Annotated in this window: 32 protein-coding genes (1 of these 32 cut by a window edge); 15 read left to right on the top strand and 17 right to left on the bottom strand. The window is 57.0% G+C overall.

Translation table 11 applies throughout. The features are described from left to right. The 4 genes from ASE07_RS27700 to ASE07_RS27715 all read right to left on the bottom strand — a co-directional run. On the bottom strand, window positions 1–167 hold the 5' portion of the coding sequence (locus ASE07_RS27700; RefSeq protein WP_082584548.1) for an ABC transporter substrate-binding protein. It extends 1,006 nt beyond the left edge of the window; only the first 167 of its 1,173 coding nucleotides appear in the window; it begins with the start codon at window positions 165–167; its stop codon lies off the left edge, out of view. 46 nt (window positions 168–213) lie between these two features. Further along, complete coding sequence (locus ASE07_RS27705; protein ID WP_057294038.1) at window positions 214–1,035, bottom strand: alpha/beta fold hydrolase; 822 nt, start codon at window positions 1,033–1,035, stop codon at window positions 214–216. Continuing rightward, the gene (locus ASE07_RS27710) at window positions 1,032–2,621 is read right to left on the bottom strand and encodes a benzoate-CoA ligase family protein (RefSeq protein ID WP_057294039.1); all 1,590 of its coding nucleotides are present in this window, start codon (window positions 2,619–2,621) and stop codon (window positions 1,032–1,034) included. The genes ASE07_RS27705 and ASE07_RS27710 overlap by 4 nt, the downstream gene beginning before the upstream one ends. A gap of 324 nt (window positions 2,622–2,945) precedes the next feature. Continuing rightward, window positions 2,946–3,419: a DUF4863 family protein gene (locus ASE07_RS27715; protein ID WP_057294040.1), complete on the bottom strand. Its 474-nt coding sequence runs from the start codon at window positions 3,417–3,419 to the stop codon at window positions 2,946–2,948. 208 nt (window positions 3,420–3,627) lie between these two features. Between ASE07_RS27715 and ASE07_RS27720 the strand changes: the two genes are divergently transcribed. The 12 genes from ASE07_RS27720 (at window position 3,628) to ASE07_RS27780 (ending at window position 21,153) form a co-directional block, all read left to right on the top strand. Further along, window positions 3,628–4,530, top strand: coding sequence for a helix-turn-helix transcriptional regulator (locus ASE07_RS27720; protein ID WP_057294041.1), 903 nt, complete (start codon window positions 3,628–3,630; stop codon window positions 4,528–4,530). Between the two features lie 482 nt (window positions 4,531–5,012). Beyond that, on the top strand, window positions 5,013–6,671 hold the full coding sequence (boxC, locus tag ASE07_RS27725; RefSeq protein WP_057294042.1) for a 2,3-epoxybenzoyl-CoA dihydrolase: 1,659 nt from the start codon (window positions 5,013–5,015) through the stop codon (window positions 6,669–6,671). 22 nt (window positions 6,672–6,693) lie between these two features. Further along, window positions 6,694–8,121, top strand: coding sequence for a benzoyl-CoA 2,3-epoxidase subunit BoxB (gene boxB, locus ASE07_RS27730; RefSeq protein ID WP_057294043.1), 1,428 nt, complete (start codon window positions 6,694–6,696; stop codon window positions 8,119–8,121). A 252-nt stretch (window positions 8,122–8,373) separates the two neighbouring features. Continuing rightward, the gene (boxA, locus tag ASE07_RS27735; protein WP_057294044.1) at window positions 8,374–9,618 is read left to right on the top strand and encodes a benzoyl-CoA 2,3-epoxidase subunit BoxA; all 1,245 of its coding nucleotides are present in this window, start codon (window positions 8,374–8,376) and stop codon (window positions 9,616–9,618) included. A gap of 315 nt (window positions 9,619–9,933) precedes the next feature. Next, entirely contained in the window at window positions 9,934–11,085 is a 1,152-nt protein-coding gene (locus tag ASE07_RS27740; RefSeq protein ID WP_057294045.1) for an ABC transporter substrate-binding protein, read from the top strand. A gap of 13 nt (window positions 11,086–11,098) precedes the next feature. Further along, window positions 11,099–12,943 carry a feruloyl-CoA synthase gene (locus tag ASE07_RS27745; protein WP_057294046.1) on the top strand — a complete coding sequence of 615 codons (1,845 nt, stop codon included), beginning with the start codon at window positions 11,099–11,101 and terminating at the stop codon, window positions 12,941–12,943. Between the two features lie 282 nt (window positions 12,944–13,225). Beyond that, window positions 13,226–14,218 carry a helix-turn-helix transcriptional regulator gene (locus ASE07_RS27750; RefSeq protein WP_082584546.1) on the top strand — a complete coding sequence of 331 codons (993 nt, stop codon included), beginning with the start codon at window positions 13,226–13,228 and terminating at the stop codon, window positions 14,216–14,218. Between the two features lie 66 nt (window positions 14,219–14,284). Then, the gene (locus ASE07_RS27755; RefSeq protein ID WP_057294047.1) at window positions 14,285–15,232 is read left to right on the top strand and encodes a 3-hydroxyacyl-CoA dehydrogenase NAD-binding domain-containing protein; all 948 of its coding nucleotides are present in this window, start codon (window positions 14,285–14,287) and stop codon (window positions 15,230–15,232) included. 69 nt (window positions 15,233–15,301) lie between these two features. Then, window positions 15,302–16,084: a crotonase/enoyl-CoA hydratase family protein gene (locus ASE07_RS27760; RefSeq protein WP_057294048.1), complete on the top strand. Its 783-nt coding sequence runs from the start codon at window positions 15,302–15,304 to the stop codon at window positions 16,082–16,084. A gap of 193 nt (window positions 16,085–16,277) precedes the next feature. Further along, window positions 16,278–17,357, top strand: coding sequence for a phospholipase A (locus ASE07_RS27765; RefSeq protein ID WP_082584549.1), 1,080 nt, complete (start codon window positions 16,278–16,280; stop codon window positions 17,355–17,357). A 206-nt stretch (window positions 17,358–17,563) separates the two neighbouring features. Then, window positions 17,564–20,128: a bifunctional diguanylate cyclase/phosphodiesterase gene (locus ASE07_RS27770; RefSeq protein WP_057294049.1), complete on the top strand. Its 2,565-nt coding sequence runs from the start codon at window positions 17,564–17,566 to the stop codon at window positions 20,126–20,128. Window positions 20,129–20,385: 257 nt separating this feature from the next. Continuing rightward, the gene (locus ASE07_RS27780; protein ID WP_162256971.1) at window positions 20,386–21,153 is read left to right on the top strand and encodes a substrate-binding periplasmic protein; all 768 of its coding nucleotides are present in this window, start codon (window positions 20,386–20,388) and stop codon (window positions 21,151–21,153) included. A 76-nt stretch (window positions 21,154–21,229) separates the two neighbouring features. On the opposite strand, the gene ASE07_RS27785 is transcribed toward ASE07_RS27780, so the two are convergent. The 8 genes from ASE07_RS27785 to ASE07_RS27820 all read right to left on the bottom strand — a co-directional run bounded on the left by ASE07_RS27785 (window position 21,230) and on the right by ASE07_RS27820 (window position 32,136). Beyond that, window positions 21,230–21,421, bottom strand: coding sequence for a hypothetical protein (locus ASE07_RS27785; protein WP_057294052.1), 192 nt, complete (start codon window positions 21,419–21,421; stop codon window positions 21,230–21,232). A 175-nt stretch (window positions 21,422–21,596) separates the two neighbouring features. After that, entirely contained in the window at window positions 21,597–22,607 is a 1,011-nt protein-coding gene (gene lhpH / locus ASE07_RS27790; protein WP_057294053.1) for a trans-3-hydroxy-L-proline dehydratase, read from the bottom strand. Window positions 22,608–22,687: 80 nt separating this feature from the next. Then, window positions 22,688–23,797: a D-alanyl-D-alanine endopeptidase gene (gene pbpG, locus ASE07_RS27795; protein WP_057294054.1), complete on the bottom strand. Its 1,110-nt coding sequence runs from the start codon at window positions 23,795–23,797 to the stop codon at window positions 22,688–22,690. Between the two features lie 591 nt (window positions 23,798–24,388). After that, window positions 24,389–24,718: a hypothetical protein gene (locus tag ASE07_RS27800; protein WP_057294055.1), complete on the bottom strand. Its 330-nt coding sequence runs from the start codon at window positions 24,716–24,718 to the stop codon at window positions 24,389–24,391. Between the two features lie 218 nt (window positions 24,719–24,936). Continuing rightward, window positions 24,937–28,680 carry an AAA family ATPase gene (locus ASE07_RS27805; protein WP_057294056.1) on the bottom strand — a complete coding sequence of 1,248 codons (3,744 nt, stop codon included), beginning with the start codon at window positions 28,678–28,680 and terminating at the stop codon, window positions 24,937–24,939. 19 nt (window positions 28,681–28,699) lie between these two features. Then, a complete protein-coding gene (locus ASE07_RS27810; RefSeq protein WP_057294057.1) occupies window positions 28,700–29,935 on the bottom strand; it encodes an exonuclease SbcCD subunit D C-terminal domain-containing protein in 1,236 nt (411 codons plus the stop codon). A 109-nt stretch (window positions 29,936–30,044) separates the two neighbouring features. Then, window positions 30,045–30,986, bottom strand: coding sequence for an MYG1 family protein (locus tag ASE07_RS27815; protein ID WP_057294058.1), 942 nt, complete (start codon window positions 30,984–30,986; stop codon window positions 30,045–30,047). Between the two features lie 91 nt (window positions 30,987–31,077). Next, complete coding sequence (locus tag ASE07_RS27820) at window positions 31,078–32,136, bottom strand: NAD(P)-dependent alcohol dehydrogenase (protein ID WP_057294059.1); 1,059 nt, start codon at window positions 32,134–32,136, stop codon at window positions 31,078–31,080. A gap of 569 nt (window positions 32,137–32,705) precedes the next feature. On the opposite strand from ASE07_RS27820, the gene ASE07_RS27825 reads away from it, so the two are divergent. The 3 genes from ASE07_RS27825 to ASE07_RS27835 all read left to right on the top strand — a co-directional run bounded on the left by ASE07_RS27825 (window position 32,706) and on the right by ASE07_RS27835 (window position 37,948). Next, window positions 32,706–33,458 (top strand): peptidylprolyl isomerase, encoded by a 753-nt coding sequence (locus tag ASE07_RS27825; RefSeq protein WP_057294060.1) that lies wholly within the window; start codon window positions 32,706–32,708, stop codon window positions 33,456–33,458. Window positions 33,459–33,548: 90 nt separating this feature from the next. Further along, window positions 33,549–36,614 carry a peptidase domain-containing ABC transporter gene (locus tag ASE07_RS27830; RefSeq protein WP_057294061.1) on the top strand — a complete coding sequence of 1,022 codons (3,066 nt, stop codon included), beginning with the start codon at window positions 33,549–33,551 and terminating at the stop codon, window positions 36,612–36,614. Beyond that, a complete protein-coding gene (locus ASE07_RS27835) occupies window positions 36,611–37,948 on the top strand; it encodes a sigma-54 interaction domain-containing protein (protein ID WP_057294062.1) in 1,338 nt (445 codons plus the stop codon). Before ASE07_RS27830 ends, ASE07_RS27835 begins: the two co-directional genes overlap by 4 nt. 24 nt (window positions 37,949–37,972) lie before the next feature. On the opposite strand, the gene ASE07_RS27840 is transcribed toward ASE07_RS27835, so the two are convergent. From ASE07_RS27840 to ASE07_RS27865, 5 genes are all read right to left on the bottom strand, one after another. After that, complete coding sequence (locus ASE07_RS27840; protein ID WP_057294063.1) at window positions 37,973–38,743, bottom strand: PP2C family protein-serine/threonine phosphatase; 771 nt, start codon at window positions 38,741–38,743, stop codon at window positions 37,973–37,975. Between the two features lie 103 nt (window positions 38,744–38,846). Then, the gene (locus ASE07_RS27845) at window positions 38,847–39,137 is read right to left on the bottom strand and encodes a hypothetical protein (RefSeq protein WP_057294064.1); all 291 of its coding nucleotides are present in this window, start codon (window positions 39,135–39,137) and stop codon (window positions 38,847–38,849) included. 715 nt (window positions 39,138–39,852) lie between these two features. Beyond that, window positions 39,853–40,128 (bottom strand): hypothetical protein, encoded by a 276-nt coding sequence (locus tag ASE07_RS27855; RefSeq protein WP_057294066.1) that lies wholly within the window; start codon window positions 40,126–40,128, stop codon window positions 39,853–39,855. A 67-nt stretch (window positions 40,129–40,195) separates the two neighbouring features. After that, on the bottom strand, window positions 40,196–40,501 hold the full coding sequence (locus ASE07_RS27860; RefSeq protein ID WP_057294067.1) for a hypothetical protein: 306 nt from the start codon (window positions 40,499–40,501) through the stop codon (window positions 40,196–40,198). 68 nt (window positions 40,502–40,569) lie between these two features. Then, on the bottom strand, window positions 40,570–40,881 hold the full coding sequence (locus ASE07_RS27865; protein ID WP_057294068.1) for a hypothetical protein: 312 nt from the start codon (window positions 40,879–40,881) through the stop codon (window positions 40,570–40,572). Window positions 40,882–40,893: the final 12 nt, after the last annotated feature.

Genomic DNA, 40,893 nt, shown 5'->3' on the forward strand with positions numbered 1-40,893 from the left:
TACATCTTGAAGCCGTTCTCGATCATGTTGCCGAGATTGGCGTAGGTGCCGGTTGCCGGCAGCATGAAGCCGACCTTGATCGGCGCCTGGCTTTGCGCGGCGGCGGGCACCGCGGCAAAGATGCCGGCGACTGCTGCGGCCAGACTGAGGGTAATGGCTGGCTTGATGGAATTCTTCACGGCTTGTCTCCTTATTTATGATGACGTACAGGTATTACCGACGTATTACTGACGTATTGCTTTTGATGAATTGAGCGACTTCTTTGGTGAGCGCTTCAGGTTGATCGCGGTGCGGCGAATGGCCGCATCGGGGCAGGATAACCAGTCGGGTTTGAGGTGCCTTTCGTTGAATTCCACGGATCTGTTCTAGCGTACCATATTCGTCATCTTCTCCCTGCACAGCCATGACCGGACAGGTAATACGGGGCAACTCGCTTTCGATGTTCCATGAGCGGAAGGCGGGATCGAGCCAGATAGTATTCCAGCCCCAGAACGCGGAGTCGGCATCGGCGTGATATCGCCCGAGCTTGCTCGGGAAGTCGGTGGAGAGGTAGGTTTCCCGCGCTTGTTCGATGCTGGTGATGCTTACATCTTCAACAAGGATATGCGGGGCGACCACGGCAATGCCGCTGACCGATTCGGGAAAATGCGCTGCATGCAACAGGGCAATCGAGCCGCCGTCACTATGGCCGAACAACCATGGTTTATGCACGCCGAGCGCGGCAAAAAACATCGGCAGCACTTCATCCGCCTGCGCATGCATGAAGCTCACCGGCCAGCGCTCGTCATGCGGTCGCGGCGTCGAATTGCCATAGCCGTAGCGTGAAAATACCAGGCCGGTAAAGCCGTTGGCTTCACAGAAACGTTGCGGATAGTCCTTCCACAAAGCGATCGACCCCAAGCCTTCATGCAGGAAAACTATCACCGGATACGCGGACTTGGCCGCGCCGACCCACTGGTACTCCATGCGCAGCGGCTTGTCACGCCAGGTCAAATCGATAAACTCGGTTTTCGGTTCATGCAGCATGACTGTCATACCGCCTGTTCCTGCAAGGCGCGCAATTTAAAGCGCTGGATTTTTCCTGTAGCCGTTTTTGGCAACTCCTGGACAAAGATGATTTCGCGTGGATATTTGTGGGGTGCGAGCTTGCCTTTGACAAAGCTCTTGAGCTCTTCGGCAAGCGCTGGCGTTTCGGATTGGCCTTTGCCAAGCACGACGTAGGCGACGGTCTTGATGAGACCATCGCTGCCGGTCTTGCCGACCACTGCACATTCAAGGACGGCGGGATGTTCGATCATGACGTTCTCAATTTCGACGGGGGATACGTATTGTCCACTAACTTTCAGCATGTCATCACTGCGGCCAGAATACGAATAATAACCATCGGCGTCCACGACATATTTATCGCCGCTCTTGAGCCAGTCGCCGATAAACGTGGTGCGGCTCTTTTCCCGGTTACACCAGTACAGCAGGGCTGCACTGGGGCCACGGATGTAAAGATCGCCGATCTCGCCGATCGATACCGTCTGGCCTTTTTCGTCGCGCAGTTCGACGTCATATCCCGGTACTGGCTGCCCCGTCGTTCCGTAACGCACGTTGCCGACGCGATTGGACAGGAAGATATGCAGCATTTCTGTCGAACCGATGCCGTCGAGTATGTCGCAGCCAAAGCGGTTACGGAATTTTTCACCGACTTCGCGCGGCAACGCTTCGCCTGCGGAGGTGCACACGCGCAGCGCGACATCTTCCCTGGCTGGCAATTCCTCCGACGCGAGCATGGCGACATACAGGGTCGGCACCCCATAGAAGATCGTCGGCTTATGTTCGGTCAGGCGCTTGAACACCGCTGTTGGTGTCGGCCGTTCCGCCATCAGGATGACGGTGGCACCGACGCTCAGCGGGAAAGTCAAGCCGTTGCCGAGGCCATAGGCGAAGAACAACTTGGCAGCCGAGAACACGATGTCGTCCGTCTTGATGCCAAGAATCGGCTTGCCGTATAGTTCCGCCGTCCAGAACAGGTTGGCATGGGAATGCACGGTGCCTTTCGGACGCCCGGTCGATCCGGAAGAATAAAGCCAGAATGCAAAATCATCGCCATGCGTGTTGGCCGCGGCGGTTGCAGGAAGGGGCTCGGATGCCAGCAGACTGGCGAATGTGCGCAAGCCTTCGCTGCCATTGGCGAGTTCTGCGGCAAGCGCAGGTGCGCAAACAATCAGTTCAGGCTGTGCGTCCGTTTTGCCGAGCGCTTCCTTGACGCAGGAAAGTAAAGTCTGGGATACCAGTACGGCTTTGGCTCCGCTGTGTTCGATCATGTAAGCATAGTCGTCCGCGGGGAGCAAGGTATTGACCGGAACAGGGATGATTCCGGCAAACAGGGCGCCGAGGAAGGCAACCGGCATGTCGTTGGTGTCTTGCATCACCAGAAGAATGCGCTCTTCGCGATGGATGCCGCTGGCGAGCAGACCGGCAGCGAAGCGCCTCACGCGCTGGTCAAGTTCACCATACGTCATCGCATCCTTGTCGTCGATATACGCAGTCTTGTCCGCACGTCCGGCATTGATTTCAAGAATGTGCCGCGCAAAATTGAAGCGCTGGGGCAGCACCGTCGTTGGCTGATTCATTTCGTCTCTCCATATCCCGCTGTGCTACGGCTCGCGGTTGAATTGAACATCTTGTTCAGGCGACGTGTACGCCGCTCTTGTTCTTTCGTGCTTGCCCTCTTAATCAGCCCTGTCCATCGCCTGTCGCCAGCCAGTTCCGATAGAACGCTGTAACGCGTTCGCTGAAGGTTGTAATGATGGCTCCATGTTTCCGGCAGGTGGCAGAAGCAGGCCCCGTGCTTGCGCTCCTCCACACGGCTTGAAGGAAGCCGCAAAGTTGATCGAGAGAAGAGGGCACCAGTATTCTGCAGGTTGGCTTCGCCATCGTTAAGCGAAACGACGCGGTCACGCAGCGGCTGCCGTGAACTTGATCGCGCCTTCCGGCAGCAGATAGAGCACCAGCGCACGGCCTTTGGCGACCGTTGGACGATGTGCGCTTCCTGGTTCATAAACACACCAGCCAGCAGGATGCCCATCGAAGCTCGCACCGGCAGTCAGCGGCATGATCAAGTCGATTTCACCATTGGGATGGACATGATGCGGACCGGCGATGTCTTCCATTTCCACCACGTCGACGCTGAAGCCGTGGGTGGCTTCAGTGGCCTTCAATACGCGCCCGTAGCGAATGCCATCTGCTTCGCGATTGCACAGCCAGCCATCGCGTACACCCACTTTGCAGGCTTCAAAGAGTTGGTCATACAGATACGTGCCAGCCCCGTGCTGAGCATTTAAATGTGATTCAAGAGAGGAATCCAGGGGCACCGAAGCGATTTCTTCGGTGAGCTGACTGATGAGGCTTTGAAAACGTGTGACGTCCATGACTTACCTCGCTTCGATGCACTACAGTGCATTAGTGTGGTGAATTGGATATTTAATGCTTCTGCGGCGAGTTTAGGTGTACTATCTTGCATGTGTCAAGCGCTATCCGTAACTATATTTCATTTGGCTTGACGCCACATGCATTCGTTTTTTGAGATAATCCGCGCTGGCATATAGGCCGCGTTTAACCCCGGAGAATCGAGCTCGCATGACTGCGCAAAATGTATTAGCGGAAAACCTTGAAGAGGAAAAGGATCCTTTCCTGGTTGCATTAGGCGAACGCCTGCGCGCATTACGTTCCCGTCGCGGCTTTACCCGAAAGGCCCTTGCCAGACTCGCCAATGTGTCGGAGCGCCATCTTGCCAACGTCGAGTCCGGTGTAGGCAATGCCACGATCCAGTTTTTGCGGCAACTCACCACGGTTTTAAATTGCACCCTTGCCGAAATGATCGGCGACGAGACCGCGACGTCGCCGGAATGGCTGATGATCCGCGAAATTCTGCGTGGTCGTTCTGACGAAGAACTCGCCAAGGCACGCTCTACGCTGGCAGGCATTTTTGATGCGCCTACCAGCGAAACCGCCCGCAGGCAAAGGGTGGCGCTGATTGGCTTGAGGGGCGCCGGTAAATCGAGCCTCGGCCGGATGCTTGCCGATCAATGGATGGTGCCCTTCATTGAATTGAGTCGCCATGTGGAAACCGTGGCGGGTTGCAGTGTCGCCGAGATCCATGCACTCTACGGTCCCAGCGCATATCGCCGTTATGAGTATCGGGCACTGGAAGACATCATCCAGCGTTTTCCGCGCGCAGTGATCGCAACGCCCGGCGGTATCGTGTCCGATCCGGCGACATTCAATCTTCTCCTTTCCCATTGCTATACCGTATGGTTGCAGGCTTCGCCGAAAGACCATATGGAGCGCGTTCTCGCCCAAGGCGATACCCGGCCGATGTCGGGCAACCGGGAAGCGATGGAAGACTTGAAAAGCATTCTGGAAAGCCGGGCTGCCTTCTACTCCAAGGCGGACCAGACATTTAATACCAGCGAGATGACACAAGAGACGGCTTTCTTTGGTCTCATGGACCAGTTGCGGGAAGTGATTCAACCGCACTAGGCAATTCGCACCAGGCAGCTAATACTAATCCCAACCCATAACTCGCCATGAGATCGCGTCTTTTTCTGCCTGCCGGCGTTGCACTCGTCGTCAATAGCCCGCTATTGACTCCTCCTGCGCCTTGTCAGTCAAAAAAATCCATCGATCTCATTTGTCATGTTACAGGTCGGGATTGATATCACTTGTTTTCGCGAGCCGTTCCAGGCGCTCGCCAACAAAATTTTCCGGTGCGATTTCTTTCGCGACCCGGGTTCTCTACGGCAGCGCTTTATTCTTGCCTTTACTTGCTGAGCCGTTTCAGGATCAGCATGCCAATTCCCCACATCCATCCTTTGACGGCGACGGCCGAGTGTATTGACGTTAAAGGAAAACCGGCATCGCGCATCTGAAAATTAATGCAGTTTACATCTTGACACGGGGGTATGGCGGCAATATAGTGCGTTTAATATCACTCGAATGCATCATATTTCACCGAGGAGCCCATGCCTACCGCACCCCAGATCCATTACGCCACTTCGCCCGACCAGTACCGGCACTGGACGCTGGCCGTCGACGGCCCGATTGCCACCCTCACCATGAACGTCAACGAGGACGGCGGCATCAGGGATGGTTACAAGCTCAAGCTCAATTCCTATGACCTCGGCGTCGATATCGAACTTTACGACGCCGTCCAGCGCATCCGCTTCGAGCACCCGACCGTCAAGACCGTAGTGATTACCAGCAGCCGCGACCGCATCTTCTGTTCCGGCGCCAATATCTTCATGCTGGGCAAATCGTCCCATGCCTGGAAAGTCAACTTCTGCAAGTTCACCAATGAAACCCGCAACGGCCTGGAAGACTCCAGCCGTCATGGCGGCCTGAAGTTCGTCGCCGCGGTCAACGGCGCCTGTGCCGGCGGCGGCTATGAACTGGCGGCAGCCTGCGACGAGATCATCCTGGTCGACGACCGCTCCTCATCGGTAAGCCTGCCGGAAGTGCCGCTCTTGGGCGTCTTGCCCGGCACCGGTGGCCTGACCCGCCTGACCGACAAGCGCAAGGTACGCCACGACCATGCCGACATCTTTTGCACCACTTCCGAAGGCGTGCGCGGCCAGCGGGCCAAGGACTGGAAACTGGTCGATGAAGTGGCCAAGCCGGCCCAGTTTGCCGATACCGTGCGCCGGCATGCATTGGCACTGGCCGACAAGAGCAGCCGGCCCGACCAGGCCGCCGGCGTCAAGCTGACCCCCTTGCAGCGCGAGCTATCGGACAGCGGTGTTGCCTACGAGTTTGTCAATGTGGCCATCGACCGCGCCAACCGCACCGCAACCGTCACGGTCAAGGCGCCAACTGCGGCGCAGCCGACCGAGATGGCCGCGATCGAAGCCGCCGGGGTGCGCTGGTGGCCGTTGCAGTTTGCGCGTGAACTCGATGATGCGATATTGCACCTGCGCACCAATGAGCTCGAGATCGGCACCTGGGTCCTCAAGTCGGCAGGGGACCCGCAAGCGGTGCTGGAGATCGATGCCACGCTGGCCGCCCATCAGGACCACTGGCTGGTGCGGGAAACGGTCGGTTACCTGCGCCGCACGCTGGCCCGGCTGGACGTGACGTCGCGCTCGCTGTTTGCCTTCATCGACGAAGGTTCCTGTTTTGCCGGCACCCTGCTCGAAGTGGCGCTGGCGGCCGACCGCAGCTACATGCTGGCCTTGCCCGACGATGCCGACAAGACACCGAAAATCGCCGTGTCGCACCTCAACTTCGGCACCTATCCGATGGTCAGCGGCGAATCGCGCCTCGCGCGCCGCTTCTATGGCGATGACGCGGCGCTGGCCGCCGTGCACGAGCGCCAGGGACAACTGCTCGATGCCGATGCGGCCATGGCGCTGGGCCTGATCACCATGAATCCGGACGACCTGGACTGGCCGGACGAAACCCGCCTGGCGCTCGAAGAACGCGCCAGCATGTCGCCCGATGCGCTGACCGGGATGGAAGCGAACCTGCGCTTCAATGGCCGCGAAACCATGGAAACGCGCATCTTCGGCCGCCTGAGCGCCTGGCAGAACTGGATCTTCATCCGCCCCAATGCGGTCGGCGAGCTCGGTGCCTTGAAGGTGTATGGCTCCGGCAGCAAGGCCCAGTTTGATCTGAACCGCGTCTAACCGACTTCAACAAGGATTCCCCGTGAGCACCATCAACTACAGCGACAAGATCCCCAACAACGTCAACCTGTCCGAAGACAAGACCCTGCAGCGCGCGCTCGAACACTGGCAGCCCAACTACCTGCAATGGTGGCAAGACATGGGCCCGGACGGCTCGACCAACTTCGATGTCTACCTGCGCACCGCGATCAATGTGACGCCCGAAGGCTGGGCCCATTTCGGCCATGTCAAGATGCCCGACTACCGTTGGGGCATTTTCCTGGCGCAGCAGGAAGAGGGACGCAAGGTTAATTTCGGCGAGAACAAGGGCAGCGCTGCCTGGCAGGATGTGCCGGGCGAACACCGTGCCAACCTGCGCCGCATCATCGTCACGCAAGGCGACACCGAACCGGCGTCGGTGGAGCAGCAGCGTCATCTGGGCCTGACCGCGCCGTCGCAGTACGACATGCGCAACCTGTTCCAGATCAACGTCGAAGAGGGCCGCCACCTGTGGGCGATGGTGTACCTGCTGCATAAATATTTCGGCCGCGATGGGCGCGAGGAAGCCGAAGCGCTGCTGCAGCGCAATTCCGGCAACCAGGATAATCCGCGCATCCTGGAAGCGTTCAACGAGGAAACGCCGGACTGGCTGGCGTTCTACATGTTCACCTACTTTACCGACCGCGACGGCAAGTTCCAGCTGAATGCGCTGGCCGAATCGGGTTTCGATCCCTTGTCGCGCACCTGCCGCTTCATGCTGACCGAAGAAGCGCACCACATGTTCGTCGGCGAATCGGGCATTTCACGGGTGATCCAGCGCACCGTCGACATCATGAAGCAGCACAGGATCGAGGACCCCAATGAAGTGCGCAAGCATGGGGTGATCGATTTGCCCACCATCCAGCGCTACCTGAACTTCCATTTCAGCGTGACCGTCGATTTGTTCGGTGCCGACCAGTCGTCGAATGCGGCGACCTTCTATAGTTCGGGGCTGAAGGGCCGTTATGAAGAAACCAAGCGCGACGACGACCATGTATTGAAGAACCACCAGTACCGAATCCTGGAGATCCAGGGCGACCGCATTGTCGAGAAGGAAGTGCCGATGCTCAATTCGCTCAATGAAGTGCTGCGCGATGACTACATCCGCGATTCGATTGCCGGTATCGGGCGCTGGAACCGCATCATCGACAAGGCGGGGCTGGCGTTCCGGCTGCAGGCGCCGCACAAGGCGTTCAACCGCCATATCGGCAGCTTTGCCGGCCACAAGGTGTCGCCGGACGGGCGGGTGATTTCGGACGCCGAATGGGCAGCCAATGTGCGCAACTGGCTGCCCAGTGAAGAGGACCGGGCCTATGTGGCATCGCTGATGGGACGGGTGATCGAGCCGGGCAGGATGGCCAACTGGATTGCGCCGCCGCCGGTGGGCATCAACCGCCAGCCGATCGAGTTTGAGTATGTGCGGTTTAATTGAGCTGAAGCATCACGCATCGTTGGACGGCTCCTTCCTCCTGTTAGAGGGAAGGTTGGGATGGGGCGGGCCGCGTAGGCTGATGCGGTCGAGCCAGCGCAGCAGGACGATCAACCTTCACACCCCCACCCTAACCCTCCCCTAGAAGGGGGAGGGAACCCGACGGAGAAGAGGGGACCTGACGGAGCACGTTGTGAACTCATCAGATCCATCGGAACGAAGCGGTAATCTCATCCCATACCTGAGTCAACCACCATGAACGCCCCCGAACCGATCGCCATCATCCGCCAGCACCTGATCGACCCCGAGGTTTGCATCCGCTGCAACACCTGCGAAGAAACCTGCCCGGTCGATGCGATCACCCACGACAGCCGCAACTACGTGGTCAAGGCCGATGTCTGCAATGCCTGCGGCGCCTGCATCTCGCCGTGCCCGACCGGCTCCATCGACCACTGGCACCTGGTGCCCAAGGCATCGGCCTACACCATCGAAGAGCAACTGGGCTGGGATGAACTGCCGCCGCCGCAGGACCTCGACACTGGCGTGCTCGATCAGGCCGCAAGCGACAATGCCGCCGAGGCCGCCGGCGAGGAAGTGCAGGTCAATGCGGCCACCTCGACCACCTCGCCGACACCGCCCTGGTCGGCCGCGCATCCCTATGTGAACCTGTACACGCTCAAGAACCCGATCACCGCCACGGTGGCCGGCAACTACCGGCTGACCGATCCCAGTGTCGAGAGCGACATCCACCATATCGTGCTCGACTTCGGCACCCAGGTGTTTCCGATTCTCGAAGGCCAGTCGATCGGCATCATTCCGCCGGGGACAGATGCCAATGGCAAGCCGCATTACCTGCGCATGTACTCGGTGGCCAGTCCGAGAAGCGGCGAGCGCGAGGGCTACAACAACCTGTCGCTGACCGTCAAGCGGGTGGTCGAGGACCATGAGGGTAGGCCGACGGTGGGCGTGGCATCGAACTATCTGTGCGATCTGCCCAAGGGCGCCACGGTGCAGGTGACTGGCCCGTTCGGCGTCAATTACCTGATGCCCAACCATGCGGGTTCGAACCTGCTGATGATCTGCACCGGCACCGGTTCGGCGCCGATGCGGGCAATGACCGAGCACCGGCGGCGGCTGGAATCGACAGCCGGCAAGGTGGGCGGCAAGCTGATGTTGTTCTTCGGTGCGCGCAATGCGCAGGAACTGCCGTATTTCGGGCCGCTGCTGAAGCTGCCGGAGCACTTCATCGACAAGCACTTTGCGTTCTCGCGGGTCGACGGCCAGCCGAAGACGTATGTGCAGGACAAGATCCGTGCGGCCGGAGCGAAGGTGGCGGAGTTGCTGCGGGGCGATACCTACATTTACATCTGCGGCCTGAAGGGCATGGAGATGGGCGTCATGGACGCGTTGCGTGAAGTATGTGCGGCCGAGGGACTGGACTGGACCGCACTGCTCGACAGGATGGTCAGGGAAGGCCGTTTCCATGTCGAGACGTATTAAACCGGCTATTGAACTGATGCCCATTTCAAACAGGACCTCCGGGTCCTGTTTTTACATCTTCCAGCCGTTATGCAGAAAGTACTCGCAAGGGTATCGATTTTCCTTCTACCTATTCCAATCCAAACGCTATCCGATATTCCGATGGCATTTTTGCGGTAATACAAGAAGCTGACCGCGAACGGTCGAAGCTGAAAAAATATACTATCGAATATGTTTAATGTAGAAGTTATCTATAGTATATTTGTCTCGCAGCGGCACAAAACGCGATGACTACAACAAGCGGCTGCCCATCCAACCACTATCGTAGGAGGAGACATGCGCAACAAGTTCAAGGTAACCGCAGTGACGGCAGCACTTGTATTCGTCGGTATCGCCGCTCCGGCAATGGCCGATATCAATGTCGGCATTTCTGTCTGTGCGACGGGCCCAGGCGCAGCGCTGGGCATCCCCGAAAAAAACACCGTGGCGCTGCTTCCCACAACCATCGCCGGCGAGAAGGTAAATTACATCGTGCTGGACGACGGCACGGATGCCACCATGGCCAGCAAGAATGCCCGCAAGCTGGTCAGTGAAAACAATGTGGACATCATTATTGGTTCTTCTTCGGTGCCGCCCGCCATGGCGATCGTCGAAGTCGCCAATGAAACAAAAACGCCGCAGATTTCCCTTTCGCCGATTGAATTGGCCGGCGACAAGAATACTTGGGTTTTCCGCACGCCACAGCACAATTCCGTGATGGCTAAGGCGCTCGCCGAGCATATGCAGGCCAACAAGGTCAAGACCCTCGGCTTTATCGGTTATAGCGACGGCTACGGCGAAAGCTGGCTCAAGGAAATGACCAAGGCAGCAGAGTCAGTCGGCATCAAGGTGACTACCGTCGAACGCTTCAACCGGACCGACACCAGTGTCACCGGGCAAGCCGTCAAGCTTGCTTCGGCCAAGCCAGATGCCATCCTGGTCGCTGCGTCCGGCACGCCCTCCGCGCTGCCTCAGCTCAGCATCCTGGAGCGTGGTTACAAAGGTCAGATCTATCAGACTCACGGCACCGCAACCAAGGAATACATTCGTGTCGGCGGCAAAGCGGTGGACGGCACCATCCTGCCGGCGGGTCCAGTGGTCGTCGCAGCTCAACTGCCGGACAGCCATCCGTCGAAAAAGGTTGGCATGGACTACAGCCGCCAGTACGAGGAAAAGTATGGGCCTGGCTCGTTATCTTCCTTCGGTGCGCATATGTACGACGCTTATCTGGTGTTTGCCGCTGCAGTGCCGACCGCGATGAAAAAAGCCAAACCAGGCACACCCGAATTCAGGCAAGCGTTGCGCGATGCCCTTGAGACGGGCAAGGAAGTCGTCGGCACGCACGGCGTCTTCAATATGAAGGCGAGTGACCATTTCGGTCATGATGACCGCGCACGTGCGCTGGTGCGGGTGGAGCAGGGCGACTGGAAACTGCTCAGCGACAAATAACAGCGAGGCAATCATGAATGCAACCATTGCGGGCACTGCGCTCTTCGCCGAGCCGCGGATGCTTGTCGAGCGCCGTGAGGACGGCGCTATTCTTCTGACTTCGCCGATCCCCCTCGAGGAGCATGAACGCTGTATCGGCATGTACCTTGAGAAGTGGGCGGCACGCGCGCCAGAACGCCCGTTTCTGCTTGAGCGAGACCGGGAAGGCCAATGGGTCGGCGTGACGTATGCCGAAGCCTTGCAAAAGGTACGCCGCATTGCGACGTGGCTGTTACAGCATGGCGTGACGGCGGAACATCCAGTCGTTGTCCTGTCGGATAACAGCGTTGAGCACGGACTGCTGATGCTTGCCTGCATGCATATCGGCGTGCCGTATTCGGCAATATCACCCGCCTATTCGCTTGTATCCAGAGATCACGCAAAGCTGAAAAGCTTGATTGCGCGGCTTGATCCCAGCGTGATTTACGTCTCGGACAGCGAAAAATTCTCCGCACCGCTTGAAGCGATCAAGGATCTGCACCAGGCCACGCTTGTCACATCAGCGAGTACGGCACCGTCCGAAGGCGGGGTATCGTTTTCTTCTTTGCTGGAGTCACTCGATGCAGACCGCGTCGCCGAGGCTTTTGCGCGGATCGACGGCGACACCGTGGCAAAAATCCTGTTTACCTCGGGATCGACCAGCGAGCCAAAGGGAGTCATCAACACGCAACGCATGCTGTGTTCCAGCCAGCAAGGCAAAACACAGCTCTGGCCCTTCCTGACAGAGACGCCGCCCGTGCTGCTGGACTGGCTGCCATGGAATCACACCTTTGGCAGCAATCACAATTTCAATCTTGTCCTGATGCACGGCGGCACCCTCTATATCGACGGCGGAAAGCCGATGCCGGGAATGTTCGACGCCAGCATTCAGAATCTGCGTGACGTTGCACCGACGCTTTACCTGAATGTGCCGCGCGGCTTCGACATGCTGGTGCCGGCCCTGCGTAGCGACGCCGCGTTGCGAAAGGCATTCTTCTCAAGACTGCAAGTCATTTTCTATGCAGCCGCAGCATTACCGCAGTATTTGTGGGATGCATTGATCGAACTTTCCCGGCAGGAGTTAGGCCACGCCTTGCCCATGGTGACGGCATGGGGCTCGACCGAAACTTCGCCGCTCGCCACCGACTGTCATTACCAGGCCGAGCGTTCCGGTGTCATCGGGCTGCCGATTCCCGGCGTGTCGCTCAAGTTGCTGCCGAACGGAGACAAGCTGGAGGTGCGCGTCAAGGGACCGATCGTCACGCCCGGTTACTACAAGCAGCCGGACATCACCGCCAAGGCATTTGATGAAGAAGGGTTTTACCTGATCGGAGACGCGGTGCGCTTTGCCGATCCGGAGCAGCCGCATCTTGGGCTGGTATTCGATGGCCGGGTCGCAGAAGATTTCAAGCTTAGCACCGGCACCTGGGTCAGCGTCGGTACCTTGCGGATGAAGGCAATCGAGAAGCTCGCGCCGGTAGCGCAGGATATCGTCGTTGCCGGCCACGACCGCGATAGCGTTTCCCTGCTGATCTTCCCCAATGCGGCGGCCTGCAAACAGCTGGCGGGACTTCCTGCGGACGGAGCGTTCGCCGACGCGCTGAACCATGAAGCGGTACGCCATCATGTGAAGCTCGCCCTGGACGAACTGCGCAGGATGGGTAGCGGTACGTCGACCTTTGCGCAGCGTGCCTTGCTGATGACGGAACCGCCCGCGGTCGATGGTGGCGAGATTACCGACAAGGGTTATATCAATCAGGCCGCAGTGTTGAAGAACCGGGCGCATCTGGTCGAAAGGCTATACGCGGTCACGCCGGATGCACAGGTAATCTGCCTTTAGAGGTAATACCAATCCCAACCCATAACGCCACATGAGATCGCGTCTTTTTCCGGGGGGCGCCGAGCGGCCTGCCTGCGTTGCACTCGTCGTCAATAGCTCGCTATTGACTCCTCCTGCGCCTTGCCAGTCAAAAAAATCCATCGATCTCATTTGCCACGTTATAGCTTGGGATTGGTATAAGGCGCTGAAGCATGCGGTCGCTGCGCGGTTCTCAACACGAAATGTTGAAGCAGGCTTTGAGATAATGCTGCCGTTTATGTGTAGAGTTTAAGGAATTCCCTCATGCCGAGGAAAAAAAACGCGCCTGCCGACCAGCCCGATGTAACGCCATCCGTTACCGGAAAAACATCGAGGGTCCGACGCAAACCTGCGGAAGCACGGGCTGAACCGGGAAATACTGGCGATGATGTAGGCAGTGCGCTTTCCATGCGCCTGGGACAACGGGTGCGCTCCGCCCGGGCGGCCCGGGCGATGACGATGAAGCAGCTCGCCACCGAGTCCGGCATTTCGCTGCCTTATCTGTCGCGAGTGGAAAAGGGGGACGGTAATATATCCATCGCCGTGCTTCACAAGCTCGCCACGGCGCTCAATCTGCCGCTTGAAAACCTGTTGTCTGACAATGAGCGCTATGGAGCGGACTATGCGTTGATCGTCGAATTGCTCAAGCGGCAATCGCATGAACAGTTGAGCGAGATTCGACAATGGCTCGCCGATTACACAAGCAGTCGGGCCGATCCTTGTGCGGCGCCAATGCGGATTGCCTTGATTGGTTTGCGCGGCGCAGGAAAGTCGACGCTGGGACCATTGCTGGCCCGGCAGCTGGACGTTCCCTTCGTCGAACTCAATCGCGAGATCGAAGCAGAAGCCGGGGTCAATCTCAAGGAAATTTTCTGGCTGTATGGCCAGGCCGGATATCGCCGGCTCGAGCGTCGTTGCCTGGAACGCGTGATCGCCACCTACCCGGAAGTCGTGCTGGCAACCGGCGGTGGTATCGTCGCGGCTGCGTCCACCTACGAACTGTTGCTGCATTCCTTTTATAATGTCTGGTTGAAGGCCGAACCGGAAGAGCATTTTGCCCGCGTCATGGCGCAGCACGATGCACGTATCGCGAGCCCGCAGCTGCAAAAGGAAGCGATGGAAAATATCCATTATGCCCTCGAGGCACGTGCGGAGCTTTATGGTCTGGCCCATGCGACGGTCAATACATCCGGCAAGACAGTGGAGCAGACAGCGAAGGAACTGGCGCGTCTGTTAAGCAGGAAGAAGGCAGCATGAAACCTGTGGCGCGTTAAGACAGGCGCGCGAGTGCTCCGATTCACCGAAGAAGGACGAAGGTAAGACATGACGGAAGTTAACAAAATAAAGTGCGTTGCCGTTGTCGGCACGGGTGTCATCGGCGCAAGCTGGGCAGCTTATTTTCTGGCGCACGGCATGGACGTCAGGTGCACTGATCCCTCTCCGGGCGCAGAAGAAAAATTGCGTGCGGCGGTCGGCAGGCACTGGCCCATCCTGGAAGGACTCGGTCTCGCCGAAGGGGCGTCGCAGGAGCGCCTGACGTTTCACGCCGATCTCGAGGTGGCTCTCCAGGGAGCGGCTTTCGTTCAGGAAAACGGCCCCGAAAATGAGCAGTTGAAGATTGAACTGTTTCGACGCATGGATGCGGTGCTGCCTGCCAATGTCATCCTGGCCTCCAGTTCGTCCGGCCTGCTCATGAGTAAAGTGCAATCGGCATGTCGCCATCCCGAGCGTGTGCTGCTCGGACATCCTTTCAACCCGCCGCACATGATTCCGCTGGTCGAAGTGATCGGTGGTGAAAAGACGTCCGAACAGGCCGTCGCGCAGGCAATGGACTTCTATACCGCGATCGGCAAGCGCCCGATCCATCCACGCAAGGAAGTCAAGGGACACATCGCCAACCGATTGCAGGCGGCACTGTGGCGCGAAGCATTCCATCTGGTCGAGCAAGGAGTGGCAACAGTCAGTGATATCGATACGGCGATTGCGCATGGGCCCGGTCTGCGCTGGGCATTATTGGGTCCGTTCATGAACCTGCATCTATCCGGCGGTGACGGAGGGTTGCGGCATTTGCTTGACCATCTCGGTCCTCCCATAGAGAGCTGGTGGGCCGATCTGGGCGCGCCATCAATCACCGAAGCGCTGAAGGAAAAGATCGTGAAGGAAATGGATGCTGAACTCGCCGGCAAGGAGCAGGGCATGCTGACCGCCGAACGTGACCAGCTGCTGGTCGATTTGATTCAGGCGAAAACCACTGCGAGGAACCTGCCATAAGATCCGGCGGAATATTTTCCGCCGCGTTACAACAATCCGCCTATTGCCAAGCGACATGAACGATCCACTATGAGCGACACCTCGACCACACTAACAATCGAACAGACAGGCCCGATCGCCATTGTGTCGATCAACCGAGTCGCCAAGCGCAATGCGCTTAACGACGCCGCCATCCAAGCGTTGCAACTTTACTTCAATAACCCGCCGCCAGACGTGAAAGCGGTCATCGTACAGGGCTCCGGAGAGCATTTCTGCGCTGGCCTGGACCTGTCAGAGGTACGGGGGCGAAACGCAGTAGAGGCGATGCATCATTCACGGTCCTGGCATCACGCATTTGAACGCATACAGTTTGGCCGCGTTCCGGTCATCAGCGTTCTCAAAGGCGCAACTGTGGGCGGTGGGATGGAACTCGCAGCGTCCACCCATATCCGGGTCGCGGAGGCATCGGCTTTTTACGCGCTGCCCGAAGGACAGCGCGGCCTGTTCGTCGGCGGTGGCGGTTCAGTACGGATTCCCCGGCTGATCGGCGTTCCGTGCATGATGGACATGATGCTCACCGGACGGGTGCTGAATGCCGAAGAAGGGCATCGCGCCGGCATGTCGCAATATATCGTTGCAGTGGGCGAGGGCATGCGCAAGGCTATGGAACTGGCAAATAAAATTGTCGCCAACGCCGCAACCACTAACTACGGGGTCATCAATGTCTTGCCGCGCATTGCGGAGCAGTCTGTACAGGATGGTTTGATGACCGAGGCCCTGATGGCCGCGGTGGCGCAGAGCGATCCCGATACCCAGGAGCGCCTGACCGCGTTTGTAGACCGAAAGCAAAACAAGGTACAGGCAGGCAACTGAATAAAACCGTGCGCAGCCGTGCAGGCATGGAGTAGTTCCTGTGCTTTGCCTCCGGAACCAAAGCCAGCAAGGGCCCTTCTTATTGCAAGGGTTGCTAAAGGCGAAAGAGCGTTGAGCCTCCGCAACAATGTACCCGACCCCGAGCGGTATCGGCGACTTATAGGCCATGCTTGCTTGCATCAAAAAAAATACCATGAAAAAGTTTGTGACAGACCTGCCGGCGAGTTCCGTATTGGCCGTTATGCTGATGTGTGGCTCCATTGAGGGTCACGCTGCCGGTGCGCCTGCAGGACTTCAGGATTGCGCGGGAATCGTATCGGATTCCGCGCGCCTGCTTTGTTATGATCGTCTCGCCGGCAAGCCGGATACACAAGGCACGCCTGCTGCGCAGCCATCGGCTATCCGCCCCGATGCCGCGATGGTGTTGCCTGCATCCGGCGCGGAAAATGAAGGCGGCATGGCGAACCGTGCAGCAAGTGAATCGTCGCACCTCTCGGAGCACTGGGAGCTCGGGGCATCGAACAAGCGCGGGATTTTCAGATTCCGCCCGCATCACGAAAATTATCTGGTAGCTACCTACAATTCTGCGCCGAATCAGGATCCCTATCGCCCGTTCCGCGCATTCACACCTGAAGCAAAAGGATTGGCGCACGCGGAACTGGCCTTCCAGCTCGGCTTTAAACTAAAATTTGCGGAGAATGTGGCGGACAAACCTATCGATCTGTGGTTTGGCTATACGCAACGCAGCTTCTGGCAGGCCGGCAATGCCGCGGCATCCAGTCCGTTCCGCGAAACCGATTACCAGCCAGAGGTGATGGCAGTCGTTCCCGTTGACATCAATCTTCTTGGCCTGAGGTTGCGCATGTTGAATCTGGGCCTGTTGCATCAGTCAAACGGGCAGGCCTCCACGCTTTCACGCAGCTGGAATCGCGCTTATCTGCAAGCGGCCTTCGAGCATGGCAATTTCGACCTCTCTGCACGTATCTGGAAACGCTTCAATGAGGCGGCCAGTGACGATAACAATCCACGCATCGTTGATTACATGGGACGGGGTGACCTGGTCGGCACTTATCGCAGGAACGGTCATGAGTATTCGCTGCTGACCCGCTATAACTTCCATACCGACAAGGGGGCGGCACAGGTTTCCTGGGCCTTTCCACTGACGTCGAAGCTCAAGGGGTATGTGCAGTACTTTACCGGGTACGGTTATACCTTGATCGACTATGACGACTTCCAGCGCGTCCTTGGAATTGGTTTTCAGGTAGATTATTAAGTCGGCCTCCCCTGGAAACGTCCGTGTACATCATGCCCCGCGTGGCGTCATTTAAACAGTTTTAGCCCGGTTTTTCTCCCACTCGGAGGGAGGTTCCCCTTTAGTGCGTCGAAATGGTATCCTTGCCTAAGAGCAATCTTCTGCCGGAGTAAAGTGGCGTCTCTCAAAGGCGCAGCCGCAATCTGGAAAACATAAGTGGGCCAGCCTTGTTCAAGCATGCACAATCCAATCCGCTAGGGCGGCGGGTCATCGCGGCAATCCTGATCTGCAGCACCTGTCTGGCTATTCTTGCAACTGGCGCACAGCTGGTGTTCGATTACTACCAGGGCGTCTCTGGTATTGACGCGAGGCTCGACGAGATCGAACATGCGTACGCGGAAAGCATCGCCACCTCGCTGTGGACAATGGATGAGCAACAAACGCGTAAGCAGATCGAAGGCATTGCGCGCCTGCCCGATGTCATGACAGCTGAACTGCGCGATCCCGCAGACAAGTTTCTGATGCGTGCCGGCGTTCCTTTATCAAGCGTTGCCGCCGCTAATACAATACGGCGCCATATCCCGATCAAATTTACAGAGCGTGGCACCACGGACAATAAGTTCCAGGTCGCTACCCTGGAAATCACGGCGAGTATTGATGGCGTCTATGCCGAACTGCGCAACAAGGTACTCCTGATCCTGGTGACGCAGACAACCAAGACGGCGATCGTCGTCCTGTTCACTTTGTTTATATTCCGACGACTCGTCAGCCGCCATCTGTCGTCGATCGCCACGTATGCCCAGCGCCTGGACCTGAACAGATTGGGCGAAACCTTAACACTGAATCGTCAAAGCACACCGCATCCCGATGAACTCGATATCGTCGTTACCGCGTTTAACGACATGACGGCTTCCATCCGGCGCGACGTGGATGAGCTTGCGCTGTATCGCCAGGGGCTGGAACGACTGGTCGAAGCGCGCACTGTGGAACTGGCGCAGCAGGTGACTGAACGGGAGGACGCGATTCGCCGGCTGAACCTTGAAATAACTGACCGTTTACACGCGGAGCAGACCGCACGTGAAAACGAAGACCGCTATCGGCAGGTTGTTGAAATGTCGCCGGACGCCATCACGATTGAAAGGGACGGGCGTATCATCTTCGTCAATCGGGGTACGCTGAATTTGCTTGGCGCACGGAACGAGGAACAGGTCAAGGCCGTCACTCTGTTCGATATGGCGCCGCCTGAAGAGCAAGCGGTCATGCGCCAGCAGCTGGATGCGATCTTGCCTTCCGACGGCGAACCGCACAGCTTTGAAGTAAAGATGCGACGCTTCGATGGAACACTGATCGATGTCGAAATCCGCCGGGCGATATTCCAGTATGACGGCGCTTCGGCGATTCAGACCGTGATTCATGACATCACGCACCGCAAAAGTTACGAGGAACAGTTGCGCAGGCAGGCCTTGCACGATGCATTGACTGGCTTGCCGAATCGCCTGCTCCTGCTTGACCGCATGGAGCAGGCGATCGCTGCGGCGCAGCGGGACGGCAGTACGGTTCATGTGATGTTCTTCGATCTGGATCGTTTCAAGTATGTCAATGACACGCTCGGACATGATGCCGGCGACGAATTGCTCAAAACGATCACGCGCCGGATGTCCCTCTGTGCGCGCAAGTCCGATACGCTGGCGCGGCTGGGTGGCGACGAATTTGTCCTGATGCTGGAAGGAGTCGACTGCGAGGACACCATATATCGTCTCGTGCAGCGCCTGATGGCCACCATCTGCGAACCGGTTGTGTTGGGTGGCCAGGATGTGGCCGTCACTTGCAGTATTGGCATCAGTGTTTATCCGCATGATGCGGACGAGGCAGGAACTCTTCTCAAGTACGCCGATGCCGCCATGTATCACGCCAAGGAAAAAGGACGCAATGGTGTCGAGCGTTATACCGCCGAGATGGACAAACGCGCGAACGAGCACCTGGTCATGGAAGCGCATTTGCGCCGCGCGCTTGAACGAAATGAATTTCGCCTGGTGTATCAGCCACTCCTGGATTTGCGGAGTGGACGCATCGCGGGTGCCGAAGCCCTGATTCGCTGGCAGCATCCTCAGCTGGGTATGCTGGCACCGGTCCGGTTTATTTCACTGGCGGAGGAAACCGGCCTGATTAACGGTATTGGCGAATGGGTGATACGGACCGCCTGCTTGCAGGCGAAGGCATGGATGGATGCCGGCGTGTCGCATCTGCCCGTATCGGTTAACCTGTCCACGCAGCAATTGATACGCCCGCATTTCGACGCGGAAGTCGCGTCGGCGCTGAAGAACAGCGGTTTGCCGGCGCACAGCCTCGAACTGGAGATTACCGAGAGCGCCTCCATGCGCGATCCGGAGCGTACGGTGCAGCTCTTGCACACGCTGACCGCAATGGGCGTCGGTATCGCTATTGACGACTTCGGGACGGGATATTCCAACCTGTCCTATTTGAAGCGTTTCCCGGTAAGGCGACTCAAGCTCGACCGTTCATTCATTTCCGATATCAGCACCAGTGCGACTGACGCGGCACTTACGCAATCCATCATCGGCATGGCGCATAGCCTTGGACTGGCCGTGGTCGCCGAAGGTGTGGAAAACGTTAACCAGTTGAGGCAGCTTGTCGCATATGGCTGCGATTATTTACAAGGTTATTATTTCAGTCCGCCGGTTGCACCAGAATCATTGCTGGCGATGGTGCGCGCAGGCCGGGCCATTGACATGCGATCGCTCGCCGTCACGGAGGCCTCCGTTTCCGTATGATCGACAACGCGTATGACAGGATTGCGCAAGCGAGTATCTTATACCAATCCCAACCCATAACGCACCATGAGATCGCGTCTTTTTCTGGGGGCGCCGAGCTGCCTGCCGGCGTTGCACTCGTCGTCAATAGCTCGCTATTCTCATTTGTCACGTTACAGATTGGGATTGGTATTATCGGCTGACGCTATCGAAAAGAAAAATGGAATAACATGCGCAACCGCAGTTTTAGTATAAATCGCCGTCAATTCGGCCTCCGTATGACAACACTCGGTGCCGCAATGGCAACCGGTCTCTATTCATTGGACGCTGCAGGCCAGACGCTCGACGCCCTGACGCTGATCACGGAAGATTATCCGCCATTCAATTTCGAAAAGAACGGCCGCCGTCAAGGCATTGCCGTCGACGTTCTGATGGAGATGCTGGACCTGTCCGGTTCCAAAAAGAGCAGGGAGGATATCCGGATATGGCCATGGGCACGCGGATATGAAACTGCGCTGAAGGAAAAGGACATTGTGCTATTTTCTACGACGCGCACCGAACCGAGGGAGAACCTGTTCAAGTGGGTTGGGCCTATCCTGCCATCTCGTATCGTACTGGTTGCCAAGAAAAAGAATGGCATCCAGCTCGCCAGCGTCGAGGAACTTGGTCGCTCCGGTTATCGTATCGGTGTAGTACGCGAGGATGTCGGGGAAAAGCTGCTCGACAAAGTGGACCGCGTGCGTGACAAAGTTGTCTTGCTGAACTCGGGCATCAGCGTCGCCAAGATGCTTCAGGCCGACCGGGTCGATATGTGGGCATATGACATCCAGGTTGCGATGTGGAACCTGAAGGAATTGGGGTACGATCCTGCCGAGTATGAAGAAGTCCTCACGTTGGCGGAGACGCATAGTTATTATTTCGCGCTCAGCAAAAAGACGGACGACAAGGTCGTCTCCATGCTGCAATCCGCCCTTGATCAGATTAAGTCCAAGGGGCGGTTCAATGAAATTGTCGCACGGTATAGAAGATCAAAGGCCGAACGTTAAGCCTGACTCCCGCAATCAGGCATCTCATGCTCGCCGAGACAGTGCTTGTGCCATTGCGGCATGGCGCCTTTAAGCCTTATGCCGCCGTATTCTCGCTGTTTGCATCCGCCAGATAGATAACAAAAACCGGTTCGCTCAGATAGGGCTCATCGAGTACGATAATGGAAACAGACTCACTTAATACCGAATCGCAGTCATACATGATCTGCAGGTCACCGTGTATGGCGATCAGGTTCGCTAATTCGGAAACCAGTCCGGATGCCCTCATGATTGTCCTTATTTTGTCTGTATGAAGTGTACTCGTCAGCGAACAGACAAAAAGTAAAATTTTTCGATGAATCCGGTCGGCCGTAAAGTCGATACATCATAAACCTTGATATAAACGCAGCGACAAGCTATGCCGTTGTATTTTCGATCTTTGGTTTGTCACGCGATGCCTGAACTTATCGCAGAAAAAAACCTGTCGGAAACGGATCGGTGTCTTCCAGTAACCACTGGTTGAATCCCATGATATGGGCTTCACCGGTCACTTCGGTAATAGCCGCAGGTAAGGCGCCAACTTGCGTTGCTTCGACCACCCGAACTTCGAACACGCTACCAACGATACTGCCATTACGGTACGCTTGATTAAGCCCGAGCTTTCCACGCAAAAATAATTGTGCCGCGCGACCGGACGTTCCGGTGCCTGTCGGCGACCGATCGACTTCACGATCAGCAAAGATGCAGACATTCGATTGGTCGATGCCAGTCCGGTTTGGTGCGCCATCAATGATGGTCCCATACAAGCTATCAAGCCCTGTCACCAGAGGATGTTGAATCCGTACCTTTGCTTTCACAGCCTGTTTGGTTTCAGCGCCAAGCTGAATCAGCGGTCGGACCATTTCGGGACGGATTTCAAGTCCGGTTTGGCCGACATGGATGTAATAGTAAAAGGCACCGCCGAAAACGATATCGCCCGTGACTTTGCCGAAGCTTGGCGTATCGACTTCAAGATCGCGCAGGTAAATGAACGAAGGCACATTACGAAAAGTGACCCGTCCCGCACGCACGCCGTCCCACTCCACCTGTGCTTCGATGAATCCGGCAGGCGAATCGAAGGCGATGCGCGTTACAGGAATTTGCCGCTCGACATGTCCCAGTTCCACCAGGACCTTGCCGAGCGCAATAATCCCGTGGCCGCACATGTCGCTATAGCCTTCGTTATGAATAAAAATCACGCCGAAATCAGCATTGGGGCTAACCGGAGGCAATAGATAAGCGCCATACATGTCCGCGTGCCCGCGCGGCTCGTTCATCAGGAACATCCGCAAGTCGTCGCGATTTGACTTGAGCCACGAGCGCTTTTCCAGAATGGTATTGCCCGGGACATGCGGCATGCCTGACAACAGGACACGTAAGGGTTCGCCGCCGGTATGTGCGTCGATGGTATGTAGTGTGCGGGTGAAGCTCAGCATCTTCTGGTTTTTCGTTTGTTTCTATAGGGTGAAGCGATGTCTTTGTGCAGACCGGGAATTTCTTGTTGTTAATGTTGCTTCTATCCTTCTGTTTTTTCTTCCATGCGCGTCAATGTCGGTAGCTTCACATCTTCAAGCCAGGTACGCATGCGGTTTGCATCGGCCGCTCGCGAGTATTTTCCTTTTGAGTCAAGGAACACCATGACGACCGACCGTCCATCAATGACGGCGTTCATGACGAGGCACCGTCCGGCCTCGGCAATGTACCCAGTCTTCTGCAGGACGATATCCCAGTTGGAGTTCCTGACCAGCCGATTCGAGTTGCGATACTGTAGGGCTCGTCCTCCTGGCTCGACTGAAAATGCTTCATGCGTGGAAAATTTCCTGATCAGTGGATGTTCGCGCGCAGCAACCACCAGCCTTGCAAGGTCGTTTGGGGTCGAAACATTCTTGCTCGACAGTCCTGTCGTCTCGACGTAATGGGTATTGGTCATCCCGAGAAGCTTGGCGCGCGCATTCATTGCCTCCACAAATGCAGGCAGTCCGCCGGGGTAGTGGCGCCCAAGCGCGGATGCCGCGCGGTTTTCAGAACTCATCAGGGCGATATGGAGCATCTCTCTGCGTGTCAGCTTTGCACCAACTGGCAATCGTGAAGAAGTATATTTAATCCGGTCGACGTCGGCAGTTGTCACGGTCAATATCTCATTGAGGTCCTGCTTGGCTTCAAGCACTACCAGTGCGGTCATCAGTTTGGTGATCGACGCGATCGGAAGAACCGCTTCGGGATTTTTTGCAAAGAGCACCGACGAAGTGGATTCATCGAGCACCAGCGCGGCGTTGGAAGCAAGGCCAAGAGGATTGGCTGTTTCGTTCAGACCCGCGAGGTCGCCGACACTCAGCACCGGTGGAGAGGGTGTCGCTCGCATCCGGCGGGGATGGAACGCTACCAGGCGTTTGTGTCCGGCATGGGATGATTTCGCGGATAAACGTGCCTTGGTGCGTACCTTGTTTTTGGTTTTTGCACTAGCGCGCGATTTTAGTGCACTGGCTTTCTGGCGTTTTCTGGTTGTGGTGATCGAAACCTTTTTTGCCTTGGATGCGGCGGGTACTTTACTTCTTGCACTTGCCGGCTCTGCGCCGAAAAAGAAGTGAAGAAAAACGAACAGAAGTAGTAAAGAAACCTTCTTCATGCTTAATCCTTGTCATCCAGTGCAGTCTATTGTACCTCGGCAAGAGGATTTAATGCACTGAAGAATTAGGCACTTATAGATAAAAGTTAAAGAGGTTTCTAGAAGTTTGACAGTTTAATATGATCCCCGGTGAGCTGGTACCGAAATCAATGGTTGCTGTGCGGATTGGGATTTTCTAATGCGTATAAAAAAATCTGCCGGGATTGCAGGAGACATCTCAGTCTCTATCGACACGTTCAAGTTGGAAGACGGATTGAAGAATCGGCATCGATACCGCAATGTTTGATCACAAGTCACGCTATTGAAAAAAAATCCCGCAGCTGGGGCAAGCTGCGGGCAAAGCTCTCTTGAAAGGATCAGGAACAAGACGCAATGCCTTGGTTCCAGAGCTTCATGGTAGCCCGTCATTCTTAGATAGGACTTAAATGCAGGAAAACTCTTTGTTGACTTGATCAAACTAAAATTGGGGCCTGATCAGGAAAGGCCGAGTGCCATGCATGAACCGGGTAAGCCCACATGCTTGAATTAAAACGATTCACATAAAAAAGGCGGGATCGCTCCCGCCTTTTTATTTGAGCCTATCTCTATCTGTTACTTGACGGCGTCAGCCTTCTTTTCGGCCGCATCCTTATTGGCTTCCGCCTTGTCCTTACGTGCCTTTGCATCGGCTTTGGCAATCTTCTTCTCTGCCTTGGCATCGGCCTTGGCCGCCTTCTCGTCAGCCTTGGCGTCCGCTTTGTCAGCCTTCGCCTGCGCCTTTGCATCAGCCTTTGTGACGGGAGTGTCGACCGTGGCGGAAGCACCTGAGGTCACCCCGGCCGGTGTGGTCGCGGGGACTGTCGTGGTGGTGCTTGTCGACGCTTGTGCGAACACGGACGTTGCAAACAAACCTGTGAGGAGAGTGGCGATCAATTTATTCATTAGGTTCCTTTCAGAGAGAATAAAGGTGACATCAACGTGTCATTGATTCAGACCACGCTGCTCCTAAAGATTCCTTGCCATTATGTTATTAATTGTAAGCTTTGCAACCAGACGCAAGTGCGGAAATTAAATCGTCTTGCCTAAAGCAACCATCTTCTGCAACAGCAACAGTGCTCGCCCGCAACCAGGTTACTTGTTCATTCTTTGCGCAATGAACCTCACGCGGCTTCAACGCCGACGACACTCTTGCCGCCCGCGACCCGACGCACAATCACTTTGGTTCCTATGCGCTCCGTCATTTCCTGTACATGGGATATGACGCCGACCTTGCGCCCCATGGACTGCAATCCATCGAGTGCCTGCATGGCGACAGCCAGCGTGTCCGCATCAAGGCTTCCGAAGCCTTCATCGATAAACAGGGATTCCACCCGTACGCGATTCGACGAAAGCGATGCGAGTCCTAACGCGAGGGCGAGAGACACCAGAAAAGACTCGCCGCCCGACAGCGAATGCACCGAGCGGATCTCTTCTCCCATATCCTGATCGACGACCATGAGCGCCAGCGAGTTCGGCACGCGCTCCAGGCGGTAGCGGCGTGCCAGTTCCATCAGATGACGATTGGCATAACCCAGCAGGACATCCAGCGTGAACTGCTGTGCATAGTTGCGAAATTTTTTCCCGTCTGCTGATCCGATCAGTTCGCCGAGTTGGCCCCACAGGCGCGCGGTGGCCTGCTGCCGTTCGAGTTCCGCCTGTACGGCTTCGCTACGCGTGCGCCGGGCTTCGTCATCGGCAAGCGCCAGCCGCAATTGTGTGGTGCGTGCGCTCGCGGTCTCATGGTCGGATGACAGTGTTGCCAGTGCACTTTGCAGCACCTCGCGAGCTTGTGCCGATGGCCGCAATAACTCGTGAGCGACCCGGCGGTCCTGTCGCTCCTGCAGCACAGCCTTGGCGGTATGCAAGGCACTATCCGCGTGCTGGAGATAAGATCGTTCGCCGCCATGCCAGTCCGCGTCATGTGCCAGCATATCCTTGAGGCTTGATTCATCGAGTGGACCGGTTTGCTGGTCGGCATGCTGGTTGTAATCCTTAATCCAGGCGTTGACGCGCTCATGTGCCGACGCGATTTCCTGTTCGGCGTTTGACAGTCGTTGCAGGGCCTGGTCACGCGACTCGCGGCAACGCGTTGCACCCATGGCCTTCTCCTGCAACGTCTGCATCTGACGTTCGCATTGTGCTCTTGCCTGCTCCATCTTGGCGGCAAGCTCTTCCTCGACCTTTCTGACCGCACGTCCGTCAAACAGCATTGCACGTGCGGCGCGTTTCTCGTCGAGGCGTTCGCGACTGGCGGCCAATTGCGCAGTGCGTGACTGCACTTCAGCGATAAGTTTAGTCGCGTTTTCAGCGAGCGCTGTTACGGTAATATCCAGTTCGTGAAGGCGGGTGCCGAGCCGCGCATGCTCTGTGACATTGACATTCCACTGTGCGACCCGTTGTTCGCATTTCTCACGGAAATCGGCAGGCGACTTCAGCCAGCTATCTTTCCATTTGGGATGGGCGAAGGCTTCCTCGAGCTGGTCGAGTGCTGTCGACAGCCGACGTTCCAGGTCTATGAATTTCTCATTTAATTTCGCTGATTCAGCTTCGGCCTTATTTGCCTGCGCAGTCGCGCTTGCAAGGGTTTCACTGAGTTGCGAGCGGCGGAGCAGGGCGGCATCGAGCGCTTGCTGGGCGCTGTCCTTTTCTTTCTCCGCGGCCGTCGCTGCGTTCTCGGCGACCGACAAATCGAGCAGTTGGGCTTTGATCGCCTGGCGCAGATCCGCAAACCATGCGCTGCGGTCTGCCGGACTAACGCTCATCACTTCTGCCGCGACTGGATGCACCTGCCAGGCACCAAGTTTGTCCTCGATGGACGCCAAAACGACCTCGTTGTCGCGCATGGCTTCGTCAAGCTGGCGCCGCAATTCCGTGATGGAAGCTTCTTCCCGTGCATACTGCTGGAACAGTGCTTCAGCTTCCGTGCGTTTTGCCGAGACCTCGCGGTCCATGGTCGACAGCACCGTTTGCAGGCGGTCGTCCTCTCCGGCGTAGGGATGCTCAACCGAACCGCATACAGGACATGGCTCATCCTGTACCAGCGATGCCCGCATTTCCTCCACGCTGGTACTGCAGGCGTCGTGTGCCATCTGCTGCATGCGCTGGGCCTGCTCAAGAGCGCTTCTGGCTGATGTCAGAGACTGTGATAGTTGTGCATGCCTGGCTGCTCCTCCTTCGAGCGACTGGGTTATATGTGCAATGCGCGCGGCAAGTTCTTGTGCCCGGGACTGGGACGTGAACAGGAGCTTCCAGCAAGCGTCCGCATCTTCAATTAAATCGCGCCGTGTTTCAAGCGCATGGCGTCGCTCGCGGATACCTGCAATGTCGACCTGCGTCAAAGCGCGCACCGCCAGTTCGCGCCGCGCTTCGGCCCTAGTGACCGATTCGACCGCAAGTAAAAGCTGTGCCTGCGCTTCTTCGCCAGCCTGTCGTTTGATCCGGAAGTCGGCCTGAAGCATGTCTAACGACTGCTTCGCCATATTCCGTTCGGCCAGCAACGCGCCGGCCTGACCCAGCAAGGTGTCCCAGCGCGCCCAGTGCAGCGCCAACGATTTGGTCGACGCGTGGTCGCTCAGCCAGGCATCGGCCTTTTTCTGCTGGTCTGTGATAACGGCATGCTCTTGCCGCAGGTTTGCAAGTTTCCGATTCGCTTCCGATTCGTTTTTCCGCGCCTCTTCCAGTGCGTCGATTAATCGTTGATATTCCGGTTGCAGCGCCTCGATCTGTGCGTCGAGAGTCTTGGCTTTGTCCAGATTGATTGTTGCGGCATTACGCGCGATATCGGCGTTATGGACAGCGGTTTCCGCTTCCTTCAGCGCCAGCCGCGCCTGCGAATGCGCCATCACTGCGGCATCGAGTCTCTGTTCGGCGGCTTGCAGCTCGCTGCGCAGGCTGGTCGTTGCGGCCTGCGCGCGGTTCCATTCATGCATGAGCGGACGGGCCGCCTGAATGCTATCGACACGCGCAAGGTATCGACGTCGCGTTACCAGTGTGAGCTGTTCGGCTACCAGGCGTTCCACTTCCTCCCGGGCATGCTGCTCATCCCGCTTGAGATTTTCCCATGCGTGGTGCCAACGTAGTTCTTCGTCGAGCTTTTGCTTTTTCTGGTCCAGTAATGCGAGGGACTCGCTGGCAAGCTGCACCTCTTTCTCGAGGTTTGCCCGCGCTTCCGGGTCGAGCGGCGCATGGTCCGCCAGGCGGCTGCTCAGCTGGTTCAGCTTCTCGGTTTCGGCCTTGGCGCGTGCAAACGCACGCTTTGACATTTCGCTGTAGATTGTGCTCCCGGAAAGCGTTTCGAGCAGTTCGCCGCGTTCGCCATCATCGGCTTTCAGAAAAGCGGAAAACTCATTCTGCGCCAGCAGTACCGCGCGGGTGAACTGTTCGAAACTCAGACCTATGCGACGTTCGATCTCGGCCTTTACTTCAAGCTTGGTGCCGCCGATTTGCTGCAGTTCCGGCAGTTGCCAGAATGCCATGGTCACCGGTTGCAAGGCGCCATCCTCTCTGGAACGCGCCCGGCGCACACTCCAGCGCGCACGGTACGTCAGGTTGTCGTTTCCGATGAATTCCACCTCTGCATACGCTTCCGCGCAGCCGCGACGCAGCAGATTACGGGTGTCCTGCTGCGTCAGTGTTTCATCACGCACGTCGGGCAGGCCGATGCCTTTGCCGACAGCTCTGGACAGACGTGGCGTCGCATCGTAGAGCGCGAGGCAGAGTGCATCCAGCAAGGTACTTTTTCCGGCACCGGTAGGCCCGCAGATGGCAAACAGGCCGGTTGAAAGCAGGGGCTCGCTCTGGAAATCGAGAGCGAATTCGCCGCCCAGCGAGGCGAGGTTCTTGCCGCTGACCTTGAGTATTTTCATGCGTAATTCTGGACGACGTTTAGGACGACTGTTGATCAGGAGCCAGGAGAAGTTCGGCGAAGGCAGCCAGTTGTTCCGACGGCGCCTCGACCTGGTATTTGGCCTGGTAGAGACGCTTGAATATTTCGTCGGGCTGCAGCGCATCCAGATCATCGACCGACACGGGAACAGCATGCTCCTGAACGCGGACAGCATAGCTTGTGTCGATTTTCGCCAGCCTTACCGGCTTGCCTTCAATCGCTGCTTCAATACGGGCCCGCAAGCCGGGTTCCGGCCCGTCAAGGCGCACGCGCACTTCAAGATAAGCGTGCAAGTGGGCATCCGTCTCGGGCAAATCCAGCGCATGCAATGCCGCGAGCGCTTCCTCGATCCCTGCGGGGCGGCGTGGGATGCGTAACAGTTCCACGGTTCTCGGCACCCGGATTTCGCGAATGTCGGCGACCTTCTCGCCATCGAGGTCGATGCAGAGTACCTGGTGTGCATAATCGACTTCCGTGAACGACATCGGCAAGGGGCTGCCGCAATAACGGATGTGTTCGCGACCGCCGACGCGCTGCGCCTTGTGCAGATGACCGAGCGCCACGTACGCAACCGACGCATCGAACATCTGGTCGGACAGCGCCTCGGACCCGCCGACGACGATACGTCGCTCGGAATCGGCGGAGACTTCTCCGCCAGTCATGTGGCAATGCCCGAGCGCGATGATGGCCTGGCGGGCATCGCGCTTTTCGGCTGCGCGATCAAGCGCCTGCCGGTACAGAAGGGCAATGCCTTCCATGTAAGGATCGCCGTCGGTTTCAACGCGCGGTACGTCGCCAGGACGAAGAAAGGGCACGGCCAGGCACCAGGCGCCGACAGAACCATCCCGGCGGTGAAGCGGGACGAGCAACTGATCCAGATCGGTTTCACCCGCGTCCAGGGGGCGCACATGGCCGACGACAGTGACATTCATCCCCTCCAGCAGCGGGCGCGGGGCTTCCAGGCGGCCTGGTGAATCGTGGTTGCCAGCAATGACGACGATTTGCAGATGCGGTGCCCGCTGTTTGACCTTCTGAAGAAACTGATAAAACTGGCGCTGAGAGGCGGCCGAGGGGTTGGCGTTGTCAAAAATATCGCCGGCGATCAGCAGCACGTCGACGGACTCGCTGGCCACCGTGTCGACAAGCCACGCAAGGAACTGCTCGTGTTCATGCGTGCGTTCATAATTATGAAGAAACTGGCCGAGATGCCAGTCCGAGGTGTGCAACAGGCGCATTCCTTTCCTTTCTTGAAGACGCCGTGTGAATGACCGGGATGAAGGCGAATATAGCATTTCCGCCACGATCCACGATCTGCGGCGGCAAGATGGCGTCCCGAAAAGCTTGTCAGGCAGGCTCGGCGAGCGCAAGTCTGGCCATATGCAAGGCGCTTTCGTAAGAGCCCGCTGCAGCAATGAAGAGGTTGTTATGGCAAAAGCCGGCATCGGGCACGCCGGTCACTGCGGAAAGCTCCTGTCCTTGCAGTCCGGCCCAGGCGGCCGGCAGGTCTTTGCGTGACTCGAAGGTATCGGGCGCCGCCGGAACGGTATGCAGCATGAACCGCTGTTCCGCCAGATTGTGGCTGATGACGAACAAGACCTTGGGCATTTCATTGCGGACCACCGAGGCCCATGGCAGCGCGCTGTTGGCGATGAACAGCACCGTGCCGTTTTCGAGCAAGGTGGAGTTGCGTACCTGTTCGACGGCAAACTGGCTGCCGACCCGGTACTTCACTGCATTAACGATGATATCCGCCATGAAGCTCATCGCGCGCCGGAACTGCGCAAGGCGCACGGCATCCGCGGCGGCGGGACCGCCGGCCTCCTGCTCATCGAGCCAGGTCGGATTGAAGCCGGAGACCACGGCGGACAAGCCATACCCGCCAGGTGCATTTTTGGCTGCACCGGTGTCCGACATGTCCAGGTATTGAACCAGATCACTATCGATGGCGTAAGCGATCTGCTGCGCCTGCTCGTCGGGAAGCTGCACATTCATGCGTGACTTTGCAACCAGGGCAACACATTGCGCGCCATGGGTTTTCCAGACCAGACCGGCGCTGGCATAGACGACGCCGGTCTCGCGGGCGCCGGCAAAGCCTTTCTGGTGGTGATCGAAACGCCCGGTTTGCGGATCCCAGATGCCGCCCACATCGACCGCGAAGTCGGCGGCACGAATCTTTTCCGGATCGCGGGTACGAATCAGGTCGCTGTGGGGAAACAGCATGTCGAGGACGGTCGCTGCCCAGACATCGTCCGCGTGAAATTTTCCTGAATGAGTTGCAATGATCATGTAGAGGGTAGCGTGTAATGGTCTGGAATCCGGAATCCGGATTCCGGAAACCCGCCATTCTACCGGGGTATTGCCCGGCGATATCGGCATCTCATGTATTTCCCTTCAGTGAGGCCATATCGATGACAAAGCGATACTTCACATCGCTTTTCAGCATGCGCTCATACGCGTCATTGATCTGCTGGATGGGAATCATCTCGATGTCCGAGGCGATGCCATGCTCGGCGCAAAAATCGAGCATTTCCTGGGTTTCCGCGATGCCGCCGATCAGTGAGCCGGCGAGATGGCGCCGTTTCATGATGAGGTTGAATACCTGCGGCGACGGATGCGGCTCGGCGGGAGCACCGACCAGGGTCATCGTACCTTCGCGCTTGAGCAAGACGAGAAACGCGTCGAGACTGTGCGGAGCCGCCACGGTATTCAGAATGAAATCGAAGGAGTTTTCGTGTGCCTGCATCTGTTGCGCATCACGGGAAACAACAACTTCGTCCGCACCGAGGCGCATGGCATCCTCCTTTTTTCCCGGGGAGGTAGTAAACAACACCACATGCGCGCCGAGCGCATGGGCCAGCTTGATACCCATGTGACCAAGTCCGCCCAAGCCAACGATGCCAACCTTCTGACCCTTGCCGACTTTCCAGTGCCGCAGCGGGGACCAGGTGGTGATGCCTGCACAGAGGAGAGGCGCTGCGGCAGCCGGGTCAAGCTTGTCGGAAATACGCAGGACAAACTTTTCAGTCACCACGATATTGCTCGCATAGCCGCCATACGTCATGCCGCCGGAATGCATTTCCTCACCGTTATAGGTGCCGACGAAGCCGTTTTCGCAATACTGCTCCAGTCCTTCGGCGCAACTGCGGCAGTGCTGGCAGGAATCGACCATGCAACCGACACCAACGACATCTCCTGGTTTGAAACGGGTTACCTTGTTGCCGACCGCGCTGACGCGTCCGACAATTTCATGGCCAGGTACCACCGGGTACACGGTATTTCCCCACTCGTTGCGGGCCGTGTGCAAATCCGAATGGCAGACGCCGCAGTAGAGGATGTCAATCTGTACATCCGTCGGACCGGGATCACGGCGTTCAAAGCGAAGTTCATGCAGGGGCTTATGGGCATCGGTGGCGCCGTAGCCAAGAGATTGCAACATAGTGGTCCTCCAGTTGATTTGTTCGGCCGCTTCTGCGGATTGAGAAAGCTGGATGTTGATTGACTGACATGCGGTAGCACAGTTCCAACCCTGGCCTCGCGATGCGTCTTTTAGCCTGGTCCCAATACCGGAAATCCGTCATGCAGCTTTCAGACAACGAAATGCTTGCGCTAAGTCAACGATGTGTAAATTCCCGATGGAACCAGATTCTGGCTCGCTAAAATTTTCTATGAAAAATCTTTAGAAACAGCGCAAACGAGGCGATCGCGATAACCAGCGAAACCGCAGCCGATTCATCGACACGAACTTCAGCTCAGAGCCCCTTTCTCAGGATTAAGAGCCAGCCTCAGCTGATGTCGAAGACATTGAGCTAAGACAGGCTCCGATGCTCCCGCACTCTTACTAATGCCGGCAATGCGGTAGATAATGTGTCAGTGGTTTTCCGGCGAATCATCCCGGACCCAACACTTCGGCATTTCACCACTGCACTATTGCAACAGTCGTAGTGCCTGTCACTATGACGCGCACTGCCGCATCGGCGTTCATCTTCACTTCGAGGAGCAGATGCAATGACGGATATTGTAAGAATCGATGATGAAGTCATCAGCGTCGACGACTTCGTCAGGACACTCAAGCTCAGCGGCCAGTTTGAAAGCCTGGTCGAACAGATGGTGCGCGACCGGCTCACGGTCAACGCCGCGAAGAAGCAGGGTATTCCGGTGCTGACCGAAGAAATCCAGGAACGGGCTGATCAGTTTCGCCGGGTGCAGGGTCTGCATCGCGCGGCCGACATGAATCAGTACCTGAGCGCACTCGGGGTCTCGCTGGACGAATTTGAAGAATTCATCACGGACGCGCTATATCAGGAAAAGATGCTGGCCAAGGTCTGTAATGATCGTGCCGTAGAAGAATATTTCAAACTTAACTCTCCCAAGTTCGACAGCATTGAAGTCAGTCACATCGTGCTCGATGCCGAAGGCAAGGCGAAAGAAATGATTTCGGTATTGCAGGACGATCCGGACTGCTTCGCGGAAATGGCGATGGAACATTCCGTCGCCGATACACGCGACAAAGGTGGCCTCATTGGCAAGGTAATGCGCGGCTCGCTCAAGTCCGATATCGAAGCCAAAGTCTTTAACGCCAAGGTGGGCGACCTGCTTGGTCCTTTCCCGTCGCCTGATCGCACCGTGTTCGAAATTTTCATGGTCAACGCCAAGCATCCAGCGACACTGGACGAAGAGTCGACTGCGGAAATCCGACGCTTGCTGAAGGAAGAATGGCTTCTCGGCCGGGCGCAGGAACATATCATCGAAGCGTGCTAAACCTGTCGTGAATCGTGCCAGGGGCCGAGCAAGCCCTCGCTGCCATCCCCCCGACAGCCGACAGCCTAGCGAAGCGAGAGTGGCAAGCCCATGGACGCTCCATCACAGTCACAACTTCAGCCGGTCACGGACTTCCTTGCGTCGGTAGAAATTCTCTCTCCCTTTACCCGCGATGAACTGGAAGCCATCGCGCCGCACGTGGAATCGCGTTTCTTCGCATTCGGCGATACGGTGTGCAATGCCGGTGATCCGGCTGATGGGCTGTATGTCATCAAGAGTGGCACCGTTCGTTTCTTTACCGAAGTGCAGGGTAAGGAAGTGAGTATGGGCGTACGCAAGACAGGGGAAGTCTTCGCCGACATTGCCATGCTGCGGGACTACCGGCACGAGGCGTCAGTGCGCGCTTCGGTCAAGACCGAGCTGCTTTTCATTCCGCGCCGTGTGATCGAACCGATCATTCTGAAAAATCCAGCCGCGTATGCTTTCGTCACCAGCTATGTTGCGATCAGCTCCGCCGGAGGCTTCGTTGCGCGCCTTTTTGATTTGAAAGGGAAGGTCGACAAGAAAGAGCTGGAAGAATTCGTCCGTAGCGTTGGCGTCAAGCGCATTGCCGCAGGCAAGGAAATCCTCAAGCAAGACTCACGCGACGATCGACGGCTATACGTTGTCCGTCACGGTGAAGTACGCATCGTCCGCAAGGAGGCTGGTGAGGAATATCCTCTGGCGACGTTGCGCGATGGCGAAATATTCGGCGAGAAAGCCTGCGTGCTGCGTCAGGAACAGATGGCATCGGTCACTGCCAACGAAGATACGACGTTGCTGGTCATTCCGGAAAAGACCGTGCATCAGCTCGTCGAGCGCAACCCGAAATTGCGTGAAGCGCTGGAAGAGCGCATCCAGTTCATCGAGCGGGAGTTGCACCGGCAAAAGAAACTTGCCGACCGCCGCAAGCGCCCCGTCACGCTGGACATGCGTTCGCAGCCGGAACTTGGCGAAAAAATCATCAAGCGTTTTCCGCTGGTGGAGCAGGCCGAAGAGATGGACTGCGGCGCGGCCTGCCTTGCGATGTTGTGCCGGCACCATGGCATTTCCATGACCCTCGGAAAGCTGCGTGAGCTTGCCAATGTCACTACCCAGGGCGCGACCATGGACAGCCTCGCAAGGGTCGGGGAATCGCTGGGATTTACCACGCGCGGCGTGCAATGCACCTATGAGGCACTGCTGGGTTTCGAGCTTCCCTTCATCGCACACTGGGAGGGGTACCACTATATTGTGATTTACGGCGTATCCAAACGGAACGTCTGGATAGCGGACCCGGCGCTCGGCTTCAGGAAGATGACGGTTGAAGAATTCGAACGCGGCTGGAGCGGTACCTGTCTGTTATTCACGCCCGGGCAGGACCTGGCGCAGTTGACGACGACCCGTTCTCCGTGGATACGCTTTATCGCTTACCTGAAACCTTATAGGAAGATCCTGCTGCACCTGTTCCTCGCGACGTTCATCATCCAGATGCTGGGGCTGGTGCCGCCGCTCATCATCCAGAACATCCTCGACGGCGTCATCGTGCATCATAACGTCGGCCTGCTGCATTTACTGATCGCCGGACTGATTATCTCGAATGTATTTACGCAACTGATGACGACGATCCGGGCGTACCTGGCGAACTTCATGGTACGTAACATGGACTTTTCGATGATGTCGCATTTCTTCCGGCATACGATGTCGTTGCCGTACTCCTTCTTCGCCAAACGCAAGACCGGCGACATCCTCGCCCGCTTCCAGGAGAACCAGACGATCCGGGGCTTTCTCACCGAATCGACGGTGACCACCATGCTGAACCTGCTGATGGTGTTCATCTATTTTTCGATCATGTTCCTGTACAACGCGAAGATGACGCTGGTCCTGATCGCCTTCGTGATTCCGATCATGGTGTTGACCGTCGTCGTCACGCCGAGGATCAAAAATTATGCGCGGGAAGCATTTTCCACGTCGACCGAGGCGCAGGCCTACCTGATGGAAACGCTGGGCGGCGTGGAAACCATCAAGGGTATGGGCATCGAAAGACCCGTGCGCCTGAAATGGGAAAAGAAGTACGCCAAGTCACTGGATGTGCAATACCGGATGCAGTCGTTCAGTATCCTTGTCTCGCTCGCCAGTCAGATACTGAACGCTGCCACCACAATCGCGATTCTGTGGGTTGGCGCAAACCTGGTGCTGAGCCGGGAGCTGAGCGTGGGACAGCTGATCGCCTTCAATGCCTTGATGGGAAGTGTGCTGGCACCGCTGATGGGCCTTGTCGGCCTTTGGGGTCGGTTGAACGATGCAGGCGTGGCGATGGAGCGTCTTGGGGACGTGCTCGACATGGAGCCTGAGCAAAAGCCGTCCGACCTGCCTTCACGCATCGTGCTGCCCGACCTGCAAGGTTCCGTACGATTCGACAACGTGTACTTTCGCTATGGCGGCAACGAAACGTCTTATGTGCTGGAAAATATCAGCTTCGACATTAATCCCGGTGAACTGGTCGCCGTTGTCGGGCGCAGCGGTTCGGGCAAAACCACGTTGGCCAAACTGCTGGTCGGCTTCTATCCGCCGAGTGAAGGAAAAATCATCGTCGACGGCTATGACATGGCGATGCTCGACAAGGATTATTACCGTGCCCAGGTTGGCTATGTCATGCAAAGCAACCTGGTTTTTTCCGGGACGATTGCCGAAAATATTGCGAGCGGCGACGACAGTCCGGACAGGCGGCGTATCGAGGAAGTCGCAAAGATGGCGGATGCGCATGGTTTCATTGCCAAGATGCCGCTCGGCTACGAACAGGTCGTCGGCGAGCGTGGCGTCGGCCTGTCTGGCGGCCAGATCCAGCGCTTGTGCATTGCCAGGGCGCTGTATCACGATCCGCGCCTGCTGGTCTTCGATGAGGCAACGTCGGCGCTCGATACCCAGTCGGAAAGTAACATCATCACCAACATGCACGAAATCCTGAAAGGGCGTACCGCCGTCATCATCGCCCACAGGCTTAGCACCATCATGCGCGCCGACAAGATTCTCGTGCTGTATGAAGGAGCGATCGTCGAACAGGGCAAGCATGAAGAACTGGTCGACCGACGAGGCATGTATTTCCAACTTGTCCAGAAACAGTTGAGCGCCGCATGAAACTCTTCCAGCAAGGCGTGCCAGGCAGCACCACGATGTCGTATGCAGGGCTGATCGAAAAGATTGAGATCTTGCGTACGACACTGCGCTGGGCATCCAAACTCGAACGCCCCGACATCGAGAAACTGTTACGCCAGTCGAATGCCCTGCGCGAAGAAGTGATGCAACTGTCGCACAAGGAACGCTTTGTGAAGGCGGCAGCGCAGGAACCGGAGAAGCTCGATCAGCTGCCCGGACAGCGCAAGCAGGCACTGCTGGCACGAAGCTTTGTGTTTGAAGGGACTTTCGGCGATAACCCGGATTTGCTCGATGCACTTGAAGTCGCCGAAAAAGCCGCGCCAACCGATTTGCCTGTGCTGATCGACGGCGAGAGCGGAACCGGCAAGGAATTGATGGCCAAGGTTATCCATGCCAATGGTTCACGCGCCGACAAGCCATTCATCTCGGTCAATTGCGGTGCGATACCCGATAACCTGCTGGAATCCGAGTTATTTGGCCACAAGAAAGGCTCCTTTACCGGTGCCGCAAATGACAGGAAAGGCAAGTTTGAAAGCGCGCACAAAGGGACCATTTTCCTGGACGAGATTGGCGAGTTGCCGCTGGTGGGACAGGTCAAGCTGCTGCGGGTGCTAGAGTCGCACGAAATCCAACGCGTCGGTTCGGATGAGCTTATTTCGGTGGATGCGCGTATCGTTGCGGCGACCAACAAGAACTTGCGCAAGCTCAGCGAGCAGGGTGTGTTCAGGGAAGACTTGTTCTACCGGCTCAGCGTGATCCATGTCAGCCTGCCAGCCCTGCGTGACCGCAAGGATGAGATTCCCATACTGTTTTCCTATTTCTGTGATGAAGCGGCCGAGGCATTGAAGCGTCGTCCGGTAAAGATGTCGCCCGCATTGCGCAGCTTCCTGCTCGACTATGCGTATCCGGGGAACATTCGCGAACTGCGCAACATCATTTATCGATTGTCATGCCTTGCCGGTGAAACCGCGGACATCGTTCATCTTCCGGTTGACATCCGTCCCAAGCCGGGCGGTCAGGCGGCGCCCAATGCTTATGGTAGTGCGGCTGCCGGTCCATCCCCGGGCGGTACATTGGCCGGGATACCGAATACGGCTTCGCTGAGCGATGCCAGACGGATTGCCAGCGACGAGGCAGAGAAGGCATTTCTGGAAAAAGGACTGAGGGAAGTTGGCGGAACGGTCGCAGAACTGGCCCGTCGCTGCGACATGAACCGCTCGCACCTGCAAATGTTATTGAAGAAGCATGGCATTCATTCGAAGGATTTCCGCAAGCATGCAGGGCACTCGGATGCAGGTGGAGACAAGCACGCTTGATACGCTTCTAAAGTGTCAGTTGCTCTACAGCGCCGGATTCAATGCGGTCATTTCGTTCCGATGAAAATCATCAGCACGCACGACAACGGCAGAAATGTTGTCCCGTCCGCCCCGATACAGCGCCATGCCGATCAGTGTCTCGGATGCATGTTCGCAATCGCCTGGTGCAAGCGCATTGCACATTTCATCTTCACTCACGGCATTACTGAGTCCGTCGCTGCATAACAGGAACATGTCGCCGTCATCCACCTCGACACGATCTTCGTCGATTTCCAGCGTGTCGGCGGCGCCCACCGCGCGAGTAATCATGTTTTTCGGTACGTGCAGCAGCGCATCCTCGGCGCTCATGCCGGCCTTGGCCTTGAGTTCTTCAAGCTGGCTGTGATCGCGTGTCAGCAAGCGAAGTTCGCCTTGCCGGAAACGATAAATGCGGCTATCGCCGGCCCATAGATAGCCGCAGTGGCTATCCCAGGCCAGTAGCACAACCGCAGTGCTGCCGATGATGTAGACGTCGCGAACAATCGCTTCTTGCCGGAGGTCGTGGTTTGCCAGCTGCAACTGATTTCTTGCATGGCCGACAAACGCTTCCAGACTATCCGGAGGAGGAACCTCCTGCAGCCGGTCTACCACGGTGCGGCTCGCGTAGTCGCCCAGGGAATGGCCGCCCATGCCGTCGGCCACTGCCCACATGCCGCGCTCCGGTCGGTCGAGAAGAGCGTCCTCATTGAGATCACGGATCAGGCCCACATGAGTGCGGGACGAAGACGTCCATCGAAAATGTGTTGGATTAGTCATCACAACCTCCACGAATCACGCATTGATTACGACACCCTGCGAGTCATGCTGAGCGTACGGGCCGGACAAGTATCGTACAACCAAAGTGACAGCGCCTGTGTGCTTAATGCTTCTGGTTTGTGCTGTGTTCATTAAGGATAACGTTGATATTCGAATTTGCCGCCGAATTATTGATGTCAACGTTCTGTATCTGGTTATTCATCTGGTCGGCGATATAGGTGTTGTTGATCTGGAAGAAGTTAAACACGGTTCCAAGACCTGAATTGGGATTCGATGCCACGTACGGACGGATCCAGCCAAAGACCCATGGTGCACCCGAACCCCGGATCACCGACATGGCCTTGCGGTCGAGAGCACGGTTCAAGGGCAAATCTTTGATAGCGAGTACAGTCATGGTGAATCTCCGAAGTGTTGGGTGAAATGCGGCACAGTGTGCGTTAAGTGAGCTATATCTCCTATAGAGCAATCAGCGTGCCATCACCCGATCATTGTCGGGCTAGAGTGCGGCGCTGATATTGCCCCATTGGGACGGGTTGACGGCGATATTAGGTGGAATGAAGCCGGCACCGATGACGCCGACATTGTTCAAGGTGTTGACGTCCACATTTTGTAACTGGTTCAGGTTCTGGGTGATCCCCACATTGACATTGGCAATCGGGCCCAGNGCGGCATCCTTTTTAGGTTGACGGCGATATTRGGTGGAATGAAGCCGGCACCGATGACGCCGACATTGTTCAAGGTGTTGACGTCCACATTTTGTAACTGGTTCAGGTTCTGGGTGATCCCCACATTGACATTGGCAATCGGGCCCAGRCCGGCAAGCCAGGAATTGCCGCCGCGTACCGACGACATGGCGTGCTGGTCGAGTTCGGTGCTGCTGGCGAGATCATGAATGGCGATGGATGACATGGTGATGCTCCTTGATGGATAGGTAGTAGACAAAGATCGATAAGCCCTGCGCTGCAGACAACGGTGGAGAGTCAAGCGTTCTCCACCGTGCTGTCCGGCATTACAGGAAGCTGATGTTGTTGGAGCCAGTCTGGGTCGGATGCANCCTGCGCTGCAGACAACGGTGGAGAGTCAAGCGTTCTCCACCGTGCTGTCCGGCATTACAGGAAGCTGATGTTGTTGGAGCCAGTCTGGGTCGGATGCACATTGGAGGTGATGCCGCAGACGAAGGCCGCATTGTTGCCRTTGTTGACCTGGGTATCCTGGCTTTGCTGCATCAGTTGCTCGGCATCGAACTTGAAGTCGCTCTTGGAGACATTGGTGATCGGGCCCAGATAGAACGGGGCACCCTGGTAGGTACCGCCGCGYACGGCAGCCATGGCGCCGGCGTCGAGTTCTGTGGTCTGGGACAGGTCTTTGATGATCAGTGCTTTCATGGTGATTCTCCTGAAAAGGTATAAGTAAGGTAAGTAAGCTAAGTAAGGTACGAAAGAGCGGTATTGCTTAAGCGGCCAGACCGCCGAAGCTGATGTTGTTGGTGCCATGCTGGGTCGGATTCACGTTCGACGTGATGCCGGACGCAAAGGCGACATTGTTGCCATTGTTGACCAGGGTGTTCTGGCTCTGGGCGAGCATTTGGGTGGCATCGAACTTGAAGTCGTCCTTCGACACGGCGCCGGTGGGGCTGGGCCAGCAGTAGGACGGCGACGGCATGTAGCAGCCGCTGTAGGTGCCGCCACGCACGGCCGACATGGCACGGGCGTCAAGTTGTTCGGTAACCGACAGGTCTTTGATGAGCAGTGATGTCATGATGATTCTCCTGAATAAAAGTAAGGTGTAAGGCAAGTGAAGGTACGCAAAGGCAAGAGCGGTAGCTATCAACCGAAGCTGATGTTGTTGGAGCCGGTCTGAGTCGGGTTCACATTGGACGTGATGCCGGAGGCAAAGGCGACGTTGTTGCCGTTGTTGACCTGGGTGTTCTGGCTCTGGTTGAGCAGCTGTGTGGCGTCGAACGAGAAGTCGCTCTTGGAGAACGAACCCATCGGGCTCATGCCGTAGCCGGAGCTGGGCAGGCAGTACGATGGAGCAGGCACATAGCAGCCGCCGTAGGTACCGCCGCGCACGGCAGACATGGAACGGGCGTCGAGTTGTTCGGTAACGGCCAGGTCGGTGATGATGAGAGATGTCATGGTAGTGCTCCT

Source organism: Noviherbaspirillum sp. Root189 (genome assembly GCF_001428545.1).
Lineage (GTDB): Bacteria > Pseudomonadota > Gammaproteobacteria > Burkholderiales > Burkholderiaceae_D > Noviherbaspirillum.

Bases quoted from the DNA above. Each gene is read 5' to 3' on its own strand.
- ASE07_RS27705 (WP_057294038.1), bottom strand. From the start codon at position 1,035: ATGACAGTCATGCTGCATGAACCGAAAACCGAGTTTATCGATTTGACC.
- ASE07_RS27710 (WP_057294039.1), bottom strand. From the start codon at position 2,621: ATGAATCAGCCAACGACGGTGCTGCCCCAGCGCTTCAATTTTGCGCGG.
- ASE07_RS27715 (WP_057294040.1), bottom strand. From the start codon at position 3,419: ATGGACGTCACACGTTTTCAAAGCCTCATCAGTCAGCTCACCGAAGAA.
- ASE07_RS27720 (WP_057294041.1), top strand. From the start codon at position 3,628: ATGACTGCGCAAAATGTATTAGCGGAAAACCTTGAAGAGGAAAAGGAT.
- boxC (WP_057294042.1), top strand. From the start codon at position 5,013: ATGCCTACCGCACCCCAGATCCATTACGCCACTTCGCCCGACCAGTAC.
- boxA (WP_057294044.1), top strand. From the start codon at position 8,374: ATGAACGCCCCCGAACCGATCGCCATCATCCGCCAGCACCTGATCGAC.
- ASE07_RS27740 (WP_057294045.1), top strand. From the start codon at position 9,934: ATGCGCAACAAGTTCAAGGTAACCGCAGTGACGGCAGCACTTGTATTC.
- ASE07_RS27745 (WP_057294046.1), top strand. From the start codon at position 11,099: ATGAATGCAACCATTGCGGGCACTGCGCTCTTCGCCGAGCCGCGGATG.
- ASE07_RS27750 (WP_082584546.1), top strand. From the start codon at position 13,226: ATGCCGAGGAAAAAAAACGCGCCTGCCGACCAGCCCGATGTAACGCCA.
- ASE07_RS27755 (WP_057294047.1), top strand. From the start codon at position 14,285: ATGACGGAAGTTAACAAAATAAAGTGCGTTGCCGTTGTCGGCACGGGT.
- ASE07_RS27760 (WP_057294048.1), top strand. From the start codon at position 15,302: ATGAGCGACACCTCGACCACACTAACAATCGAACAGACAGGCCCGATC.
- ASE07_RS27765 (WP_082584549.1), top strand. From the start codon at position 16,278: ATGAAAAAGTTTGTGACAGACCTGCCGGCGAGTTCCGTATTGGCCGTT.
- ASE07_RS27780 (WP_162256971.1), top strand. From the start codon at position 20,386: ATGACAACACTCGGTGCCGCAATGGCAACCGGTCTCTATTCATTGGAC.
- ASE07_RS27785 (WP_057294052.1), bottom strand. From the start codon at position 21,421: ATGAGGGCATCCGGACTGGTTTCCGAATTAGCGAACCTGATCGCCATA.
- lhpH (WP_057294053.1), bottom strand. From the start codon at position 22,607: ATGCTGAGCTTCACCCGCACACTACATACCATCGACGCACATACCGGC.
- pbpG (WP_057294054.1), bottom strand. From the start codon at position 23,797: ATGAAGAAGGTTTCTTTACTACTTCTGTTCGTTTTTCTTCACTTCTTT.
- ASE07_RS27800 (WP_057294055.1), bottom strand. From the start codon at position 24,718: ATGAATAAATTGATCGCCACTCTCCTCACAGGTTTGTTTGCAACGTCC.
- ASE07_RS27805 (WP_057294056.1), bottom strand. From the start codon at position 28,680: ATGAAAATACTCAAGGTCAGCGGCAAGAACCTCGCCTCGCTGGGCGGC.
- ASE07_RS27810 (WP_057294057.1), bottom strand. From the start codon at position 29,935: ATGCGCCTGTTGCACACCTCGGACTGGCATCTCGGCCAGTTTCTTCAT.
- ASE07_RS27815 (WP_057294058.1), bottom strand. From the start codon at position 30,986: ATGATCATTGCAACTCATTCAGGAAAATTTCACGCGGACGATGTCTGG.
- ASE07_RS27820 (WP_057294059.1), bottom strand. From the start codon at position 32,136: ATGTTGCAATCTCTTGGCTACGGCGCCACCGATGCCCATAAGCCCCTG.
- ASE07_RS27825 (WP_057294060.1), top strand. From the start codon at position 32,706: ATGACGGATATTGTAAGAATCGATGATGAAGTCATCAGCGTCGACGAC.
- ASE07_RS27830 (WP_057294061.1), top strand. From the start codon at position 33,549: ATGGACGCTCCATCACAGTCACAACTTCAGCCGGTCACGGACTTCCTT.
- ASE07_RS27835 (WP_057294062.1), top strand. From the start codon at position 36,611: ATGAAACTCTTCCAGCAAGGCGTGCCAGGCAGCACCACGATGTCGTAT.
- ASE07_RS27840 (WP_057294063.1), bottom strand. From the start codon at position 38,743: ATGACTAATCCAACACATTTTCGATGGACGTCTTCGTCCCGCACTCAT.
- ASE07_RS27845 (WP_057294064.1), bottom strand. From the start codon at position 39,137: ATGACTGTACTCGCTATCAAAGATTTGCCCTTGAACCGTGCTCTCGAC.
- ASE07_RS27860 (WP_057294067.1), bottom strand. From the start codon at position 40,501: ATGACATCACTGCTCATCAAAGACCTGTCGGTTACCGAACAACTTGAC.
- ASE07_RS27865 (WP_057294068.1), bottom strand. From the start codon at position 40,881: ATGACATCTCTCATCATCACCGACCTGGCCGTTACCGAACAACTCGAC.